Annotated in this window: 49 protein-coding genes (2 of these 49 running past the window's edge); 28 read left to right on the forward strand and 21 right to left on the reverse strand. The window is 63.6% G+C overall.

The window, feature by feature from the left end:
• From tviB to ACFSQR_RS07970, 4 genes are all read right to left on the reverse strand, one after another.
• A protein-coding gene (tviB, locus tag ACFSQR_RS07955) for a Vi polysaccharide biosynthesis UDP-N-acetylglucosamine C-6 dehydrogenase TviB (RefSeq protein ID WP_377729156.1) crosses the window boundary here: on the reverse strand, positions 1-833 show its 5' portion. Its footprint begins 445 nt before the window's first position; 833 of the gene's 1,278 nt are visible here — the first part of the coding sequence; the start codon lies at positions 831-833; the stop codon falls past the left edge of the window.
• 137 nt (positions 834-970) lie between these two features.
• Positions 971-3,202 (reverse strand): polysaccharide biosynthesis tyrosine autokinase, encoded by a 2,232-nt coding sequence (locus tag ACFSQR_RS07960; RefSeq protein WP_377729157.1) that lies wholly within the window; start codon positions 3,200-3,202, stop codon positions 971-973.
• A 47-nt stretch (positions 3,203-3,249) separates the two neighbouring features.
• Positions 3,250-3,684 carry a low molecular weight protein-tyrosine-phosphatase gene (locus ACFSQR_RS07965; protein ID WP_377729158.1) on the reverse strand — a complete coding sequence of 145 codons (435 nt, stop codon included), beginning with the start codon at positions 3,682-3,684 and terminating at the stop codon, positions 3,250-3,252.
• Positions 3,681-4,808, reverse strand: coding sequence for a polysaccharide biosynthesis/export family protein (locus ACFSQR_RS07970; RefSeq protein ID WP_377729160.1), 1,128 nt, complete (start codon positions 4,806-4,808; stop codon positions 3,681-3,683). The genes ACFSQR_RS07965 and ACFSQR_RS07970 overlap by 4 nt, the downstream gene beginning before the upstream one ends.
• A 559-nt stretch (positions 4,809-5,367) precedes the next feature.
• On the opposite strand from ACFSQR_RS07970, the gene ACFSQR_RS07975 reads away from it, so the two are divergent.
• Positions 5,368-6,561: a hypothetical protein gene (locus tag ACFSQR_RS07975; RefSeq protein ID WP_377729162.1), complete on the forward strand. Its 1,194-nt coding sequence runs from the start codon at positions 5,368-5,370 to the stop codon at positions 6,559-6,561.
• A 406-nt stretch (positions 6,562-6,967) separates the two neighbouring features.
• On the opposite strand, the gene ACFSQR_RS07980 is transcribed toward ACFSQR_RS07975, so the two are convergent.
• The 6 genes from ACFSQR_RS07980 to ACFSQR_RS08005 form a co-directional block, all read right to left on the reverse strand.
• Positions 6,968-8,302, reverse strand: coding sequence for a hypothetical protein (locus tag ACFSQR_RS07980; RefSeq protein WP_377729163.1), 1,335 nt, complete (start codon positions 8,300-8,302; stop codon positions 6,968-6,970).
• Between the two features lie 201 nt (positions 8,303-8,503).
• A complete protein-coding gene (locus ACFSQR_RS07985) occupies positions 8,504-8,890 on the reverse strand; it encodes a hypothetical protein (protein WP_377729164.1) in 387 nt (128 codons plus the stop codon).
• 401 nt (positions 8,891-9,291) lie between these two features.
• A complete protein-coding gene (gene mgtA, locus ACFSQR_RS07990; protein ID WP_377729165.1) occupies positions 9,292-11,910 on the reverse strand; it encodes a magnesium-translocating P-type ATPase in 2,619 nt (872 codons plus the stop codon).
• 59 nt (positions 11,911-11,969) lie between these two features.
• Entirely contained in the window at positions 11,970-12,986 is a 1,017-nt protein-coding gene (locus tag ACFSQR_RS07995; protein WP_377729166.1) for a YbhN family protein, read from the reverse strand.
• Between the two features lie 177 nt (positions 12,987-13,163).
• On the reverse strand, positions 13,164-14,144 hold the full coding sequence (locus ACFSQR_RS08000; protein ID WP_377729167.1) for a fumarylacetoacetate hydrolase family protein: 981 nt from the start codon (positions 14,142-14,144) through the stop codon (positions 13,164-13,166).
• A 79-nt stretch (positions 14,145-14,223) separates the two neighbouring features.
• Complete coding sequence (locus tag ACFSQR_RS08005; RefSeq protein WP_377729168.1) at positions 14,224-14,934, reverse strand: pseudouridine synthase; 711 nt, start codon at positions 14,932-14,934, stop codon at positions 14,224-14,226.
• Between the two features lie 217 nt (positions 14,935-15,151).
• On the opposite strand from ACFSQR_RS08005, the gene ACFSQR_RS08010 reads away from it, so the two are divergent.
• Positions 15,152-15,430 carry a hypothetical protein gene (locus tag ACFSQR_RS08010; protein WP_377729169.1) on the forward strand — a complete coding sequence of 93 codons (279 nt, stop codon included), beginning with the start codon at positions 15,152-15,154 and terminating at the stop codon, positions 15,428-15,430.
• Positions 15,431-15,684: 254 nt separating this feature from the next.
• Here ACFSQR_RS08010 and ACFSQR_RS08015 read toward each other — a convergent pair whose 3' ends face one another.
• The 4 genes from ACFSQR_RS08015 to ACFSQR_RS08030 form a co-directional block, all read right to left on the reverse strand.
• Positions 15,685-16,656 carry a S49 family peptidase gene (locus tag ACFSQR_RS08015; protein WP_377729170.1) on the reverse strand — a complete coding sequence of 324 codons (972 nt, stop codon included), beginning with the start codon at positions 16,654-16,656 and terminating at the stop codon, positions 15,685-15,687.
• Between the two features lie 47 nt (positions 16,657-16,703).
• On the reverse strand, positions 16,704-17,084 hold the full coding sequence (locus ACFSQR_RS08020) for a Rieske (2Fe-2S) protein (RefSeq protein WP_377729171.1): 381 nt from the start codon (positions 17,082-17,084) through the stop codon (positions 16,704-16,706).
• Positions 17,063-17,722, reverse strand: a complete 660-nt coding sequence (locus ACFSQR_RS08025) for an HAD-IIIA family hydrolase (RefSeq protein WP_377729172.1) — start codon at positions 17,720-17,722, stop codon at positions 17,063-17,065. Before ACFSQR_RS08025 ends, ACFSQR_RS08020 begins: the two co-directional genes overlap by 22 nt.
• A 177-nt stretch (positions 17,723-17,899) precedes the next feature.
• The gene (locus ACFSQR_RS08030) at positions 17,900-18,880 is read right to left on the reverse strand and encodes an RluA family pseudouridine synthase (RefSeq protein WP_377729173.1); all 981 of its coding nucleotides are present in this window, start codon (positions 18,878-18,880) and stop codon (positions 17,900-17,902) included.
• 573 nt (positions 18,881-19,453) lie between these two features.
• On the opposite strand from ACFSQR_RS08030, the gene ACFSQR_RS08035 reads away from it, so the two are divergent.
• The 7 genes from ACFSQR_RS08035 (at position 19,454) to ACFSQR_RS08065 (ending at position 28,680) form a co-directional block, all read left to right on the forward strand.
• Positions 19,454-22,591 (forward strand): Rne/Rng family ribonuclease, encoded by a 3,138-nt coding sequence (locus ACFSQR_RS08035; protein WP_377729174.1) that lies wholly within the window; start codon positions 19,454-19,456, stop codon positions 22,589-22,591.
• A 145-nt stretch (positions 22,592-22,736) separates the two neighbouring features.
• Positions 22,737-23,846, forward strand: a complete 1,110-nt coding sequence (gene moaA, locus ACFSQR_RS08040; protein ID WP_377729175.1) for a GTP 3',8-cyclase MoaA — start codon at positions 22,737-22,739, stop codon at positions 23,844-23,846.
• Positions 23,847-25,700 (forward strand): gephyrin-like molybdotransferase Glp, encoded by a 1,854-nt coding sequence (glp, locus tag ACFSQR_RS08045; protein WP_377729176.1) that lies wholly within the window; start codon positions 23,847-23,849, stop codon positions 25,698-25,700.
• 225 nt (positions 25,701-25,925) lie between these two features.
• Positions 25,926-26,135 carry a cold-shock protein gene (locus tag ACFSQR_RS08050; RefSeq protein WP_377729178.1) on the forward strand — a complete coding sequence of 70 codons (210 nt, stop codon included), beginning with the start codon at positions 25,926-25,928 and terminating at the stop codon, positions 26,133-26,135.
• Between the two features lie 220 nt (positions 26,136-26,355).
• Positions 26,356-27,588, forward strand: coding sequence for a DUF4214 domain-containing protein (locus ACFSQR_RS08055; RefSeq protein ID WP_377729179.1), 1,233 nt, complete (start codon positions 26,356-26,358; stop codon positions 27,586-27,588).
• Positions 27,589-27,590: 2 nt separating this feature from the next.
• Positions 27,591-28,022, forward strand: coding sequence for a hypothetical protein (locus ACFSQR_RS08060; protein WP_377729180.1), 432 nt, complete (start codon positions 27,591-27,593; stop codon positions 28,020-28,022).
• 154 nt (positions 28,023-28,176) lie between these two features.
• Entirely contained in the window at positions 28,177-28,680 is a 504-nt protein-coding gene (locus ACFSQR_RS08065) for a hypothetical protein (RefSeq protein ID WP_377729181.1), read from the forward strand.
• A 169-nt stretch (positions 28,681-28,849) separates the two neighbouring features.
• On the opposite strand, the gene ACFSQR_RS08070 is transcribed toward ACFSQR_RS08065, so the two are convergent.
• Genes ACFSQR_RS08070 through ACFSQR_RS08080 form a run of 3 tightly spaced genes read right to left on the reverse strand, consistent with a single transcriptional unit; the run spans position 28,850 to position 31,121 of the window.
• The gene (locus ACFSQR_RS08070; protein WP_377729182.1) at positions 28,850-29,524 is read right to left on the reverse strand and encodes a hypothetical protein; all 675 of its coding nucleotides are present in this window, start codon (positions 29,522-29,524) and stop codon (positions 28,850-28,852) included.
• 2 nt (positions 29,525-29,526) lie between these two features.
• The gene (locus ACFSQR_RS08075) at positions 29,527-30,735 is read right to left on the reverse strand and encodes a DNA recombination protein RmuC (protein WP_377729183.1); all 1,209 of its coding nucleotides are present in this window, start codon (positions 30,733-30,735) and stop codon (positions 29,527-29,529) included.
• A gap of 2 nt (positions 30,736-30,737) precedes the next feature.
• Complete coding sequence (locus ACFSQR_RS08080) at positions 30,738-31,121, reverse strand: group II truncated hemoglobin (RefSeq protein WP_377729184.1); 384 nt, start codon at positions 31,119-31,121, stop codon at positions 30,738-30,740.
• A gap of 146 nt (positions 31,122-31,267) precedes the next feature.
• Between ACFSQR_RS08080 and ACFSQR_RS08085 the strand changes: the two genes are divergently transcribed.
• Positions 31,268-32,617, forward strand: coding sequence for a sensor histidine kinase (locus ACFSQR_RS08085; RefSeq protein WP_377729185.1), 1,350 nt, complete (start codon positions 31,268-31,270; stop codon positions 32,615-32,617).
• Positions 32,584-33,588 (forward strand): response regulator, encoded by a 1,005-nt coding sequence (locus ACFSQR_RS08090; RefSeq protein ID WP_377729186.1) that lies wholly within the window; start codon positions 32,584-32,586, stop codon positions 33,586-33,588. The genes ACFSQR_RS08085 and ACFSQR_RS08090 overlap by 34 nt, the downstream gene beginning before the upstream one ends.
• A gap of 37 nt (positions 33,589-33,625) precedes the next feature.
• Here ACFSQR_RS08090 and ACFSQR_RS08095 read toward each other — a convergent pair whose 3' ends face one another.
• Together ACFSQR_RS08095 and ACFSQR_RS08100 are read right to left on the reverse strand one after the other, a co-directional pair.
• Complete coding sequence (locus ACFSQR_RS08095; protein WP_377729187.1) at positions 33,626-36,157, reverse strand: ABC transporter permease; 2,532 nt, start codon at positions 36,155-36,157, stop codon at positions 33,626-33,628.
• Positions 36,154-37,161 (reverse strand): adenosine deaminase, encoded by a 1,008-nt coding sequence (locus ACFSQR_RS08100; RefSeq protein WP_377729188.1) that lies wholly within the window; start codon positions 37,159-37,161, stop codon positions 36,154-36,156. The genes ACFSQR_RS08095 and ACFSQR_RS08100 overlap by 4 nt, the downstream gene beginning before the upstream one ends.
• A 517-nt stretch (positions 37,162-37,678) precedes the next feature.
• Between ACFSQR_RS08100 and ACFSQR_RS08105 the strand changes: the two genes are divergently transcribed.
• The 14 genes from ACFSQR_RS08105 to ACFSQR_RS08170 all read left to right on the forward strand — a co-directional run bounded on the left by ACFSQR_RS08105 (position 37,679) and on the right by ACFSQR_RS08170 (position 54,326).
• Complete coding sequence (locus ACFSQR_RS08105) at positions 37,679-39,601, forward strand: PrkA family serine protein kinase (protein ID WP_377729189.1); 1,923 nt, start codon at positions 37,679-37,681, stop codon at positions 39,599-39,601.
• A gap of 188 nt (positions 39,602-39,789) precedes the next feature.
• Positions 39,790-41,058, forward strand: a complete 1,269-nt coding sequence (locus ACFSQR_RS08110) for a YeaH/YhbH family protein (RefSeq protein WP_377729190.1) — start codon at positions 39,790-39,792, stop codon at positions 41,056-41,058.
• Positions 41,059-41,064: 6 nt separating this feature from the next.
• Positions 41,065-42,594, forward strand: a complete 1,530-nt coding sequence (locus tag ACFSQR_RS08115) for a SpoVR family protein (RefSeq protein ID WP_377729191.1) — start codon at positions 41,065-41,067, stop codon at positions 42,592-42,594.
• A 538-nt stretch (positions 42,595-43,132) separates the two neighbouring features.
• Positions 43,133-43,807 carry an energy transducer TonB gene (locus ACFSQR_RS08120; protein WP_377729192.1) on the forward strand — a complete coding sequence of 225 codons (675 nt, stop codon included), beginning with the start codon at positions 43,133-43,135 and terminating at the stop codon, positions 43,805-43,807.
• A 93-nt stretch (positions 43,808-43,900) separates the two neighbouring features.
• Positions 43,901-44,839 carry a MotA/TolQ/ExbB proton channel family protein gene (locus tag ACFSQR_RS08125; protein WP_377729193.1) on the forward strand — a complete coding sequence of 313 codons (939 nt, stop codon included), beginning with the start codon at positions 43,901-43,903 and terminating at the stop codon, positions 44,837-44,839.
• A 5-nt stretch (positions 44,840-44,844) separates the two neighbouring features.
• The gene (locus ACFSQR_RS08130) at positions 44,845-45,273 is read left to right on the forward strand and encodes an ExbD/TolR family protein (protein WP_377729194.1); all 429 of its coding nucleotides are present in this window, start codon (positions 44,845-44,847) and stop codon (positions 45,271-45,273) included.
• A gap of 72 nt (positions 45,274-45,345) precedes the next feature.
• Positions 45,346-45,780 (forward strand): ExbD/TolR family protein, encoded by a 435-nt coding sequence (locus tag ACFSQR_RS08135; protein ID WP_377729195.1) that lies wholly within the window; start codon positions 45,346-45,348, stop codon positions 45,778-45,780.
• Positions 45,781-45,849: 69 nt separating this feature from the next.
• Positions 45,850-47,073, forward strand: coding sequence for a tetratricopeptide repeat protein (locus ACFSQR_RS08140; protein ID WP_377729196.1), 1,224 nt, complete (start codon positions 45,850-45,852; stop codon positions 47,071-47,073).
• Positions 47,074-47,199: 126 nt separating this feature from the next.
• Complete coding sequence (locus tag ACFSQR_RS08145) at positions 47,200-48,141, forward strand: bifunctional riboflavin kinase/FAD synthetase (RefSeq protein ID WP_377729197.1); 942 nt, start codon at positions 47,200-47,202, stop codon at positions 48,139-48,141.
• Positions 48,142-48,150: 9 nt separating this feature from the next.
• Positions 48,151-51,018, forward strand: a complete 2,868-nt coding sequence (ileS, locus tag ACFSQR_RS08150; RefSeq protein ID WP_377729198.1) for an isoleucine--tRNA ligase — start codon at positions 48,151-48,153, stop codon at positions 51,016-51,018.
• Between the two features lie 15 nt (positions 51,019-51,033).
• Positions 51,034-51,567, forward strand: a complete 534-nt coding sequence (lspA, locus tag ACFSQR_RS08155) for a signal peptidase II (protein ID WP_377729199.1) — start codon at positions 51,034-51,036, stop codon at positions 51,565-51,567.
• 11 nt (positions 51,568-51,578) lie between these two features.
• Entirely contained in the window at positions 51,579-52,802 is a 1,224-nt protein-coding gene (coaBC, locus tag ACFSQR_RS08160; RefSeq protein ID WP_377729201.1) for a bifunctional phosphopantothenoylcysteine decarboxylase/phosphopantothenate--cysteine ligase CoaBC, read from the forward strand.
• Positions 52,799-53,251, forward strand: coding sequence for a dUTP diphosphatase (gene dut, locus ACFSQR_RS08165; protein WP_377729202.1), 453 nt, complete (start codon positions 52,799-52,801; stop codon positions 53,249-53,251). The genes coaBC and dut overlap by 4 nt, the downstream gene beginning before the upstream one ends.
• A gap of 10 nt (positions 53,252-53,261) precedes the next feature.
• The gene (locus ACFSQR_RS08170) at positions 53,262-54,326 is read left to right on the forward strand and encodes a M48 family metalloprotease (RefSeq protein WP_377729203.1); all 1,065 of its coding nucleotides are present in this window, start codon (positions 53,262-53,264) and stop codon (positions 54,324-54,326) included.
• 52 nt (positions 54,327-54,378) lie between these two features.
• Here ACFSQR_RS08170 and ACFSQR_RS08175 read toward each other — a convergent pair whose 3' ends face one another.
• Positions 54,379-54,516, reverse strand: coding sequence for a hypothetical protein (locus ACFSQR_RS08175; RefSeq protein ID WP_377729204.1), 138 nt, complete (start codon positions 54,514-54,516; stop codon positions 54,379-54,381).
• A 21-nt stretch (positions 54,517-54,537) separates the two neighbouring features.
• On the opposite strand from ACFSQR_RS08175, the gene ACFSQR_RS08180 reads away from it, so the two are divergent.
• On the forward strand, positions 54,538-55,512 hold the full coding sequence (locus ACFSQR_RS08180; protein ID WP_377729206.1) for an XdhC family protein: 975 nt from the start codon (positions 54,538-54,540) through the stop codon (positions 55,510-55,512).
• An 11-nt stretch (positions 55,513-55,523) separates the two neighbouring features.
• Here the strand turns inward: ACFSQR_RS08180 and rnk are convergent, their stop codons facing one another.
• The gene (gene rnk / locus ACFSQR_RS08185) at positions 55,524-55,913 is read right to left on the reverse strand and encodes a nucleoside diphosphate kinase regulator (RefSeq protein ID WP_377729208.1); all 390 of its coding nucleotides are present in this window, start codon (positions 55,911-55,913) and stop codon (positions 55,524-55,526) included.
• Between the two features lie 455 nt (positions 55,914-56,368).
• Between rnk and ACFSQR_RS08190 the strand changes: the two genes are divergently transcribed.
• Together ACFSQR_RS08190 and ACFSQR_RS08195 are read left to right on the forward strand one after the other, a co-directional pair.
• A complete protein-coding gene (locus ACFSQR_RS08190) occupies positions 56,369-57,259 on the forward strand; it encodes a DMT family transporter (protein WP_377729209.1) in 891 nt (296 codons plus the stop codon).
• A protein-coding gene (locus ACFSQR_RS08195; RefSeq protein WP_377729210.1) for a DNA-3-methyladenine glycosylase family protein crosses the window boundary here: on the forward strand, positions 57,259-57,671 show its beginning. 457 nt of this gene lie beyond the right edge of the window; only the first 413 of its 870 coding nucleotides appear in the window; the start codon lies at positions 57,259-57,261; its stop codon lies beyond the right edge, outside the window. Before ACFSQR_RS08190 ends, ACFSQR_RS08195 begins: the two co-directional genes overlap by 1 nt.

The following is a 57,671-nucleotide window of genomic DNA, read 5'->3' on the forward strand; positions in this document are numbered from 1 at the left end:
TGATATCCAACCTCTTGCGCCTTGTGCGTGAGGTAATAGGGGTCGACGCCAATGCAGTGCCCCCCCACGAGTCCTGGGCGGAAAGGTAAAAAATTCCATTTCGTACCCGCTGCTTCTAGCACTTCAGTTGTATCGATTCCCAACCTATGAAACAATAGACTGAGCTCGTTCATCAGAGCAATGTTAGTGTCTCGTTGGGTGTTCTCGATCACTTTCGCAGCTTCAGCAACTCTAATGCTACTCGTTCTCCAAGTCCCAGCTGTAATTATGCTTCCATAGAGCGAATCAATTGCAAGTGCAGCCTCGGGAGTACTTCCACTGGTAATTTTTTTTATTTTGGTGAGAGTATTGACTTTATCGCCGGGATTAATACGCTCAGGACTGTAGCCGCAGAAAAACCCTTTATTAAACACTAGACCGGACGCTTTCTCTAGAATCGGCACACATACTTCCTCCGTACAGCCGGGGTAGACGGTGGACTCGTATATCACGACGGAACCAGGTTTCAGAACGCCGCCAATGACTTTGGACGCCGCAATGATGGGGCCTAGGTCAGGGCGATTCGCCGCATCTATAGGCGTAGGCACCGTCACAATAAAAATTTCACATTCAAGTAATTTACGGGCATCACAAGTGAAATTGAGAAATTCGGCTGCTCTAATATTCTCGAGGGCAACCTCCATGGTTCGATCTTTTCCCGACCGCAACTCCTCAATTCGGCAGTGGTCAATATCAAATCCAACCACAGGTCGACGCTTGCCGAACTCAACCGCAAGCGGCAACCCTACGTAGCCCAAGCCAACTACCGCAATTTTTTTATTGTCAATATCCATTTAGAAATCCAAAATAGTCCCGAATAGAGTTTGGCGACTCAGCAGTGACTGATTTGACGTTAATCGGAACCAGAGTCTTGCTCAACGCCGCACAAACAGGTTACTCAACAATAGGAGGCCAGCTCACCCACTGGGCACTAATATTTATATTGCGCATATCGGTATTTGCCATACTTAGAACTAAAACCATAACCACCAATTCGGTGTCGAAGATCGTTAAACACAACACCTGCGACATTATGGCCAGCTTGGCGGAGTCGCTTGACCGTTTCGCCGACATCACCCATCGTGCTCACGTCACCACGTACGACGTTGAAAATTGCGCCGACGTGTGGGGCCACAATGAGGGCATCCGTCACCGCCAGAACGGGAGCCGTATCGATAACAACATAGTCGTAGCGTTCCGCTACGTTTTCTAGCAACGCTGCGAAGTACGGATGCTCCAGAAGTTCCGCAGGGCGCGGCGGTAAAACGCCAGTAGTGAGGAAGTCCACCCCTTCGACAACGTTGACATGCACTGCGGTATCAAACGTGCGCTGGCCTAGTATGATTTCAGACAGTCCGCCCTCACGGCTTAGGCCGAAGTAACGCTGTAAATAACCCTTGCGCAAATCGCCATCGATCAGAAGCACTTTCTTGCCGGCCGAGGCGAGCACCGTCGCGAAGTTGACTGAGACGAACGACTTGCCTACACCTGGCGTCGGGCCAGTGATCATCACAATTTTGTTCTTCGCCCCAAGTAAGGAGAACTGCAACGACGTACGGAAGCTACGTAGAGCCTCGATAGCACCTTCAGTTGGATCAGCCTGAGCAAGCACTGCTAATTTTTGCTTGCCGCTGCTCATGTCTGCAAAAAGCGACTCTTGCTTACTGCTGTGCGGTATTGCGGCACTGATCGGTAAACCGAGCGCGCGTTCCACCTCGCCCGGATCTTGTATTCCGCCGAACAGCGATTTTTTAATGAATGCCACAATAACGCCGATGAACAGTCCTGCGATCAGCGCAATCGCTACCATCAGCGACCGTTTAGGGCGGACCGGCACTAGCGCGACAACGGCATCATCGATCAGGCGAACGTTCCCCACCTTGCTGGCCTTCACGAGACGAAGCTGCTGTGCGCTGTTCAGTAGCGACGTGTACAGATCTGTATTAACTTTTATGTCTCGGGTTAGGCGCAGCACGTCCTGCTCAATCTGCGGCATTTTGCGGATCCGCGCGTTAACTGAGCCGAGTTCACTGTTAAGGGTCTGCATCTGCTGGGTAACTGCCACAACCAACGGATTGCTAGGCTGGTAGCGTGTGAGCAGTTCGTCCCGCTTCTGCTTCAACTCGATAAGCCGGGTCTGCGAGAGTACGGACTGCTGCAGGACAGATTTAGCTTCTTCACCGAGGTCCACCGTACCACGGCTATTGCGCAGGGCGTTATAGTTGGCCTCCGCTTGTTCGAGATTGCGCTTCATTTCTGGAAGCTGCTTCTCAAGAAACGCCAACGACTTTTCCGCCTCTTCCGACTTGCGTTCTACGTTTTGGCGCAGGTATTCGCGCCCAATTTCATTAAGGGTCGCTGCGGTTTGCACGCGGTCGGCACCTTCTAGCGAAACGCCAAGCATGCCCGACTGCTTTCCTTTTTCTGAAATAGTAAGCGCTTGCTGAAGCTGTTCCACTGTTTTGAGTAATGGATTGCGCACTATCGTGAAGGATGCTCCAGCTTTCGCATTTAACTCGGCCACTTCCACTACCAATTCACCAAACGACGTCTCGATAGAGAGCCTTTCCCCTACACGCCCTTTAGTCTCTATTCCTGCGGCACTCTGAGTAATCACGTAACTGTTATTACCAGCCGCTGTCAGCAGAAAAGGTTGCCCTTCTAGGGAAACGGGCACGTTGAAGCTGGAAATTCTTGCTTTTTCTGCGCCCCAGGCATAGCCCCCGAATCCGAATAGGCCCGGCTCGGAAAGCTCCGTCTTGCCACGGGCGAGCCAGTTCCCGAATAACGGGAAACGCGTCGGCGTTACGCTTAAGTCGAGCCGAGCGTTGGCTACCGCGCGGGATACCACATAGCGTGAGCGAATGATCTCGATTTCCGCTGTAGACGCGGACTTCATCTCGAACGCGCCGGCCAGGTCGCCCAGCATCATGCCACCGGGTGCTCCGCCATCCTCCACCTGTATCAGGATGTTCGATTGGTAAATCGGCGTCGCTATCATTGCGTAGGCGCCGCCCAGCAGTGTTACCACAAGTGCAATTACGGTGATGAGCCAGCGGCTCTCGATCAGGACGTCAAGGTACTCGGCCAGGTCGAAGGAGTCATTGTCCTGTTCCATGCCTGAGCTGGGGTTCTGTACGTTGGGAGTGACCGGTTGATTCATTTGTATCTGATTTAGTTAGTTGGATCGGCGGTTGCGTGGTCAGATTACTAGGCTATCTGTGCGATCTGTCCTGCCCATACTTGCACGCCATCTTCGATCAGCCGCTGCGCATGACGGAATTTGTCGATGCCTTCCCGGTATGGGTCGGGAATGTCCGACTTGGCTGATTCGCCCAGGCGGAACACTTTTCCACGTGCGCCGCTGTACTGGCTTTCGATGTAACGCTTTTGCTCCACGTCCATAACGAGGATGAGGTCCGCCTCAGATACAAGCGCCTGCGAGATCTGCTGCGCTACGTGCCCACTGATATCGAGCCGCTGCTCCGCCATCAGCGTAATCGCGTGCGGGTCTGCACCCTTACCTACCAATGCGCCCAAGCCAGCCGACTTCACGTTGTGTCGCGGCAGCGCGCGCTTGAGCAGAGCTTCGGCCATCGGGCTGCGGCAGATGTTTCCGATGCATACGACTAGAATGTTATTCATCGGTTGAGCTGCCCAACCGATGTCGCCGCAGTCGCTGCCGTCGGCAGGATCAAATTAATCACGCGGTTATAACGTGCCAGGCCGGAGGCATCCACGAACACCACGTCATGCGGATTCAGCTCGAAGCCTTCCGCCATCGCCAACGCCACTGGCGAACCGGCGTCTAGGTTGTACACCACCGGCTCCGGCATGTTCGCGCCACGTACCACATACACCTGGCGTGCCGCGCTGCTCAGTTGATTCAGGCCGCCCGCTTCACCCAGCGCGGCAGCCAGCGTCAGCTTGCCGTTATGCATAGGCAGCGCCGAAGGCTTGTTGACCTCACCCAGCACATACACCTTGCCCTCATCGCGGCTCGGAATACGCACCACGTCGCCCGGCGCCAGCATCAGGCGCGACATATCCGCACCCTGGCGCACCAGCTGCGGAATATTCACTGGGTACGACACGCCTCCGCGCGCCACAATCACCTGGCTCTGGTCCGCGGTCGGCAGGAAACCACCTGCACGGCTCACTGCTTCCAGCAGCGTCATCGGCACGTCGTCGATCGCCTGGCTGCCCGGAGCCTTCACGTCGCCGTCGATGAACACCTTCTTGCTGCGGTACGCCAGCACGCGCAGGGTAAGGTCAGGATTCTTGATGGACTCCACCAGGCGCTTGGACAGCAGGCTGCGCGCCTCGATCTCCGTCATGCCGGCCACCTTGATCGGGCCGACGTACGGGAACTGGATCATGCCCTGGCTGTCCACCACGAAGGCGGCCGGCGATTGCGCGCCGGAGCTCGACAGCGCCTGGGCGCCGGTCGCAGCAATGTTCAGTTCAGGGTGGTTCCACACCAGGATCGACAGCAGGTCGCCCGGGCCGATCACGTACGGACGCGCTTCGCCGAACAGGGCTTGCACGCGCTTGTCGGCGTTCTGCTCCTTGGCGATGCGCTCTTCCTGGATCAGGTCGGGGGTGATCAGCTTGATGACCGGCTCGGGCATCGGCGCGGTGTGGGTGCTCGGCACGCGGTCGACATCGATGCGCATGCCCGGCTCCATGTTGGCGCAGCCGGTAAGAACAATAGGGAACACGGCGACAAAGCTCGCAAGCTTCAGCGCCCTAGACAGGGTGACAGACATCGATTTTTCCGGTGACTCTTCAGGCCTACAGTTTGGATACGGTGCTGGTTTTTTTATATTTATGTGCCACTTTTACCAGTAAGCAATTGCCATGAGACCGGAAAAGTACCACTACAACCAACTAACCCCGCATTGTACACACGGAATTTCCTAGGTCCAAGCATTATGACGGGCGGCATTGTCAGCCTGGACAGAGCGAAAAACAACGGTAAATACGATTATTTCAGTGAGCAATATGGCATACAGATGTCAGTGTGAAATCTCACCTACAGCCGCAAGGGCTCCCGCTGAGCCTGCTCCCCCGCAACTGCGGGGCGACGATTATCAAAAGTGGTGTGCGAATGGTATTAGTGCCAAAGTGCAATAATCACCCAATGTAACGCCATTGTGTAAATATGTCAGTGTTATGTAATCAAATGTCGCTGCAAATTATTTCGGCATGTCGCATTTTTGCCATTCGAATGATTCGGTAGCCCTTTATAAGGTTGTCGCAGCGCAACATTCGGTTTTTTGAACGCAGCAGAATCAGGCCACCGACGCTTGAACGGAGGCTGATGAGATGGCGCTGTCCCGCATGCTGCCTGCTGTCCTGCTATCGCTGGTGGCGTCCGCCGCCCTTGCCCAAACCAAGGCCGAGATCGATGCGGCCAAGGCGGCGCTCGACCTCAAGGTGTATCAGGCCACGGTCAACGCGCTGATCGCCCAGCGCGAGGCGGAAGCGCGCAAGGCTACTGCGGAGGCGGAACGGGCGGAACTGCTGGCCCGCCTGCCGCCGGCATCCAGCAAAGCGCTGCCTGGCGAGATGGACGTGTCCAAATTCGGCGCCGCCGGCCTGGTGAGGGCTTTCGACCTGGCTCGGGAGCTGGCGCCGGAGGTGTGCGCCGCCCTGCCCTCGGGCGCGCGCACGGTCGTCCACGATCCGCAGTCTACCCAGGGCGTGGTCACTGCCCGTATCGTCAACGATGGCATCGCGCACATGAACCGCAGCCTGGAGCAGCAGGCGCGCGAGCTACAGGATGTGATCGACCGGTACACGCCCGCCGGCACCAAGCGCACGCAGCTCTCCGCGGTGGGGCTGGCGGCAGTGCCGGCGGTGGTCAAATCGCTGGCGGACATCACCGGCCTGTTCAAGACGGACTTGACCGCGCAAGGCATTGCGTATGGGGATGGCGCGCGTGAGCTGTTCACTACGGCGCTGGCGCAGTCGTGCCCAGACAAGCTGATTGGCTTCGGCAGGGGCTACCTCGGTGAGCTGGATCCGGCCCAGCACGCGCAACTGGTTGCGCGGGTGCGTGCGCTGGTCCTGCTGCGGGGGCAGAACGCCAATCGCATCGCCGTGATCGAGCGGCTGGCGGATGCCGCCAAGGGCGACCTCAAGAAGGAGCTCGGCCGCGTGGCGGACACCGCCAGCGAACTGCTGGAAGCGGTCGACGAGTTCGTCGAATCGCTCAAAGTCGGCGAGGCCAGCGACAAGAGCCCGCTCTACAACGCGGCGCGTTACATGGGCTATGCGAACCGCGTGCGCGACGCGCTCGTGCTGGACTTCGCCTTGCGGCTTGAGGGGCTCACGCTGGTCAAGGACAACCTGTTCACCGGCCAGCACGTGCGGCTGTCTGGCGTGGCGTTCCTGTGGTACCGGGTGCACGAGCCGGACGGCCGCCTGCGCACAGCGAACACCGTGCGCCGTATCACGCAGCCCGTACGCGTCGACCTGCGCGGCGCCGATGCCACAGACACCTTCTGGTCCCGCTAACTCCCGGGGACTGTCCCCAGCAGGGACCGTCCCCTAATCCTTAGCCCGCCCCCTCCAACCATCGCCTCCTCAGGTACGCTGAACGCACCAGGAGGAGAAGCAGCCCGCAGACGAGCATTGCCGAATGGCTGGGCTCGGGTACCGTGCTGACGCTCAACAAAGCGGAATCGGGCTGCCCGAATGCATCCCAACTCCCGGGTGCATCGGATTCCACGTAAATGGGGACAGACCCCATTTCATATCCAAAAATGGGGTCTGTCCCCATTTCAGGCGGAGGTGTGCTCCACTGCGCGATGCGACGCTGCCGCCAATGCCCGATAAAGGGTTCGCGCACCAGTATTGGCGATCGCCATCTGCCAATTTCACCTGGCGCTACAGTCGGCCATGGGCCAAGCCCACTACGCCCCTACCCATTCTGCTTAGACAAAAGGCGCCGTTGAGCAGCGATGAACTCTCCCACTTCCTGCAAGTGCTCATGGCTCCACCGGCTTCCCGAAAGGTGCGGAATCACGACCACGAGCCTGCCGTCGTACACCTGATGATGCAAATATTTGCTTGGAGCGTAAGCGTGGCGAACAAAAGTTGAACTCAGTCCCCCGGTAAAGGCCCGCGCGAATTCGTTCACATGCCCAATACCCGTACAGATGATGAGCTCGGGAAGGTGTTCGTCCGCCCATTTGCGAACGACAGCGAGACGATGGTGGCGACACCAATCGAGGTAGCTCGCCTTCTCAACGAAGCCGGATTCCACCTGAGCTTCCGCTGACCAATCAGCGACAGTCAGGCAAGGATACGGGTAGATGTTACCTTTAAAGAAACCGCGCGAACCGTGCACGAAAGGCTGGTACTTTTCAGCGAACGTGGGCCACTCCTCGACGCTGTACCCGTGGACCGCCGCGAGCAGTTTGAAAGCGTTTCGGTTGTAGTTGTATGCGCTTTGCCGTTCGATCGAATTCGTGGTATCCGTATCGTCCAGTTCCGAGCCCTCATAGTCGGAATCCCCGTGCTCAATGCCGAACAGCCATATCGATCGGAATTCTGGAGTGCCTGCATCGCCCCCATCGCATCCGGACCATTTTCCCAGTGCCCACTCCCTGAATGACGCCGGGTCGCCAGTCTTACGAATGCCCACGAAGAACTCGAGGTACCCGGAAACCAGCCGGCCCTGATCATCCGTAAAGCTCTGCGTAGGCGTCAGTCCGATTGCGACAGGATCATTCCATTGTCCCTTACTCTTCCAATTTGCCAGCTCGGTGGCAAACTTCGTTGGAGTGCCAACTTGTTTTCCGCAGTAGGTGTTCAGGAATCGGTACACACCATCGACATAAGGACTACTGCGCGCCGCCACATTTGTCACGACGGTATAAACCCCCACTTGCATCAAGGGAACGTTCGGGCGATCGAGGCCAAAATCGCGCTCCATGCCACCGGTCAACGGCGCAGTCGAACCTTGATTAGCGCTGTAATGCTTGAGCTCGATGATGCAAAGTGGGCGGGATGGCACCTCATCTTTCGCCAGTACGACGATGTCCAGGTTGCGCCGCTCGCCAGGTTCCTGTTGATACCCCATCTCCTGAATTGCCATCCAGCCGCACTGCCTCAAGTGGACCAGCAGCTCACCCTGCAGCGTTTTTTCAGGATTGCCGAAGCAGGATACTTCCAAGAGCGGTAACGCAGGAGTGGATTGCGGCCCCTTTTTGAAAAAGCGAACAACGTTTTCCTGCAGAGCTTTGAGGGGCATATTTCATCCTGTAATTGGAGCGCATCGCTGAGGATCGCGTATGCCGATCATATTATTTCGACACGACAACGGTCAACGCTGCTCTTCAATACGTCACGGAGCGTAGTGATGCCGTCGGCTTCAACTGACTATGCTAATACCAGCGCATTCGCTGAAGCCGAACCCGCGCCATCCCGAACAGGCATGGCGGAAATGACTAACTTATGGCCGTTTCCGCCAACCCAGGGATGCAAAGCGCGCAAGCAGGATGAGCAGACCGCAGACGAGCAATGCCGAATGGCTGGGCTCGGGTACCGGGCTGGCGCTCAACAAAGCAGAATCGGGCTGCCCGAATGCATCCCAACTCCCCGGTGCATCGGGATTCCACGGGCTGGCGATAAACGAGAAATGGCCGGTGGTCTCGTTGCCGGCGATGAGCTCACGCGATGTCAACGGGCCGCCGGGAAAGCCATCAGGGTTGCGGAATTCCAGGGTGGTCGTGAACGCGTAGGATGAGTGGCCGAAACGCAGCTCGAGCACATAGCGGTCCGGCCTCAAGGTCGCATTCAAATAGCTGCCGCCGCTGATGGTGTAGGTGCTGCCGTCCACCGTGCGTCATCACGGATTTGGGGTTGGACTGAAAGGCGAACTGACCGTTTGAATCGGTGTACGCGAAGTAGTCGGCAGAGTCCGGGTCGAATTGTCCTGACAAGGAGTAGGTGAACGGTATCTCGGCGCCTGTACGCGTCACCCCGGTGAACAGATCGAGCCACGGAGAGTCCGCCCGGATCATGCCGGTCGCGCTGGCATTGATGGTTACCGGGTCGGCCAGCGCCAGCGTCGGCAGCAGCAAGAACAACATACTGCACCACTTGATCAAGTAGTTCATCGCCGCCTCCCTGTGTAACCGAAAGTTCAGTGTAGGCGAACGAGCGAATAGAAAGCGCACGGAGGCGCTTTACCCACATGCCGGAACGGCAATCCTCATGCCGCGCGAAACACGCCCGGCCTCACATGCCAAAGCGGCGCACGAACCACATTTTGGCCCAGTGTGTGAGAAAGGCATACATGCACAGCATCCCAGCCAGAAGTGGCCAGTAGGTCCACGGTAAAGGGCGAAAACCCAGGATGTGCCCTATTCCCAGATACGGAAGGAACACGCCGGTCAGGCAGATGAGCGCCGTCGTGGCCATCAACGCCGTACTGGCCTGGCTTTCGATGAACGGGATTTTGGCGGTACGAATGATGTGGATGATCAGGGTCTGGGTAAGCAGGGACTCGACGAACCAGCCTGTCTGGAACAATGAAGGATCATTCCATGCATTAAAGATGAAAAGCATCATCGCGAACGTGGCATAGTCGAACAGCGAACTGACCGGACCCATGACCAGCATGAACTTGAAGATATTCCGGATGTTCCACTGGCGCGGCCGTTCCACCTCGCTCTTATCCACGTTATCGGTCGGGATCGCCGTTTGCGATAAATCGTAGAGCAGATTATTGGTGAGCACCTGGATCGGGAGCATCGGCAGGAAAGGCAGGAAGATACTGGCGCCCAGTACGCTGAACATGTTGCCGAAGTTCGAACTGGCCCCCATGCGAATATATTTGGTGATGTTGGCGAACACCCGGCGCCCCTCGATCACTCCTCCCTGCAGCACCATCAGGCTCTTCTCCAGGACGATGATGTCGGCGGCCTCCTTCGCGATATCGACTGCCGTATCCACTGACACGCCGACATCGGCCGCCCTGAGTGGGGGACTGTCGTTGATGCCATCGCCGAGAAAGCCGACGACATGCCTCTTTCGCAGCAGCCGGACAATACGCTCCTTCTGGCCTGGCGTCAGCTTGGCGAAAACACTGGTGCCTTCCGCCGCGACCGCGAGCTCCTCGTCCCCCATGCTTTCGATCTGGCTTCCGAGCAGGATTGTTCCGGCATAGAAGCCGACCTCACGGCAGACTTCGCGTGTGATGATGTCATTGTCGCCAGTAAGAATCTTGACGGTGACGCCGCTGGCGGCGAGCGCGGCCAGCGCTTCGCGGGCGCTGTCCTTGGGCGGGTCCAGGAACGCGATGAAACCGACCAGCGTGAGGCCGGACTCGTCGGCGACAGAATAGGTCTCCTGCAGTTCAGCCAATTCCTTGTACGCTACGGCTACCACCCGGAAGCCGTCCGCATTGAGTTGGTTCGTTTCCTGCCTGGCTCTCGAAAAATGCGACGGATCCAGCGCTCCGCGCTCGCCCTCCGCTTCGTATCCTGTGCAAATGGCCATCAGCTCCTCGACCGCGCCCTTGCAGACAAGGACGTGGCGGCCCTCGGGGGTCGAGATCACGACGGACAGACGGCGGCGGGAGAAATCGAAAGGGATTTCGTCGACCTTGCTATATCCACTATCGCTGCCGAACATGCTGTGCATTTCCGCGTGCTCGAGCACGGCGATATCGAGCAAATTCTTCAGCCCGGACTGGAAGTGGCTGTTTAGCCAGGCATAGCGCAGCACCATGTCGGATTCGTTCCAGTGCAAGTCGAGGTGGCGCTTGAGAATGATCCGGTCCTGGGTCAAGGTGCCCGTCTTATCGGTGCATAAAATATCGATCGCGCCGAGATTCTGGATCGCCTCCAGCCGTTTCACGATGACCTTCGCGCGCGACATCGCCAGCGCCCCTTTCGCGAGATTCACCGTGACAATCATCGGCAGCATTTCCGGGGTGAGTCCAACGCCCACCGCCACCGCGAACAACAGGGCCTCCAGCCAGTCGTTTTTCGTCACCCCGTTGATCAGCAGGACCAGCGGGACCATCACGGAAATGACACGAATCATCAGCCACGTGAATCGGGCCACGCCCTTGTCGAACGCGGTGGGCGGCCGGCCACTGGCCACCTTGTCGGCCAGGTCGCCGAAAAATGTCGTGGCGCCGGTGCGAACGATGACGCCGGTGCCATATCCGCTTACCACGTTCGCTCCCATGAAGCACATGTTGGGCAGATCGAACGGGTTGTCGCTCACGCCCGTGAACGGCGCGGGAAATTTCTCTGCCGGCATGGCTTCGCCGGTCAGCGCGGACTGGTTGATGAACAGGTCGTTGGCGTCGAGCAGGCGCAAGTCCGCAGGAATCATGTCCCCCGCGGACAGCTGCACGATATCGCCGGGAACCAGTTCCTCGAGCGGCACCTCGGCAAAACCGCCGTCCGTCGTCACACCACGCCGCCGCACGCTCGCCGTATTCTTGACCATGGAGCGCAGGCGGGCAGCCGCTTCGTTGGACCGATGCTCCTGGATAAAGGAAGTCCCGATCGACAACATCACCATCGCCACGATGATGACCGCCGCACGCACATCGCCCAGCGCATAGGAAACGGTGGCGAGCACGAGCAGCAACCCATTCAAGGGGTTGCGCGCACGCGTCCACAACTCCCTGGCGATGGTGGGCCGTTGCTCCTTCGTGACGAGGTTTCGTCCGAATTGCTTCAGCCGCGCCTGCGCTTCGCCGATGTCGAGGCCGTCCAGGCGGGATGCGAGCGCCGCGCATGCGTCCGCAGCGGAGAGTTTGCTGAGCTGGTTCAGCTCCGCCGTTTCGGTTTGCTTGCGCTTGCCGGGTCCTGATGGATCGAGGGAGTACTTGTGCATGTCAATCCATCCGATCTGATCCGCAGGGGCGCTCGCGATCAACGGGCAAGGACATATTCTTACATCGTGGCGTGGCCGGCACCGCGCGAGAACACGATACCGGGCAGCATCGGCAACCAGAAGCTCAAGCCACGGAACAACATTGTTGCCCCCAGCGCGACCGGGATCGATGTGCCGCTATGCTGCAGCGCCAGGACAGAGGTGGCCTCGAACACGCCCAGGCCGCCGGGAATGATGCTGATGGTGCGCAGCAGCGACGCGGCCATGAAACTGACAAACACGCCGCTGGCGGTTGCCGTTTCGCCCAGCGAACGGATGAGAATCCACACCGTGGCTGCATCCAGCGCGATCACCATCAGTTGCAGCACGGTGCTCTTCATCATCAGCGGGAGGTTGCGCATCAAGGCAGGGTCCGCTTCTCCGAGAAGCGACAGAATCTTGCCCAGCAGCCGAATGTTCCTGAGTGCCGCCGGCAGCGAAATTCCGCGCGCAGCAAGAACCGCCACGCCGGTCAGCAATACGCTGATGATCGACAGGAATGCGGCAAGGGCAAGGATCAGCGGGCTTACCTCGCCGCCCATCAGCGCAATGCCGATCGCGAGGCAGAGCGCCAGCGCATAGGCGCCGTGATAGGCGACCCGGTCTACCAGCAGCGACGCCATCACGACGGCACGGGGAACGCCGCGCCGCTCGAGCGACCTGATGACAAAGACCGCCCCGCTGATGCCGCCCGACGGCAGGGCCTGGTCGATGAAGAGCTGGGCGAGGCTGAGTTTGAACGCGACGGGCATGGACACCGAACTTCCGCCAGCCCGCGCCACCACGCGCCAGACTTCGCCCTGCGCCAGATACGTCGCGGCCTGGACGAGGACAGCAACCGCCATCCACCATGGCTGAGCGCTTTCTGCGAGGCGCCACAGCGCCCGCTCCTCCGACAATTCGAGCGCGACGACGATCAGGGCGGCGAGTGCCGCGCCGCCGATGAGCCAGGACAGCCAAAATGCAATACGCAGCGGGGCCCGGCGACCGGTGTTGCCACGGTCTGTGCGTCTGTCAACGAAATCATCGAGTCGCATTGTTCGAAGCGCCGGTCGTCAGCCTTTCGGGTGTACGCCATACCGGACTTCCCCGCTTGATTTCCGTCAAACGAAGCGCAGGCGCAGACGGATTTCAGGCGAACGCAGGCAACTCTTGCACGCGACTGTCGCGATCCAGGCCGAACGGCCCTGATCAGGTCACGGGGACAGCGCCTGCTACGCTTGCGCGACCTTTTGGTCGATGGCGCCGAAGATGCTGCGCTTCTCGTTGTCGAGCATTTCGATGCGGATGGTGTCGCCGAACTTCATGAACTCGGTCACCGCCGCCCCGCCCTCGATGATCTCCAGGCAGCGCTTTTCGGCGATGCAGGAATAACCGCGGCTTGCGTCCTTGTTGGAAACGGTGCCCGAGCCGATGATCGAGCCGGCGCGCGCATTGCGTGTCTTGCACAGGTGCGCGATCAGCTGCGGGAAATTGAAGATCATGCCGGTGCCGGCATGCGGTTCGCCCACCAGCTTGCCGTTCCAGGTCGAGCGCAGCGGCAGGTTCACTTTGCCGTGGTTCCATGCGTCGCCCAGCTCATCGGGCGTCACCGCCACCGGCGAAAAGCTGGTCGCGGGCTTGGACTGGAAGAAGCCGAAGCCCTTTGCCAGCTCGTCCGGAATCAGGTTGCGCAGCGAGACGTCGTTGGCCAGCATCACCAGGCGGATGTGCTGCTGCGCCTCGTCCGGCGTCGCGCCCATCGGCACGTCGCCCGTGATGACCGCGATCTCGGCCTCGAAGTCGATGCCCCACGCCTCGTGCGCAAGCACGATGTCGTCGCAGGGGCCGAGGAAATCGTCGCTGCCGCCCTGGTACATCAGCGGATCTTCCCAGAACGATGCCGGCATCTCGGCGCCGCGCGCCTTGCGCACCAGCTCGACGTGGTTCACATAGGCGGAGCCGTCGGCCCACTGGTAGGCGCGCGGCAGCGGCGCCATGCATTGCGCCGGGTCGAAGTCAAAGTGGCGGCGCGTGCGCCCATTGTTCAGGCTGTCGGACAGCTCGGCCAGCTGCGGCGCGATGAACGCCCAGTCGTCGAGCGCGGCCTGCAGCGTGGGCGCGATGCCGTCGGCCATGTGGGCCAGCTTGAGGTCGCGGGAGACGACGGCCAGTTGCCCGTCGCGGGTGCCGTCTTTGATCGTAGCAAGTTTCATCAGTTTGAGTGCGAAATAATGGGGACAGACCCCGAAATGGGGACAGACCCCATTTTCGAAATGGGGTCTGTCCCCATTTTTATGCGAGGAGGGTGAGCTGGGCGGGGGTGAGGTAGCACCACTCGCCTTCGGCAAGGCCGAGGGCGTCGAGCTCGAGGCCGCCGATGGCGGAGCGGTGCAGCGCGGCGCAGTGGTTGCCGGCCGCGGCCAGCATGCGCTTGACCTGGTGGTATTTGCCCTGCTCCAGCACGATCTCGAGCTGGTGCTCGCCGTGCTGGATGCAGCGCACCGCGGCCAGCGGCGCCGGCTCGTCGTGCAGCTGGACGCCGGACAGCAGCTGGTCGATCAGCGCCTGCGTCACGGGCTCGGCCGTGGTGGCCTGGTAGACCTTGGGCACGTGGCGCTTGGGCGAGGATTGCGCGTGGATGAAGGGGCCGTCGTCGGACATCAGCAGCATGCCGGTGGTGTCGTGGTCGAGGCGCCCCACGGGCTGCACTTCGCGCCAGGTGAACTGCTCCGGCAGCAGCGTCAGCACGCCGGGGTGGTGGCTCGGCTTGCGCGAGCATTCGTAGTTCGCCGGCTTGTTCAACGCGATGTAGACGTGCTCGCGGTAGATCCACTCCTCGTCGAACACGGTCAGCACCAGACCGTCTGTCTCGATCGCGGTTTTGTAGTTCGTGTGAATTTCGCCGTTGACGGCGACGTCGCCATCCTCGATCAGGGCGCGGCAGTATTTACGCGTGCCAAAGCCCTGCGATTGCAGGATGCGGTCCAGGGATAGTTTGCTCATGGGGCAGAACTTTACCAGACGGCGCCTGCAAGCGGGCCATGATGCGGCCCTGCCGCCTCGGCGCTGCGGGAACAGTCCGCCCCCTCGGCTGGTTGTAGTCCTACAAAAATCCTTGAGGTAGATCAATCGCCGAAATGTCGCTGCCGATACACTGACAGCATTAGGAATTTACCTAATCCAACCCCCACAACGGCAGTCATCATGAGACGAAGGACGAATGATGAAAACTCAAATTCAAACTAGCCACACGGAAATCGAATACCCCTCCACGAATGCCATGGAACAGGCGGCGCTGCTCAAGGCGCGCTGTGCGGTGGCGCGGTGGCGATGCAGCGACCAGCTTCTCCTCGGGGAAGCTGAGGCGGCCAGCAGCGCGCAGGCGGAATGGTATGCGGAGCTGGAGCAGCGGATGTACCAGTGGATCGCGAGCGGCGGTCTGGCGCGGGATGCGGGAGGGCGCGCTCCCGTGGGATCGGAAAATTCCTGCGTCGGGTAAGCGGTTTTCCGTAGGGGACTGCTCGCAGCGGTCCGTGTCCCACAAACGAAAACGACGGCAATGCCGTCGTTTTCTCTGCCCCGTCGGGGACTTGGGTGAGGAATCAAGAATTCACTCAGTTTCCGCTACCATCGCGGCTGTAGTTTTCAATCAGGTGAATTTGCCAATCTTTTTTTTCGGCTCTCCAACAAAGAACTACACCCCCAATATTAGTCCACTTTCCCGACAATGCAAGCGCCGCACGCCCTATTTCTTCAGCGTACCGACGGGATCGGCGCGTGGGTCATGGCTTTCACGGCGCCCTCGCCCACCGCGGCGCCGAAGCGCTTGAGCACGCGCTCGGGCAGGCCTTCCTGCTGGGTGTAGTCGACCACGTCCTCGGCCTTGACGACGTCGCGGGCCACCGTGTCCACGGTGCCGAAGCCGTCTGCCAGGCCCATTTTGACGGCGCGCGCGCCGGTCCAGAACAGGCCCGAGAACATGTCCGGCGTTTCCTTCAGGCGCGCACCGCGGCCTTCGCGCACCACGGCGATGAACTGCTGGTGGATCTCGTTGAGCATCTGCTGCGCGTATTGCTTCTGGCTCTCGGACTGCGGGCTGAACGGGTCCATGAAGCCCTTGTGCTCGCCCGCCGTCAGCAGGCGCCGCTCGACGCCCAGCTTGTTCATCAGTCCGGTAAAGCCGAAGCCGTCCATCAGCACTCCGACGGAACCGACGATGCTGGCCTTGTTCACATAGATGCGGTCCGCCGCCGCGGCAATGTAGTAGCCGCCGGAGGCGCAGATTTCGTCCACCACCACGTACAGCGGCTTTTCCGGATATTCGGCGCGCAGGCGCTTGATCTCGTCGACAATGATGCCGGCCTGGACCGGGCTGCCGCCCGGGCTGTTGATGCGCAGGACGATCGCCGCCGCGCCCTCGTCCGAGAAGGCCTTGTTCAGCGACGGGATCACGTTGTCCGCAGCGCCGGTGCCCTCCACGTCGATTTCGCCGTCGATCTCGATCAGCGCCGTATGCGGGCCGATCTTTTCCTCCGCCAGCGACGGGAAGTCGAAGTCGAAGTAGGCCCACACGACCAGGAACACCATCATCAGGGTCAGCAGGCGGAAGAAGATGCCCCAGCGGCGCGAGGCGCGCTGCTCGCGCACGGTGGCCAGCACCAGTTTTTGCAGGGTCTCGCGCTCCCAGGTGGGCGTGTCGCGGTCGTGTTTGTTGTCGTCGCTCATGTGCTGTTATATATAGTTACCCCGTCTTCCCGCGCAGGGGGGCGGAGTCAGGCCGTGATCTTGTCACTGGGGTGCCAGTATATGCCGTTGTTGTCTTCTTCTACAGCAATTGCTTGCAGGCGCCCGCCCTTGCACGGCCCGCCCACGCACTCGCCGGTCTCGGGAGTATAGATCGCGCCATGCGTCTGGCACATGATGTACAGCCCGCTCGACTCGAAGAATTCGCCCTTGAACCAGTCCAGCTCGGTCGGCACGTGCGCGCAGCGGTTCAGGTAGCCGTAGGCCTTGCCGCCGCGCCGCACCACGAAGCCGGTCGCGGCCTCGCCATGCACCTGCACCGGAAAGCGCACGCCCTTGCCGCCTTCCGCCACCTCGCCGGACGCGCAGACGAAGATCCGCTCCGCCATCAGGCGTGCTCCGCCAGCCATTTGTGCAGCTCGTCCACCGAGGTGGCCGAGTACACCGGGTTGCAGGCGTGCAGCTGGTCGACCGGGTGCGCGCCGTACTGCACGGCGATGCCGTGCGCGCCGGCGTTGTTCGCCATCATCAGGTCGTGCGTGGTGTCGCCGATCATCACGGTGCGGCGGATGTCCTGGCCGAGCTCGCGGGTCAGCTCCTGCAGCATGGCCGGGTGCGGCTTGGAGAAGGTCTCGTCGGCGCAGCGGGTCGCGTGGAACATGCTCAGGAGGCCGGTGCCGTTGAGCGCGCGGTTCAGGCCCACGCGGCTCTTGCCGGTCGCCACCGCCAGGAAATAGGCCTTGGATGCCAGCTCGCGCAGCATCTCCTCCACGCCATCGAACAGCGTCAGCTCGTGGTCGCGCGACAAGTAATGGAAGCGGTAGCGCTCCACCACGCGCGGATACAGGGCCGGGTCGATGTCCGGCAGCGCCTTCTTCATCGCCTCCTGCAGCGACAGGCCGATGACGTGGGCGGCGGCCGACTCGTGCGGGACGGGCAGGCCGAGGTCACGGGCGGCAGCCTGGATGCACTTGACGATCGCGCCGGTGCTGTCCATGAGGGTGCCGTCCCAATCGAAAACGATGAGGTCGTATTGCTTCTTTGCCATTTTCTTGGTTCCACCAGCGTCCCGCGCGCGTCCCGTCACCCGCGCAGCGGGGACCCATGCTGAGCTGCCGGGGCCGCTCAGGCAAGCAGGCGGATTGCGAACTCAGCATGGATCCCCGCATGCGCGGGGATGACGGAGGCGGCGCGGAAGATGCCGGTACTAATTATGTAATCTGTTCTATTGCGGGCCGGCCTTCGCCGACGGATTGCCCAAGCTTACCAAGAAACGCTCGCATTCGCCGGGCAGCGGCGCTTTTACCGTTACCGGCTTGCCGGTGTCCGGGTGCGTAAACGTGATCTGGTGCGCATGCAGGAACATGCGCTTGAGCGCACCCCGCTTGTCGGTCGCCTTGAGCAGCTGCTTGTTCAGCGCAAAATCGCCATACTTGTCGTCGCCCGCGATCGGAAAGCCGCTCGAGGCCAGGTGCACGCGGATCTGGTGCGTGCGCCCCGTCTTCAGCTCCGCCTCCAGCAGCGCGAACTCCTCGTATTTCTTGAGCAGCGTAAACACCGTGTGCGATTCCATGCCGCCGGCCTGCACCACCACGCGCCGCTCGCCTTCCGGTGTCGTGTATTTATGCAGCGGCAGCTTCACGTGCTGGCGCTTGTTCTGCCAGTCGCCATACACCAGGGTCAGGTAGCGCTTGTCCGTGGTGCCGTCGCGCATCTGCTCGTGCAGGTTGGTCAGCGCCGAGCGCTTCTTGGCCAGCAGCAGCAGGCCGGACGTCTCGCGGTCCAGCCGGTGCACCAGTTCCAGGAACTTCGCTTCCGGGCGCGAGGCGCGCAGCTGCTCGATCACGCCATACGACACCCCGGAGCCGCCGTGCACGGCAATCCCGGCCGGCTTGTCGACGATCAGCAGGTGGTTGTCTTCGTACAGGATCGGGAATTCCGCGCCGGGCGCCGCGACCGAACTTGCCTTTTCGGCAAGCCTGATCGGCGGAATGCGCACCAGGTCGCCCGCTTCGAGACGGTACAGCTGGTCGATGCGCCCCTTGTTCACGCGCACCTCGCCAGAGCGAAGAATGCGGTAGATGTGGCTCTTGGGGACGCCCTTGCACACTCTTAACAGATAGTTATCGATCCGCTGTCCGGCTTCTTCTTCCGTGATTGTCACGAATTGGGCTTGAGGCGTAGAAATTCTCTCTAAGTCCTTCATTTTGAATATATAATCGACAGGCGGCGGTCAAACCTCTGCAGGTGTAAGAATTAAAACGATATTTTACACAGGGGCGTCTCCATCGGCCTCGCCTATTTTGCAAATACGATGGAAATAACGTGTACGCACAGCTTTGCGCGAATCAGGGTTGCACCCGTGTTGTAATCGGATGACGCGCAAGGGTGATGAGCTGGATAGTCTGGATTTGTAAGGATAAGTACCTGTCAGCCCGCCGCAAGGATGGCTTGCAGGATAAATGGCGTCGATAACGCTTGCCGTGTCCGCCTGGCGTGGAATGTGTCGCTGCACCCTGAAGCAGGTTGCCGACTGCCTGGCCTGGCCCACTACGTGTCAGCATACCGCCCGCCCGTCGCGCGCCCCCACGTGGCCGCAGCGATGGTGAGTACAAGGGTGACGAATTGCGCTCGGCATGTCGATCGCCGTCCATTGCGCCGAAATGCATCGGCCCCTCGCCGCTGCATGCCATAGGCATACCCACCTCCGACAACTCCGCTCGCGTACATCCCCTGTACTTTTACAGAGACCCTTCGGGGTTGCGGAGTTAACTTAAAAATGAAACGCATGTTGTTCAATGCGACGCAGCAGGAAGAACTGCGCGTCGCCATTGTCGACGGTCAGAAACTGATCGACATCGACATCGAGACCGCTGGCCGTGAGCAGCGCAAATCCAATATCTACAAGGGCGTCATCACCCGCATCGAGCCTTCGCTCGAAGCGTGTTTCGTCAGCTACGGCGAAGACCGCCACGGCTTCCTGCCGTTCAAGGAAGTCGCGCGCACCTACTTCCGCGAAGGCGTGGACGTGCGCAACGCCACCATCAAGGATGCGCTGCGCGAAGGCCAGGAAATCATGGTCCAGGTCGAGAAGGAAGAACGCGGCAACAAGGGCGCAGCCCTGACCTCGTTCATCTCGCTGGCCGGCCGCTACCTGGTGCTGATGCCGAACAACCCGCGCGGCGGCGGCGTATCGCGCCGTGTCGAGGGGGAAGAGCGCCAGGAACTGCGCGAGACCATGGACAAGCTGGACCTGCCGCAAGGGATGTCCGTGATTGCCCGCACCGCAGGCATCGGCCGCACGGTCGAAGAACTGCAGTGGGACCTGAACTACCTGATGCAACTGTGGCGCGCGATCGAAGGCGCCGCCAAGTCGGCCAACGGCCCGTTCCTGATTTACCAGGAATCGTCGCTCGTGATCCGCGCGATCCGCGACTACTACCAGCCTGACATCGGCGAGATCCTGATCGACACCGACGAGATCTACGACCAGGCGCACCAGTTCATGAGCCACGTGATGCCGGACATGGTCCACCGCGTCAAGCGCTACTCGGACGACGTGCCGCTGTTCTCGCGCTTCCAGATCGAACACCAGATCGAAACCGCGTACTCGCGCACCGTGCCGCTGCCATCGGGCGGTGCGATCGTGATCGACCACACCGAAGCGCTGGTCTCCGTCGACGTCAACTCGGCCCGCGCAACGCGCGGCTCGGACATCGAGACGACCGCCTTCCACACCAACTGCGAAGCGGCCGAAGAAGTGGCCCGCCAGCTGCGCCTGCGCGACCTGGGCGGCCTGATCGTGATCGACTTCATCGACATGGAAGTGGCCAAGAACCAGCGCGAAGTCGAGCAGCGCCTGAAGGACGCCCTGCACCATGACCGTGCACGCGTCCAGATGGGCAAGATCTCCCGCTTCGGCCTGATGGAACTGTCGCGCCAGCGCCTGCGCCCTTCCCTGTCGGAAGGCTCGCACGTGACCTGCCCGCGCTGCTCCGGCACCGGCCATATCCGCGACACCGAGTCGTCCGCCCTGCAGGTGCTGCGCATCATCCAGGAAGAGGCGATGAAGGAAAACTCGGCCACCATCCACGTGCAGGTGCCCGTGGACGTTGCCGCCTTCCTGCTCAACGAAAAGCGCGGCGAAGTCCTCAAGATCGAGACCCGCCACCGCATCAGCGTGATCCTCGTGCCGAACAAGCACCTGGAAACGCCGCACTACAAGCTGGAACGCATCAAGCACGACGACCCGCGCCTCGAAGCCGCCCAGTCCAGCTACACGCTGGCCGAGCAGGCCGACACCGACATGGCCTACGCCAAGCGCGAAAAGGAAGAACTCAAGCCGCGCCAGGAAGCCGTCGTCAAGACCATCACCCCGGCACAGCCGGCGCCGATGGTGGACCGCTCCGAAGCGACCAAGCCGGCGCCAGCGCCCGTGCTGGTGGCAAAGGAGCCGGAAGGCTTCCTCTCCAAAGTGTTCGGCTTCTTCTTCAAGAAGGAAGAGCCGAAACCGGTGGCCGTCGCTCCTGCAACCCCGGCCAAGCCGGCTGCGGGCGAACGCGGCGATCGCGCTGGCCGCAACCAGCGCAACCGTGGCGACCGCAAGAAGGGTGGCCGCGACCGCGAGGAAGGCAAGGAAGAAGTCTCCAAGCTGGAGTCGGCCGACAAACCTGGACGCCAGAAGCGCGAGCCACGCCCGCCGCGAGAAGCGCGCGAGCCACGCGACCAGGAAGCAGCAGTCACCGCAAAAGCCGAGCGCGGCGAACGTCCGGAACGTGCCGAGCGCGCGGAACGCGGCGAACGCGCAGAGCGTCCGCCACGCCAGCCGCGTGAGCGTGGCGAGCGCGCCGAGCGTCCGGTAGCAAGCGAAGCGCAAGCCGAGGAAACCAAGGCCAAGGTCATCCTGCCGGCAGTGGGCGGCATGGGCAACGCCGGCGTGTCCGTCGAGGTCGAACAGGCGCCGGTCAAGACCGTCAAGCAGATCGGCCCGAACGGCGAAGAGATCGAAGTGGAAGTGGGCGGCGACGAGCCGCGCCGCCGCCGCCGCCGTGGTGGCCGCAACCGCAACCGCCGCGACCGCGACCAGGTCGAGGGCATGGAAGCTGAAGGCACGGAAGGCACGGAAGGCGCCGAAGGCGTGACCGTGATCGCCACCGGCGAAATCATCGAGGCCGCACCGGCCGCCGCCGAAACGCCAGCGCCAGCAGCGCAGGGCGAGGGCCAGCCATGGTGGGCGCCTGAAAAGGTAGAAGCCCTGCACGCCAAGGCTCCGGCCCAGGCGGAAGCGCCGGCAGCAGAGGCGCCAGTTGCCGCAGCGCCAGTGGAAGCGCAAGCTGCCGCACCTGCACCGCAAGCCGTGACCACCGTTGCCCCGGCAGCGGAATCGGTCGAGCAGGCGCCGGAGGCTCCGGTTCCTGCAGCGGAATGGGTCGCGACCGAAACCCCGGTCGTCGCACCGGACACCAGGGTGGAAGTGCCGGCGGCCGAGACCACGGCAGCAGCGGTACAGGGCAACCTGTTCGCAGCAGCGCCGGTCGCAGCAGCGGCACAGCCAGCGGAAGCCCCGGCAGAGGCGCCTGCCGCCGAAGCTGCACCGGCAACCGAAGCGCTGGCCGACGCCGTTCCGGCCACCGCATGGACGCCTGCCGAGACCGAAGTCGCCCCAGCCGCCGAGACCAGGACCACAGCTGCTGCCCCGGCAGCGGCAATCGCCCCTGCTCCGGCATCGACCGCCGACCTCGACTCGCTGCTGAGCGCGGCCGGCCTGAGCATGGCGAGCACCGACCCTGCCAAGCTGCGTGCAGCGCAAGAGCAGACGGCAGCAGTTGCCGCCGCTGCCCCGCGTCCGCGCCGCGAGCGCAAGCCGCTGCCGCCGGCGGAAAACGAACCGCTCGTCCAGGTCGACACCCGCCGTTAAAAAGTAGGGGGCCATCCCCAGCTTTTTAGCCGCAAAAAAGGGAAGCCAGCACACCGGCTTCCCTTTTTTCATGGGGACGTCCCGCCTCGCCCCGAACAACGAGCCCGTCACCACCGTGATGGCCACCGCGTGATATCGTATTGGAATGTCTGAGAAGATCATTCCGCTGCGGGACGCGCGCCTGCCGCCCACCCCTCTTCCATCGGCCGTGGAAGCGCCGACCGGCCTGCTGGCCGACGCGCTCGCGCGCCCCCTGCACGACCTGCGCATCTCGGTCACGGACCGCTGCAACTTCCGCTGCGTCTACTGCATGCCGAAGGAAGTGTTCGACAAGGACTACCAGTACCTGCCGCACAGCGCCGTGCTGACGTTCGAGGAGATCGTCCGCATCGCGCGCATCTTCATCGCGCACGGCGTCGAGAAGATCCGCCTGACCGGCGGCGAGCCGCTGCTGCGCAAGGACATCGAGCGCCTGGTCGCCATGCTGCGCCAGCTCGACACGCCGTCCGGGCGCCCCATCGACCTGACGCTCACCACCAACGGCTCCCTGCTGGCGCGCAAGGCCAGGGCGCTGAAGGAAGCGGGCCTGGACCGCGTGACCGTCTCGCTCGACGCGCTGGACGACGCGACCTTCCGCCGCATGAACGACGTCGACTACGCGGTCGAGGACGTGCTGCGCGGCCTGGACGCCGCGCACGCCGCGGGCCTGGGCCCGATCAAGGTCAACATGGTCGTCAAGCGCGGCATGAACGACGGCCAGGTGCTGCCGATGGCGCGCCACTTCAAGGACAGCCCGTTCATCCTGCGCTTCATCGAATACATGGACGTGGGCGCGTCCAACGGCTGGAAGATGGACGAAGTGATCCCGTCCGCCGACATCGTGCGCATGATCTCGGCCGAGATGCCGCTGGTTCCGCTGGACGCCAACTACAGCGGCGAGACCGCGGAGCGCTGGCGCTACGCCGACGGCAGCGGCGAAGTCGGCATGATCTCCAGCGTCACCCGGGCCTTCTGCTCCAGCTGCACGCGCGCGCGACTGTCCACGGAGGGCAAGCTCTACACCTGCCTGTTCGCGACCGGCGGGCACGACCTGCGCGCCCTGCTGCGCGGCGGCGCCAGCGACGCGCAGGTGTCGACTGCGGTGGCGCAGCTGTGGCGCGCGCGCACCGACCGCTATTCCGAAACACGCACCATCAACACCGAAGGCCTCGCGCCGGCGGCACGCAAAGTCGAGATGTCCTACATCGGCGGATAAATGCACAAGAACGAACAGATCACCGGACTGGTACTCGCGGGCGGCCGCGGCACGCGCATGGGCAGCGTGAACAAGGGGCTGCAGCCGTTTCGCGGCACGACCATGGTGCAGCATGTGCTGGAGCGGCTCGCGCCGCAGGTCGGCCCCCTCGCCATCAACGCCAACAGCGACCTCGATCGCTACGCCGCCTTCGGCCTGCCGGTGCTGCCGGACGTGACGTCCGGCTTTGCCGGCCCGCTCGCCGGGCTGGAAGCGGGACTGCGTGCCTGCAAAACCGATTACCTGCTCACCGCGCCGTGCGATTCGCCCTTCCTGCCGCAGGACCTGGCGGCGCGGCTGTTCGAAGCGCTGCAGGCCCAGGAGGCCGACGTGGCCGTCGCCGTCACGCAGGAGGGCAAGCGCAGGCAGCCGCACCCCGTGTTCTGCCTGGTGCGCGCGTCCCTGCTGCCGTCGCTGAGCGACTACCTGCAGAATGGCGGACGCAAGGTCGATGGCTGGTACGCGCAGATGAAAGTGGCCGAAGTGATGTTCGAGGATGCCGACGCCTTCCGCAACATCAACACCAGCGAGGAACTGCATGAGCTGGGAGGGGGACCGTCCCCGCAGGGGATCGTCCCCTCAGGCGACAGTCCCCAGGCCGAGATCAGCGTGCGCGATGCGCAGCGCGTGATCCGCGACACGGTCAGCCCGGTGCGCTCGGTCGAACACGTGGCCCTGCGCTCGGCCCTCGGCCGTGTCCTGGCGCAAGACGTGATCTCGCCCATCAACGTCCCCGCCCACGACAACTCCGCGATGGACGGCTACGCTTTCGCGGGCGCCGGGCTAGGCGAGACCCCGCTCACGCTGCGCGTCGTTGGCACCGTGTATGCGGGCCGCCCTTCCGCCGCCGTTCCCGCGGCGGGCGAATGCGTGCGCATCATGACCGGCGCGATCATGCCGCCCGGCTGCGACACCGTGATCCCGCAGGAGCTGGTCGCATCGGCGGAGGGCGACACCGTCACCATCGCGCCCGGCAGCGTGCGCACCGGCGACAACCGCCGCTTCAAGGGCGAAGACCTGCAGCAGGGCGCCCCTGCCCTGCGCCGCGGCAAAGTCGTGCGCCCCGCCGACCTTGGCCTGATGGCATCGCTCGGCCTGGCCGAAGTGCCCGTGCAGCGCCGCCTGCGCGTCGCGTTCTTCTCGACCGGCGACGAACTGCGCTCGGTCGGCGAACCGCTCGCCGAAGGCTGCGTCTACGACAGCAACCGCTACACCATCTACGGCATGCTGCAGCGCCTCGGCTGCGAAGTGATCGACATGGGCGTCGTGCGCGACAGCCCGCAAGCGCTGGAAGAAGCGCTGCGCAGCGCCTGCGAGAACGCGGACGCCATCATCACCTCCGGCGGCGTCTCGGTCGGCGCGGCCGACTACACAAAACAGGTAATGGCGCAGCTGGGCGACGTCACGTTCTGGAAGATCGGCATGCGGCCGGGACGCCCGCTCGCGTTCGGGCGCATCGCATCGAATGGCCGCAGCGCCCTGCTGTTCGGGCTTCCGGGCAATCCGGTGGCGGTCATGGTGTCGTTCTACTTCTTCGCGCGCGAAGCGCTGCTGCGCATGATGGGTGCGGAAGCGCCGCTGCCGCTGCTGCGCGCGCGCTCGGTCGCGGCGATCCGCAAGAAGCCTGGCCGTACGGAGTACCAGCGCGGCATCCTGTCGGCCGATGGGCGCGAGGTGCGCATCACCGGCTCGCAGGGCTCGGGCATCCTGCGCTCGATGTCGGAAGCGAACTGCATGGTGGTGCTGCACGATGGCCAGGGCAGCATCGCAGCGGGCGACGAGGTCGACGTCCTCCCCTTTGAAGGCCTGGTGTGAACAAACGGTCCCCGGAAAATAAATCCGAAATGATTAGGTGGATTGCCCAAATCCATGTATATTGACCTCTGCACTTCATCAAGCCGTAGTTATTGTTGGTCTCTTGCCCGTCTTGCTCTTCACAGAGCCATTCCTGTTTGAATCCCCATCGGTTGTATGTCTCTTGGTCGCAAGTGCGTCCCGGGCTTTGCCCTTTTTATTCAAACGTATTAGAGGAATGTACTCATGTCTATCCAAACCGGCACCGTCAAATGGTTCAACGATTCCAAGGGCTTCGGCTTCATCACTCCTGACGCAGGCGGCGCGGACCTGTTCGCCCACTTCCAGGACATCCAGGCCGACGGCTTCAAGAGCCTGAGCGAAAATCAACGCGTCTCGTTCGAGCGCAGCACCGGCCCTAAAGGCGACAAGGCGAGCAACATCCGCCCTGCGTAAATAGCGCCAGTCACATGATGGCACCATGCAGATAGCGTGGGCCATCCGATGCAGCCACTCTCGCACCACGCAGATAGCGTGGGCTGAAACGAAGCGCATCGCGGACGATTGAAGAAAGCTCGCCAAGTGCGAGCTTTTTTTATGCGCGGGACCGGTACTTGTCGCCAAAGATGCTCAGCTGTATTATCGAAAATCCATTTTTCGACTAGCGAGCAGGCCGATGGCAACCGTAGTGTTCACCCACAGCGTCACCAGCAATGGACAACTCGTCCTGAACCTCTCCAGCGCGGACCTTCCCGCCGGCGAACTGGCGTTCTCGCTCGCGTTCACCTACAACGCCCAGTCGGTCCGCTACGTCCAGACCAGATTCACCGGCTCGTCCGGATCCAGCATCAGCGCCGGCGTCATGAACGGCCAGGGAACGATCGATGTCCAGGGCACCCTGTCGCCAAGCGCCAACGGTTTCGCCAGCTTCGTCTTCGACGCGTTCGGCGACGGTATCTTCGACGCCAACATCACGAGCTTCACGATCAACGGCACGCCGGTGACCTTTACCGATCCTGCGCCATACGCCTATCACCTGCCGCTCACGCTCACCGAAACGCTCGCGATCACGCAGGACATGATCACCAGCGGCACCTTCAACCCGTTCGACACCTACTCGCCGGAGCCGACCGTCAAGGTCCAGGGCCAGCACGGCACGGTCACCTTCAGCGACATGATCAACCGCGGCGAGTGGACCTACACGCCGGAGCCGGGCTTCTATGGCCGCGACTCGTTCACCATCGCCGTGTCGCAGGGCGGCTCGACCAAGGAAAAGACCTTCGTCCTCGACATCAGCCCGCGCGGCACGCCGAACTACGACACCTTCCATGCCAGCGCCGCCGACTACACCGTGGACGGCCGCGAAGGCATCGACACGCTGGTCTACAAGGGCGCGTTTGCGAACTTCACCATCGCCAGGAACGAATACGGATTCACCATCGTCGACAAGACCGGCGCCGAGGGCACCAATGAACTGGTGAACGTCGAGCGCATCAGGTTCGCCGACAAGACCTTCGCCCTGGACGTCGATGGCAACGCCGGCCAGGCCTACCGCCTGTACCAGGCCGCGTTCAACCGCACGCCGGATGGCGAGGGCCTCGCTTTCTGGATCGGCGCGCTGGACAAGGGGGTGCCGATGCTCACCGTGGCACAGCACTTCATCCAGTCCGCTGAATTCCAGACCGCGTATGGCAGCAACCTGACGAACGACGAACTCGTGCGCCAGTTCTACCAGAACATCCTGCACCGCGCAGGCGACCCGGATGGCATCGCGTTCTGGAAGGGCGTGCTGGACGACGGCGTGGCGCGCTCGGCGGTGCTGGCCGCGATCAGCGAGAGCGAAGAAAACCGCGACGGCCTCGCCGCGCTCATCGGCAACGGCTTCGCCATCCCGGACATCGGCGGCTGAGCATGAGCGAGCAAAGCGCCCTCTCCAGGAAACTCAAGCTCAAGGCCGGCGCGAACGCCGCCGTGGTCAACGCGCCCGGCGGCTATCTCGATGCGCTCCAGCCTTTGCCCGAGGGCGCCACCATCGCCGGCAAGATCAAGGGGCCGCACGACTGGATCCAGCTCTTCTGCGCGACCAGGGCCGACCTGGAGACGCTCGCGCCCGTCGCTGCCGGGGCACTCGCGCCATCGGCCATGCTGTGGCTGTGCTTCCCCAAGGGCAGCTCGAAGATGCAGACCGACCTCACGCGCGACAGCGGCTGGGATGTGATGGAGCGGATCGATCTCAAGTACGTCACGCTGGTGTCGGTCAACGATACTTGGTCCGCGTTTGGCTTGCGCCCCTACAAGGCGGGCGAAGAGCGGCAGGCTCCCTGGACATCCCGGCGCCCGTAATTCCCCCCTGCCCCCGTCCCCGCGTACCCGGGGACCCATGCTGAGCTTCCCGACGGGCAGCGCGAAACAGACGCGTACCGCAATGGCGCAGCATATTCCCGAATACGGACTACACTGAAAAAGCATCACCCTTCCGCATCTCAGCAGGTGCATCATGCCGGGCCGCCGCTTGCTCTCGACTTTCGCGCTCGCTTTCGCAGCGACCGTGGAAAGTGGCGCGCTTGCCGGAACCCTGCGCAGCGCGCCGCGCCTGTGCGAGCGCATCGCCCTCGACGCTACAGCGCGGCCGTCCCCCGATCCCCTGTCGCGCGCAGTCACCGATCTTGCGCATCGGCTGATCCGGTTCGACAGGCAGGTGGAGCACGGCGCGGTGTTTTACCGCGCGCGTGACGGCACCATCCGCACAGGCGAGATCGCGGTGGGCGCGAGCGATACGGTTGACATCGTGGTGTCCGCATACGACGGGGAAACAATTGCGGGGGTGTTGCACACACACGCGAGCTATCCGTACTACCTGGGAGACCAGGCGCGCTTGTCGCGCGAGGATATCGAGTTGGGCACGCTGCTGCTGGCCTTGCCGGGGACGGAGCGCGGGCTGCGGCTGTATATCGTCGATGTGCGGGCGAGAACGCTGAGCGCCTACTCGGCGCGGTGCTAGGACGGGCGGCGCCGTGATACCGGAGGCCCGGTGCCGCGGCGCGCGCTGTACCGTGCGCATCGCGGCGCGCTGGCCGTGGCGGAATCGGCCACAAATGGGCCGATTCCGCCAAATCGCGCACGCGCGAAATCGGCGCGATCCGGCGGAGAAAAGTCGGGAGGGTTGAGCGCTATCTGGACAAAGCGCGAGCGGTCGCCAGCAATGCGTCGCGCGAACGGTCATCGACGCCGGGCGTGCGCAGCTCATACAGCATGCCGTCCACGAACCACATCAGGCGGGATTCGGAGCGCCCGGAACTGCTTTGTTTGCTGAGGAGCATGGCTGGGGCGCCGTTGACGTCGGCATTGATCATCTCCCGCGTGAACATGGCCCCGCCGCCGTTGCGCAAGTCGGTCTCTTCGAGGATCACGATGCCCAGTTCGGGGTGACGGAACAGTCGCGCCACGCCGCTCCACACCGTACCCCTGCGCACGCCGCCCGGGATGGCCGCGTCGGCCAGCCCGCGCAGCGGTGTCGCGTCCAGCCCGGCCGGCGCAAATCCAATCTTGCCGGCCGCAGTCACCTCGGACAAGGGCTTGCCACGGGCACGATAATGCGCCTCGATGGCGTCGAAATCCGGCAGGCGGCCTTCGGCGGCCGGGACCAGCTTCTGCTCTTTCATCAGCCGAACGTTTTCGCGCAGGACTTCCTTCGCTGCGGGCAGGATGTCCAGCTCGTCGATCGAGTTCACCGTCAGCCCGCCCGGTAGGGTCCGCTGGGGCGGAGGAAGCGGGTCGTCCGCCCAGGCCAGCGGCTGGCACCCCAACAGCACGACGCCCAGAAGGACACTGACGGTGCGTTTCATGTTCACTCCCCGGGAAGTTCTTCTTCGGTGGGCAGGAGCAACTGCGCGGCTTCGGCCGGCAGCGCTTCGACGGATTTGAGCTTGCGCGCCATCTGGCGGCTGCGTACCTCGGCGTTCTCGATATTGCGGGCGGCCTTTTCCAAGGTGAGCTTGGTGGCGTTGAGGACGTCGCCGAACTTGGTGAACTCGGTCTTGACGGCGCCGAGCACCTGCCACACTTCGGAAGAGCGCTTTTCCAGGGCCAGCGTGCGGAAGCCCATCTGCAGGCTGGAGAGAATCGCCAGCAGCGTGGACGGACCCGCGATCGACACCCGCAGGGTGCGCTGCAGCTCGTCGGCCAGGCCGGGACGGCGCATGACTTCCGCGTACAGCCCTTCGGTCGGCAGGAACAGGATGGCGAAGTCGGTGGTGTGCGGCGGCGCCAGGTACTTTTCGCAGATGGTCTTGGCTTCCACGCGCACGCAGCGTTCCAGCTCGCGGCCGGCCAGCGCCACGCCGTCGCTGTCGGCCCGCTCGGCCGCATCCAGCAGCCGTTCGTACTGCTCCTTGGGGAACTTGGCGTCGACCGGCAGCCACATTGGCGTGCCGTCGTCCGACGTGCCGGGCAGCTTGATCGCGAACTCGACCCGCGCGCCGCTGCCGGCGATGGTCTCGACATTCTTTGCGTACTGGTCCACGGTCAGCATCTGCTCGAGCAGCATCTCCAGCTGAACCTCGCCCCAGGTGCCGCGCGTCTTGACGTTGGTGAGCACGCGCTTGAGGTCACCCACGCCGACGGCCAGCTGCTGCATCTCGCCCAGGCCCTGGTGCACCTTCTCCAGCCGCTCCGACACCTGGCGGAACGATTCGGTCAGGCGCGTCTCCAGCGTGGCGTGCAGCTTCTCGTCCACCGTGCGGCGCATCTCTTCCAGCTTGGCCGCGTTGTCGGCCTGGAGCTCGCGCAGCTTCGCTTCCAGCGTGCCGCGCACTTCCAGCATGCGGCGCGCATTCGATTCGCGCATGGCCTCGATGGCCTGGGTGGTGGCCGCGGTGGACTGCGCAAGGCTGGCCGAGATCTCCTGCCGGGTGGACTGGGCGCTCATCTGGAGCGTGCGCTCGATGCGGTCGAAGCGTTCGGCGTCGCCGCTGCGTCCGCGCAGCATGGCGACGATCTGCAGCACGAGCACCAGCGCCAGCGCGCCAAGGAGGAGGAAGAATTCGAAGTGCGTCATGGTCAGCCCGGGGTGTTCCGCATCCAGTCGGCGGTCTGGTAGAAGGACTGCATCAGCCGCATGCGCAGGTCCTCGTCGATGCCGATGTCTTCCATCGCCCATGCCATCGCGCGCAGCCATTGGTCGCGCTCCGCGCTGGCGATCGCAAACGGCAGGTGGCGCGCGCGCAGGCGCGGGTGGCCAAACTGCTCGACGAACAGGTCGGGACCGCCCATCCAGCCGGACAGGAACATGAACAGCTTGTCGCGGGAACTGTCGAGCGGGGTGGGATGCATGGCGCGGATGCCGGCGAACTCGGGTTCCAGCTCCATCAGGTCGTAGAAGCGGTCGACCAGCTCGCGCAGGCGGGCGTCGCCGCCGATGATGTCGTAAAGCGTGTCAGTCATCCGAGCATGATACCGCAGAGCAAGGGGACTGTGCCCGCAGGCGCCAGGGCGGCAGTCTCCCATCCGACATTTGATGCAGATCAATCGGCAGCCCCGTGTTTTGCGCCACGATGGCTTGAATTGCGCAAAATCAACACTTTCCGCCCATGATGTCAGTCCCCGAACCCACTGGCAAGGCCACCCTCCTGGACCACCTGCGCGCGTCCGCCGCGCAGTGGCTGCTGCGCCGCCAGCGCGAATTCGACCCCGACACCCTGCGCGTGGTCCTGCTGGGCTGGGTCGGCCTGGTCGGCCTGCCGCTGTACTACGTGATCTGGACCCGCCTGTTCCCGCAGGCGTACGACAGCCTGCCCCTGCGCGCCATCGGCATGGGCTTCTGCCTGCTGATCGTGGTCGGCATGCGCTCGATGTCGCAGCGCTGGCGCACCATCGTCACCTTCGTGGGCGTCACCTACACGCTGCCGTTCCTGTTCACCTACCTGTACCTGATGAACGCCGCGTCCGCGGTCTGGAGCCAGTGCATGATGATGACGCTGGTGCTGATGTTCCACTTCCGCGTGCGCTGCGCGCTCATCTCTTGCGCGATCGGGATGTCGCTGGCGGTGCTGGCGTTCTCCAGGTCCGGCGTCGCCCCGCCCGCCACCGGCGCGGTGCTGGAACAACTGCCCGTGTGCCTGTTCACCGTGCTGGTGATCGCGTTTGCCAAGCTGGGACGGCGCATGCTGGCCCAGGCCAAGATGTCGGGCATGGCGCAGGGCCTGGCGACGGTCTCGCACGAGCTGCGCACCCCGCTCATCAGCGTGGATGCGAACGTGCGCGGCATGAGCCGCATGCTCAAGCGCGACCAGGAAGACCCGGAAGCGCTGCGCGAGGCGCTGAACCGCATCCAGTTCGAGGTGCGCCACATGAACCACCTGGTGGACCTGTTCCTGCTGTCCGCCACCGCGGTGACCCGCACGCTGGAACCGGTCGAGCTGGTCAAGATGTCGGAAGTGGTCGACAACGTGATGAAACGCTACCCGTTCGCCTCCGCCGCGCAGCGCGAAAGCGTGCGTGTGGAAGTGCGCGGCGACTTCTCGTTCGGCGGCCAGCACGAACTGGCGGTAGTCATCCTGCTCAACCTGTTGCGCAACGCGCTCAAGGCGCTGCACCGTGCCGGCAAGGGCCGCGTGCGCATCGTCATCGACGGCGCCGGCGCGTCGCCGCGCCTGCTGTTCATCGACACCGGCTGCGGCATCTCGGCCGCCGAGCTGCCCAACATCTTCCAGCGCTTCTACACCTATCCGAAAGGCGCCGGCTCCGGCATCGGGCTTGCGCTGTGCAAGGACATCATGGATGCCTGGCACGCCAGCATTCGCTGCCTGTCGCGCGAGAACGCGTACACCATGTTCGTACTCGAATTCCCCGCCAACCCCAAACTTGCGCCGCGTCCCGCCACGCGATTCGACACGCCACCGATGCCATGTCCCTACCCGTCTACCAGCACCCCGGCCTGACCGTCCTCGTGGACGACAGCGACAGCTTCCTGCGCAGCCTGTCGTTCCAGCTCGATCCCACGCTGGCGAGCGAGGCCTTCCACGACACCCGCGCGGCGCTCGCGTGGCTGCGCGGGCATTCCCCGGCCCGGGAGCGCATCGGCGCCGTCGCGTCCGGGCCGGACGGCGCATCCCGGTGGCAGGAGGGCAGCGGCGCGCCCGACATCGAGCGCCTGCACGCCACCTGCTACGACGGCGACCGTTTCGCCACCCCGACCGTGCTGGTGGTCGACTACTCGATGCCGCAGATGAACGGCCTGGACTTCTGCAAGGAGATCGCCAGCCTGCCCTGCAAGAAGATCCTGTTCACCGGCGCCGCCGACGAGAAGATCGCCGTGGAAGCATTCAACCGCGGCCTGATCGACCGTTTCATCAAGAAGAGCGACGACGACGCGCTGGAGCGGCTGGAGCAGGACATCCAGGAACTGCAGCGCGATTACTTCGTCCAGCAGTCGGCGCCGCTGCGCGAGCTGCTGGCCCTGAACGGCTATGGGTTCATCAGCGACCGCGTGTTCGCGGACCTGGTGCGCGACATCAGCGGGCCTCTGGGCATCGTCGAGCACTACCTGTTCCCGAACCCGGCCGGGCTGCTGATGTTCGATGCGGCCGGCAAGGCCAGCCTGCTGGTGGTGGAGACCGACGCGAGCATGCAGGCGCATGTCGAAGTCGCGCGCGACAACAAGGCGCCGGCGTCCCTGCTGGCGGCGGTGCATGCGCGGCACCTGCTGCCGTTCTTCCATGACGGGGACGGCATGTACAGCGCCTCGGTGGGGGAGAACTGGCAGCGCTACTGCAGGCCGGCGCAGACCTGCGCGGGAGCGGAGCGCTACTACTGGGCCATCTTCGAGCTGCCGGCAACCTACCTGAAGCAGAAGGTGCGGCCGTATTCCGGCTTCCTGCGCGACCACACCGGCTCGCGCCGCGCCGCGTAACAGCGGCCGTCCCCGCGTGCGCGGGGACGACGATATATCAGGCTTCGCGGAGGGTCTGCAGCGGCGGCTGCCGCAGCACGTCGCGCAGGCTCAGCCAGCCGCCCGTCACCGCGCACACCGCGCCCACCGCGATCCCGGCGATCCACACATTCGGCGTGAGGACCCATTCGAACTTGAACTGGTAGGTAGCCAGCGCCCACCCCAGCACCGCCGCGCCGCTCGCGGCCAGCAGGCCGGCCAGGCCGCCCACCAGCGAGAACTCGATCACTTGCGCGCGCGAGAGCTGCTTGCGCGTCGCCCCCAGCGCCCGCAGCAGCCCCGCCTCGCGGCGCCGCTCGTCGCTCGATCCCATCAGCGCGGCGTACAGCACCAGCACGCCGGACGCCAGGGTGAACGCGAACAGGAACTCCACCGCCGCGATCACCTGGTCCATCACGTCCTGCACCTGGCGGATGATGGCCGAGACGTCGATCACGGTGAGGTTCGGGTAGCTGCGCGTGAGCGCGTTGCCGAGGGTGGAGCCGCCCTGCGGCAGGTGGAACGCCGTCATGTAGGTGGCGGGCGCGTCCACCATCGCGGACGGATTGATGATGACGAAGAAGTTGGCCCGCATCGAGCCCCACTCCAGCTTGCGCAGGCTGCTCACCCTGGCTTCCACCGGGATGCCGCCCATGTCGAAGCGCACCATGTCGCCGACCTTCCAGCCCAGCGTCTTGGCCAGGCCCTGCTCCACCGACGCTTCGCTGACGCCCGGCGCATCGGCGAACCACTTGCCCGCGACGATCTCGTTCCCCTTTGGCAGCTCGGTGGTGGTGGACAGGTTGAACTCGCGCTCGGCCAGGCGGCGCGCGCGCTCATCCAGGTAGCTGTCCTTGGTCACCGGCTTGCCGTTCACGGTGGTCAGGCGGCCGCGGATCATCGGATAGAGCACCGGCTGGTTCACGCCTGCGGCGGCAATGCGCCGGGCCACGTCGTCCTTCTGGTCCGGCTGGATGTTGATGATGAAGCGGTTCGGCGCATCCGGCGGCGTCGCGCTGCGCCACGCGGTCATCAGGTCGCTGCGCACCACGGTCAGGAGCAGCAGCGCCATCAGGCCCAGCGCCAGCGACACCGACTGCACCACGGTGGTGCCGGGACGGCGCCGCAGCGCGGTCACCGCGAAGCGCCATGCATGGCTCGCCCACAGGTTGCGCAGCGTGCCGAGCGACTTGAGCCCCAGCCACGACACCAGCGCGAACAGCGCAAACGCGGCCAGGAAGCCGCCCGCCACCACGGCCGACAGCATCGCGTCGCCCGCCTGCCACAGCAGCAGGCCGCAGAACGCGGCCACGCCGAGGCCATAGGTCGCCAGCGCGGCCGGCTTGGGCGCGGCCTGTTCGCGGCGGATCACGCGGTTGTGCGGCACGTTGCGCAGCTGGAGCACCGGCGGCAGCGCAAAGCCGGCCAGCAGCACCATGCCGGTGGCCAGCCCCACCAGGGCCGGCTGCCAGGAAATCGGCGGCAGGTCGTGGGTCACGAACGATGCCAGCGACTGCACCAGCACGTAGTGCGCGCCGAAGCCGACCAGCACGCCGAGCGCGCTGCCGGCCAGTCCGACCAGCAGGAACTCGACCAGGTACAGCAGCGTGACCTGGTTCTGCGTCATGCCCAGGCAGCGCAGCATCGCGCAGGCGTCCAGGTGGCGCAGCATGAAGCGGCGCGCGGCCATCGCCACCGCGACCGCGGCCAGCAATGCCGACAGCAGCCCGACCAGCGACAGGAAGCGCCCCGCGCGGTCCATGGTGGCCTGCATTTCCGGGCGGCCCTCTTCCAGCGTCTCGATGCGCACGCCCTTGATATTCTCGCGCGCGATCCTGTCCTTCAGCCAGCCCTGGTAGGCTGCCACCGATGCGCGGTCGTTGGCGTCGCGGCTGGCCGCCAGCAGGCGGTAGGTGACGCGCGCGCCGAATTCGGTCAGGCCGGTGCCTTCCAGGCTGGCCAGCGGCATCATCACGCGCGGCGCGAAGTTGACGAAGCTGGGCCCGCGGTCCGGCTCGGACGCGATCGCGCGCACGATCCGGAAGCTGGCGTCGCCCAGCCGCAGCGTGTCGCCGACCTTCGCCTGCAGCGTGACCAGCAGCGCCGGGTCCACCCACACGGTGCCCGGCTGCGGGATGCCGTGCGCGATCTCGCCGATGCCCTGCGCGGCTTCGTCGGCATTGGTCGTCACTTTCATGCTGCCGCGCAGCGGGTACAGCTCCGACACCGCCTTGACCGACGACAGCTGCGAATGCGACTGCTCGCCCTCGCCCACCTGCGCCATGCTGGGGAAGGCGACCGTCTCGGCCAGCACCAGCCCGCGCCGCTCCGCTTCGGCCTTCCAGGCCGGCTGGATCGGATTGTCCGCGCTGACCAGCAGGTCCGCGCCCATCAGCTGGTGCGCGTCGCGCTCCAGTCCCGCGCGCATGCGGTCCACGAAAAAGGCGACTGCTGACAGCGCGGACACCGCCACGATCAGCGCCACCAGCAGGAAGCGGAGTTCGCCGGCGCGCCAGTCGCGCAGGGTCATGCGGATCGATTGCCGGATCATGCGTGCTCCGCGAAGAAGGCGTCCACCTCGGCCAGCAGGCGCGCCTTGGCGCCGCTGTCCAGGAAGGACGCGTTGAAACTGTCGCGCGCCAGCTGCTGCGCATGGAAGCGCGTGAGCGGCAGCGCGCGGAATACCGCGTCGTAGTTCTCGTTCAGGTAGCCGCCGAAATAGGCCGGGTCGTCCGAGTTGATGGTGACGGTCAGGCCGGCATCGAGCAGCGCGAGCAGGTTGTGGCCGCCGATCTCGTCGAACACGCGCAGCTTGACGTTGGACAGCGGGCACACCGTGAGCGCGATGCGTTCGCGCGCCAGCCGCGCGGTCAGCTCGGCGTCTTCCAGGCAGCGCACGCCGTGGTCGATGCGCTCCACCTTCAGCACGTCCAGCGCGTTGCGGATGTACTCGGGCGGACCCTCCTCGCCTGCGTGGGCGACCAGGTGCAGGCCCAGCGAGCGGCAGCGCTCGTACACCCGCGCGAACTTCTCGGGCGGGTGGCCCAGCTCGGACGAATCGAGGCCGACGCCGATGAATTTGTCGCGGAACGGCAGCGCCATCTCCAGCGTGGCCATCGCATCTTCTTCAGGCAGGTGGCGCAGGAAGCACATGATCAGCGTGGCCGACACCGGGCTGTCCTGGCAGGCGCGGTGGATGCCGCTGATGACCGCCTCGAACGGCACGCCGCGCGCGGTGTGCGTCTGCGGATCGAAGAAGATCTCGGCGTGGCGAACGTTGTCCTGCTGCGCGCGCTGCAGGTAGGCCGCCGTCATGTCGTAGAAATCCTGCTCGTGCAGCAGCACGCTCGCGCCGGCGTAATAAATATCGAGGAAGGATTGCAGGTCCGTGAACGCGTACGCGCGGCGCAATTCCTCGACCGAGCCATAGGCCAGTTTGACGCCGTTCCTTTGCGCCAGCGCAAAGATCAGCTCCGGCTCGAGTGAACCTTCGATGTGGATGTGCAATTCTGCTTTTGGCATGGCTTGCACGAGGCGCAACAGCTGATCGTTCATGGAATCCTCCGCGGGAAGTCCATGAGTGTAGCGCATCCGGAAAGGTTGACACATGCATACGAGCCGCGCGACGTCGTCCCGGCGCGGGGGCGGCACCCGGCTGCGGCCACGCCGAGTGTGGGACGCGGGTGACCGTGCACGGATCACGGCGTCCGCCGCGATGACGGCGCCAGCGTCGCCATTTGTTTCGCGTGCGCCACTTACGGATGAAATAGTGCAAGATAAATCATGGCTTTTCCATGAACGGCGGGCCCCTGTTACAAAGCTTACGAGTCATCGTATTGACATCGTCGGCATTGGGAACATACTCGATTTCATGGGCGTGATGGCAATTGACAGCACGCACAAAAGCCCGACGGACCGGGGTCAAAAAGCACTTACCGCGCCATGCCGGAACACTGGCGGCGCCGGCCAAAAAAAGACGTACTCCATCGGCGGGTTCCAGGCAGGATGCCGGGCATTTCGCACAATCGACTGCCAGTAGTGACGAGGTTTAACCGAAAAGAGGGACATTCAAATGACCATTTTTGACAACTACGCAGCCCGTTACGAGCGTACCCGCGAGGAAGAATATTCCCTCGCCGAGTACCTGCAACTGTGCAAGAAGGACCGCCTGACCTACGCCAGCGCCCCTGAACGCATGCTGGCCGCCATCGGCGAGCCCACGCTGGTCGATACCCGCAACGACACCCGCCTGTCGCGCATCTTCTCCAACAAGGTAATCAAGATCTATCCTGCGTTCAAGGACTTCTACGGCATGGAAGAAGTCATCGAACAGGTCGTCTCCTACTTCCGCCACGCGGCGCAGGGGCTGGAGGAACGCAAGCAGATCCTGTACCTGCTGGGGCCGGTCGGCGGCGGCAAGTCGTCGATCGCGGAAAAGCTCAAGCACCTGATGGAACAGGTGCCCTTCTATTGCATCAAGGGCTCGCCGGTCAACGAATCGCCGCTCGGCCTGTTCAACGAAGAGGAAGACGGCACCATCCTCGAAGAGGACTACGGCATCCCGCGCCGCTACCTGCGCTCGATCCCGAGCCCGTGGGCGGTCAAGCGCCTGCACGAGTTCAACGGCGACATCAACAAGTTCCGCGTGGTCAAGCGCTACCCCTCGATCCTGAAGCAGGTCGCCATTTCCAAGACCGAGCCGGGCGACGAGAACAACCAGGATATTTCCTCGCTGGTGGGCAAGGTCGACATCCGCAAGCTGGAGGACTATTCGCAGGACGACCCGGACGCCTACAGCTACTCCGGCGGCCTGTGCCTGGCGAACCAGGGCCTGATGGAATTCGTCGAGATGTTCAAGGCGCCGATCAAGGTGCTGCACCCGCTGCTGACGGCCACCCAGGAAGGCAACTACAAGGGCACCGAAGGCTTCGGCGCGATCCCGTTCGAAGGCATCATCCTGGCCCACTCCAACGAGTCGGAATGGAAGACCTTCCGCAACAACCGCAACAACGAGGCCTTCCTCGACCGCATCTATATCGTGAAGGTGCCGTACTGCCTGCGCGTGACGGACGAGGTCAAGATCTACGACAAGCTGCTGCGCAACTCCTCGCTGGAGCAGGCGCCGTGCGCGCCCGGCACGCTCAAGATGATGGCGCAGTTCGCGATCCTGTCGCGCCTGAAGGAACCGGAGAACTCCTCCATCTTCTCCAAGATGCTGGTGTACGACGGCGAGAACCTCAAGGACACCGACCCCAAGGCCAAGTCGATCCACGAATACATCGACTACGCGGGCGTGGACGAAGGCATGAGCGGCCTGTCGACCCGGTTCGCGTTCAAGATCCTGTCCAAGGTCTTCAACTTCGACAACACGGAAGTCGCGGCCAATCCGGTGCACCTGCTGTACGTGCTGGAGCAGCAGATCGAGCGCGAGCAGTTCCCGCCGGAGCTGGAGCAGAAATACCTCTCCTATATCAAGGAGCACCTGGCCCAGCGCTACGTGGACTTCATCGGCAAGGAGATCCAGACCGCCTACCTGGAGAGCTACTCCGAGTACGGCCAGAACATCTTCGACCGCTACGTCACGTTTGCCGACTTCTGGATCCAGGACCAGGAATTCCGCGATCCGGACACGGGCGAGTCGTTCGACCGCGAGCAGCTGAACGCCGAACTGGAAAAGATCGAGAAGCCGGCCGGGATTTCCAACCCGAAGGACTTCCGCAACGAGATCGTCAACTTCGGCCTGCGCGCCCGCGCGACCAACGGGGGCAAGAATCCGGCGTGGACCTCCTACGAGAAATTCCGCACCGTGATCGAGAAGAAAATGTTCTCGAATACCGAGGAACTGCTGCCGGTCATCTCGTTCAACGCCAAGGCATCGGCAGAGGATGCGAACAAGCACGCGGACTTCGTGGCACGCATGGTGGAGAAAGGCTACACCGCCAAGCAGGTTCGTCTGCTGTGCGAATGGTACCTGCGTGTGAGGAAGTCCTCGTAAGGGCGTATATTGGAGATGTGGCGTCGGAGGCGGTGCGAGCACCCCTCCGTCATCCCCGCGAAGGCGGGGATCCATGCTGAGTTGGGCGGAACCGCCAGTGCCACCGGCGCGCCAGCCCAGCATGGGTACCCGCCTACGCGGATATGACGTTTGACCGACGCCGTCCGGAACGAAGCAGGAGGCCCGTTTTGACTTACCTCATCGACCGACGCTTGCAAGGCAAGAACAAGTCAGCAGTAAACAGGGAACGCTTCCTGCGCCGCTACAAGGCGCAGATCAAGGACGCGGTCGGCCGCGCGATCAAGGGCCGTTCGATCACCGATATCGAGAACGGCGAACGCGTGTCCATCCCCGTCAAGGATGTGAACGAACCCCACTTCGGCCATGCCCACGGCGGCGTGTGGGAGATCGTCAACCCCGGCAATACCGAATACCAGAAAGGCGACCAGTTCAACCGCCCGCGCGCCGGCGGCGGCAGCGGACGCGGCCGCGCGGGCAACAGCGACCAGGTGGTGGAGGACGACTTCATCTTCGAGCTGTCGCGCCAGGAATTCATGAACTACTTCTTCGAGGACCTCGAGCTGCCGAACATGATCAAGACGCAGCTGACCTCGACCACCGAATACCGCACCCAGCGCGCCGGCTACAACATCGCCGGTACGCCGTCCAACATCCACGTGCTGCGCTCGCTGCGCGGGGCGCTGGGCCGGCGCATTGCCGTGGGCGGCAAGCCGCGCCGCGAAGTCGAGGCGCTCGAGGACGAGCTGGAGATGCTGCTCGACGCCGGCACCGACGAATCCGACCCGCGCATCACCGTGCTGCGCGAACGCATCCGCCACCTGCACACGCGCCTGAACGCGATCCCGTTCATCGATCCGTTCGACCTGCGCTACTCCAACCGCATCAAGGTGCCCAAGCCGTCCACCCAGGCCGTCATGTTCTGCATCATGGACGTGTCGGGCTCGATGGACGAGACGCGCAAGGATACGGCCAAGCGCTTCTTCATCCTGCTGTACCTGTTCCTCAAGCGCGTGTACGAGCACATCGAGGTGGTGTTCATCCGCCACCACACCGCCGCGGCCGAAGTGGACGAGGACGAGTTCTTCCACTCGCGCGAATCGGGCGGCACGGTGGTGTCGTCCGCGCTGCACCTGCTGAACAAGGTGATCCACGAACGCTACGGCAACGCGGACTGGAACAGCTACGTGGCCCAGGCCTCGGACGGCGACAACTGGGACAACGACTCGGTGCTGTGCAAGCAGCTCCTGATCAACACCATCATGCCGATGGTGCAGTACTACACCTATGTCGAGATCACCGACGGGCCGCCCCAGAACCTGTGGGAGCAGTACTCGGAAGTGCGCGCGCACCACCACAACTTCGCGATGCAGAAGATCGTGACGCCGGCCGACATCTACCCCGTTTTCCGCGAGCTGTTCAAGAAGCAGCCAAAGTAGGACACCATGCCCAAAGACCCGCCCAACCCACGCGCCCTTCCCGAGCAGTCGGAGTGGACCTTCGACCTGATCGAACAGGCGCACGAGGAGATCCGCCGCGTCGCCCGCAGCTTCGGGCTGGACACCTATCCGACCCAGCTCGAGATCATCACGGCCGAGCAGATGATGGATGCCTACACCTCGGTCGGCATGCCGGTGTCGTACAACCACTGGTCGTTCGGCAAGCACTTCCTGGCGACGGAGAAGAGCTACCGCCGCGGGCAGATGGGCCTGGCCTACGAGATCGTCATCAACTCGAATCCGTGCATCGCCTACCTGATGGAGGAAAACAGCCTGACCATGCAGGCGCTGGTGATCGCGCACGCGGCCTACGGCCACAACTCCTTCTTCAAGGGGAACTACCTGTTCCGCACCTGGACCGACGCGGAGGCGATCGTCGACTACATGGTGTTCGCGAAAAACTACATCGCCGAATGCGAGCAGCGCTACGGCATCGACGAAGTGGAGCTGCTGCTCGACTCCTGCCACGCACTGCAGAACTACGGCGTGGACCGCTACAAGCGCCCCGCCAAGCTCACGCTGGCGCAGGAAAACGCGCGCCTGAAGGAACGCGAGGAGTACGCGCAGTCGCAGGTCAATTCGATCTGGCGCACCCTGCCGCGCAAGGACGAAGTGGCGCCGGACGTGCGCACCCAGCGCTTCCCGCCGGAACCGGAAGAAAACCTCCTGTACTTCATCGAGAAGTACGCGCCGCTGCTCGAACCCTGGCAGCGCGAGATGGTGCGCATCACGCGCAAGATCTCGCAGTACTTCTATCCGCAGCGGCAGACCCAGGTGATGAACGAAGGCTGGGCCACGTTCTGGCACTACACCATCCTGCACCAGCTGCACAAGGAAGGCATCGTCGGCGACGGCTTCATGCTGGAGTTCTTGCAGAGCCATACCAACGTGGTGTTCCAGCCGGCCGCCACCAGCCCCTACTACAACGGCATCAACCCGTATGCGCTCGGCTTCGCGATGATGTCGGACATCCGCCGCATCTGCGAGGACCCGACGCCGGAAGACCGCGAATGGTTCCCGGATATCGCCGGCAGCGACTGGAAGAAGACGCTCGACTTCGCGATGCGCAACTTCAAGGATGAGAGCTTCATCGCCCAGTACCTGTCGCCCAAGCTGATCCGCGACTTCCACTTCTTCGCCGTGCTGGACGACGACCGCAGCGACAAGCTCACCATCTCCGCGATCCACGACGAAGCGGGCTACCGCGACGTGCGCCAGATGCTGGCGGACCAGTACAACATCGGCAACCGCGAGCCGAACATCCAGGTGTGGTCGGTGAACACGCGCGACGACCGCGCCCTGACACTGCGGCACACGCAGTACCAGCGCCGCCCGCTGAACGCCCAGGCGCACGAGGTGCTCAAGCACGTGGCGCGGCTGTGGGGTTTCGACGTGCGCCTTGAGACGGTGGACGCGCAAGGCAGCGTGGTCAGCACCCTCGAATGCCGCCGCGAAAAGCGCAACCACCGCTTCTGAGGTGCCGGGGGACAGTCCCGAACCTCAATCAAATCAAACACTTGCCAACTTGATAGCGCAGTTATGCGCTACGCTTTGGCTACTGCCAAATTTTTTTGCATGACCCCTACCGCGCGCGAAAATATGCATGTAATATCGGGAGAATCTCACGAATTGTTGCATACCGGTCGCCAGCAGGCGGCCCGGCCCGGACGGCACGGTCAGTTCGCAAGCTCTCTCTTCCAACAGTACGCCCCTGTAACCGAGATTATGGTTATAGTTGGTATGGACGGTATCATCATGACAACATGAACTGCCGCCCCGTTTTCCAGAGGGAGAATCGCTATTCGGATGTGGTATAGACGTCCTGAGATACGGGAACAGGTATTGTCCATATAGGGTTCTTCCCTCTCCGGCGCACCTCCCGCGCCCCCTGTTTCCGGGGCAAAAAACTATGTGAAAAAAAGAATTTGTAGTTATAATTCTTTGATGTCCCGGATGCGGCTGGCGGTTTCGTCGTGTTTAGAGGGTTTGGTAGCAGGAGAATAAAGAGTAGGTATTGGAGAAAGCAGGCATGAATTTTTCGCACGAGAAAGAACCCGGGAAGAATCTCACCGGCATCACCGTCGTCGTTATTTTGCATGCCATCGTGGCTTACGGGATCGTCAGTGGTCTCGGCACACGCATGGTGACGAAGATGGCTGAAGCCGTTGAAACGAAGATCATCGAAGAGGTGAAGCCACCTCCTCCGCCTGAGCTCCCGCCGCCGCCGCCACCACCGGAAATGAAGGCGCCACCGCCACCGTTCATTCCGCCGGTCGAAGTGAACGTGCAGCAGCCGCCGCCAGTGCAGAACACGATCGCCGTGGCGACCACCACGCCGCCGCCTACCAACGAACTGAGCCGCCCTGCTCCACCGGCACCGCCTGCGCCACCTGCAGCGCGCGGCCCGGTGAACGTGCCGGCAGTCGTTGACTTCAATACCTGCGCCAAGCCTGAATATCCAAAGGCATCGCAGCGTAACGAAGAAACCGGTACCGTCGTGCTCCAGTTCCTGATTGGCGTCGATGGCGGCGTGAAAGACTCGCGCATCCAGAAGTCGAGTGGTTTCCGTAACCTGGACCGCGCGGCACAAAGCGCACTTGGCCGTTGCCGTTTCAAGCCGGGTGAGTCGAATGGCCAACCGCAGGAAAGCTGGACAAGCGTGCAGTACGTTTGGACGTTGGATAGTTAACAAGAACCCGAGGCAGAGCATCGCCTCAATGTGCAAGAGTTTCGTTGTCGAATAACGTTCAGCGAACTGTTTATTATTATCTTTGGAGGAAGCATGTTTAAGAATACCCGTTTGTCCGCTCTGCTGGCGGCTGTACTGTTCTCGGTTACGGCGGCTGGCGCGCTGGTGTCCGCACCGGCAATGGCTGACGCTCCTGCTCCTGCAGCAGCTGAAGCTCCTGCGGCAACCGACGCGGCAGCAGCACCAGCGGCTGACGCACCAGCAGCTGACGCTGCAGCAGCTGACGCAGCTGCTGCTCCAGCAGACGCAGCTGCACCTGCAGCAGCAGCTGGCGAAGAAGTCGAAGCACCTAACCCATACGGCTTCGAAGCTGTCTGGCACGGCGGCGTGGTTTCGCGCGGCACCCTGATCATCCTGGTCCTGATGTCGATGGGCTCGTGGTACATCATCATCACCAAGCTGCTCGACCAGATGAAGATCTTCAAGCAGTCGAAAGAAACCCAGGCCAAGTTCTGGAAAGCTTCGTCGATCGCTGCTGGTTCGGCTTCCCTGAAAGAAGGTTCGCCATTCCGCTTCATCGCTGAAACCGGTACCAAGGCAACTGCCCACCACGACGGCGCCCTGCTCGAGCAGATCGACCTGTCGACCTGGGTCACCATGTCGATCCAGCGCGCAGTGGACAAGGTCCAGTCGAAGCTGCAAGACGGCCTGTCGTTCCTGGCAACCGTTGGTTCGACCGCACCGTTCATCGGTCTGTTCGGTACCGTCTGGGGCATCTACAACGCACTGATCGCCATCGGCATGTCCGGTAACGCATCGATCGACAAGGTTGCAGGTCCAGTCGGTGAAGCACTGATCATGACCGCACTCGGCCTGTTCGTTGCAGTTCCAGCAGTTCTGGGCTACAACTGGCTGGTTCGTCGTAACAAGTCTGCAATGGAAGACATCCGTTCGTTCGCCGCTGACGTGCACTCGGTCCTGGTGTCCGGCGTGATGGCAACGGCGAATGTGAACGCCAAGAAAGTTGGGTAATTACCATGTCGATGTCCGTCGGCTCCGAAAGCGGAGATGATGATCAGGTAATGTCGGAGATCAACACGACGCCCCTCGTGGACATCATGTTGGTTCTCCTGATTATCTTCCTGATCACTAGCCCGGTGGTCCTCAAACTGCAGAAAGTAGCACTGCCGGAAGAGGTCAACCAGGTCGTTGTACCGAAACCAGAGAACGTGAATATCACGGTGAACAAGGATGGTGATTACTACTTCAACCAGACTCGTATTGCCGATACTGACGCTCTGTTCGAGTTCCTGAAGAAGGAATCTGTGAAGCTGCCTCAGCCAGCTGTCTATGTTCGCGGCGACCAGAATGTTCGCTACGAAGCAGTGGGCCGGGTCATCTTCCAGGCGCAGCGTGCTGGGATCCAGAAGGTCGGCTTCCTCATCGAGCCACCTGATAAGGGCTAACACCTGATAAAGCGGGGCAGGAAGCGCAAGCAACCTGCCCTGTAGGTCCCAACATCAAGTAAAGGAAACACCATGAGTATGAACGTAGGCGGTGGCGGGGGCGCGGCAAACGCGGAACCGGAACCGATGATGGAAGTGAATATGACGCCAATGATCGACGTGATGCTCGTGTTGATCATTCTGCTGATTATTACGATTCCGAAGCAGCAGCACTCCGTCAACCTGAACATGCCGGTGGGTACCCCACCTCCACCGACCAAAGAGCCGGTAGTGGTGACCATCGACGTGGACTTTGACGGCACGATCCTGTGGGATAGCCAGATCGTCCCGGACCGCAATACGCTGGAAAGCAAGCTGGCCAGTGTGGCAGCAATGCCTGACCAGCCGGAAGTTCACTTGCGTCCGAACAAACTGGTACCATATAAAGTCGTGGCAGGCGTGATGGCTTCGGCCCAGCGCCTGGGCGTTACCAAAATTGGCATGGTCGGCAACGAGCAGTTCCAATAAGCATTTTTGCTAATTCCGCACACGGCAGGGTCTCCCTGCCGTGTCGTTTTTGAAGGAAAGAATTTTCAAATGACCAAGATTCGTCTCGCTCATTTCGGCCTCGCACTGGCCGCCCTCGGTTTCACCGCGGCGACCCCGCTGGTTGGCCTCGCGCCAATGGCCTACGCTGCCGAAACGCTGCGTCCAGAGATCGGCAAGCCGATCCAGGCTGCCCAGGCCCTGATGAAGTCCGGCAAGAACAAGGAAGCGCTGGCAAAACTGCGCGAAGCGGACGCCGTCGGCGGCAAATCCGCGGCTGAGTCCTACCTGATCGAACGCGTGCGCGCTGGCGCGGCGTCGGCGGCAGGCGATTACAACCAGGCTGCCAAGTCGTTCGAAATCCTGCTGGATTCCGGCCGCCTGTCGGCATCCGAAAAAGCCCAATTCTCCGAAGGCCTGGTCGGCATCTACATGCGCGCCAAGGACTACGGCAAGGCCAACGCAGCGATCGAGCGCCAGCTGAAAGAGCGCAACGACCCGAAACTGCGCGGCTACCTGATGCAGAACTACTACAACATGGGCAACACCGCTGCGGTGCTGAACATCGTGCGTGGTGAAGAAAAAGCCGGCCGCGTGCCGAGCGAAGACATGTACGGCATGGTCGCCAACCTGCAGAACAAGGCAGGCGACAAGGCAGGCTACGTGGCCACGCTGGAAAAGCTGGCGCGCCACTACCCGAACGCCAATACCTGGAACGACCTGCTGAACCGCGTGCAGCGCCAGCCTGGCTTCTCGCAGCGCCTGGCAGTCGACATCTACCGCCTCAAGCTGAAGAACAACCTGCTGAAGAAGCCTTCCGAGTTCATGGAAATGGCCCAGCTGGTGCTGCAGGAGAAGTCGCCTGCCGAAGCGCAGCGCGTGGTGGCAGCCGGCTACAAGGCGGGTGCACTGGGCGTGGGCGCGGAAGCGCCGCGTCACCAGCGCCTGAAGGACCTGGCCGACCGTGAAGCAGCGTCATTCGTGGGCGCAGCCCCGGCGCTGGAAGCGGCCATCCGCAAGGAAAACGACATGTCCAGCCTGGCACGCCTGGGTTATGGCCTGGTCCAGTCGGGCAAGACCGAGCAGGGCCTGAAGCTGATGAACGAAGCGATCAAGTCCGGTCAACTGGGCGAGCGCAAGGAAGAGGTTGAACTGCGCCTCGGCCAGGCGTACGCCTACGCGGGCAACCAGAAGCAGGCACTGGCGACCTGGAAGGGCGTCGACGGCAAGGACGGCTCCGCCGCACTGGCCCGCTACTTCGCCATGGCCAAGTAATTGGGGTTTGGGGACTGTCCCTGCGGGACTGTCCCCCTCCCTTAAAAAGCGCTGCCCTGCCCCCGCAGGCAGCGCTTTTTATCTTTCTGATCGTATAATCAAGCCTTTGCCCCCACCCAACCGTACATGAAGGTATTCCGCGGTCTCCCCAATGACCGTGCCCGCGCCCCCTGCGCGCTCACGATCGGCAATTTCGACGGCGTCCACCGCGGCCACCAGGCCCTGCTAGCGCGCGTGCGCGCTGCCGCCGCACGCCTGGGCGTCGAAGCGGCCGTGATGACCTTCGAGCCGCATCCGCGCGAATTCTTCGCCGAACGGATGGGCGACCTGTCCCGGGCCCCGAACCGTATCGCCACCCTGCGCGACAAGCTCGAATCGCTGCGCCAGTGCGGCGTCGACCGCGTGATCGTCGAGCACTTCAACGCCAGCTTCGCGGCCATGCCGCCGGACGACTTCACCCGCAAGGTGCTGGCCGAGGGCCTGCACGTGAAATGGCTGATGGTGGGCGAGGACTTCTGCTACGGCGCCAAACGCGCCGGCAACGTCGCCATGCTGCGCGAGGCAGGCCGCGAACTGGGCTTCGAGGTCGAGACCCTGCCCACCGTGATGGAGGGCGCCGAACGCGTCTCCTCGTCCGCCGTGCGCGCCGCGCTGGCCGCGGGCGACTTCGCCCAGGCCAAAGTCCTGCTCGGCCACGGCTACTCGATTTCCGGCCACGTGATCCACGGCGCCAAGCTGGGGCGCACGATCGGCTACCCTACCCTGAACCTGCGCGTCGCGCACCGCCCTGCCGTGAACGGCATCTTCGTGGTGCAGGTGCACGGCCTGCGCGGCACGCCCGTGCACGGCGTGGCCAGCGTCGGCGTGCGCCCGACGGTGGAGAACGCGGGCCGCATGCTGCTCGAAGTGCACCTGTTCGACTACGACCAGGCTTGCTACGGCAAGCTGGTGCGCGTCGAATTCCTGAAAAAAATCCGCGACGAGGAAAAGTTCACCGACCTCGCCACGCTGACCGCGGCCATCGACAACGATGCCGCGCTCGCCCGCAACTACTTTGCTCAAAACTGAAGAATCGCCATGTCCGATAAAGCCGCTAAAAAACCCGAAAGCAAATACCCGGTCAACATGACCGACACCCCGTTCCCGATGCGTGGCGACCTCGCCAAGCGCGAACCGGGCTGGGTCAAGCAATGGCAGGACAAGAAGATTTACGAGCGCATCCGCAAGGCCGCCAAGGGCCGCCCGATGTTCATCCTGCATGACGGTCCGCCGTATGCGAACGGCGACATCCACCTGGGCCACGCGGTCAACAAGATCCTCAAGGACATGGTGGTCAAGTCGCGCACCATGGCCGGCTTCGACGCGCCTTACGTGCCGGGCTGGGACTGCCACGGCATGCCGATCGAGATCCAGATCGAAAAACTGCACGGCAAGAACCTGCCGACGGCGGAAGTGCTGACCAAGGCCCGTTCCTACGCCAACGAACAGATCGAGCGCCAGAAGAAGGACTTCATCCGCCTGGGCGTGCTGGGCGAGTGGGACAACCCGTACAAGACCATGGCCTTCGGTAACGAGGCGGACGAGCTGCGCGCGCTGGGCAAGCTGCTGGAAAAAGGCTACGTGTACCGCGGCCTGAAGCCCGTGAACTGGTGCTTCGACTGCGGCTCCGCGCTGGCCGAAGCGGAAGTGGAATACCAGGACAAGCGCGATCCTGCCATCGATGTCGGCTTCCCGTTCGCCGAGCGCGAGAAGCTGGCGGCCGCCTTCGGCCTGCCGCAGCTGCCGGAAGGCGACGGCTTCATCGTGATCTGGACCACCACGCCATGGACCATCCCGTCCAACCAGGCGCTGAATGTGAACGCGGAAGTCGAGTACGCGCTGGTGCAGACCACGCGCGACGGCAAGCCGCTGATGCTGCTGCTGGCAAAGGACCTGGCCGCGCAGTGCCTCGAGCGCTACAAGCTCGACGCCGGCACCATCCTCGCCACCACCAGGGGCGAGAAGCTGGCCGGCATCCGGTTCCACCATCCGCTCTACCGCAAGGACCCGTTCTACGACCGCCTGTCGCCGCTGTACCTGGCCGACTACGTCACCACCGAGAGCGGCACCGGCGTGGTGCACTCCGCGCCCGCCTACGGCCTGGAAGACTTCGTGTCCTGCAAGGAGCACGGCATCAAGGACGACGAGATCCTGACCCCGGTGATGGGCGACGGCCGATTCGCCTCCACGCTGCCGCTGTTCGCCGGCATGACGATCTGGGAGGCGTCCAAGCCGATCTGCGCCGCGCTGACCGAGGAAGGCGCGCTGTTCGAGCTGAAGATGTTCGACCACAGCTACATGCACTGCTGGCGCCACAAGACCCCGATCGTGTACCGCGCCACCAACCAGTGGTTCGCCGGCATGGACATCGTGCCGAAGGACGGCGCCGCGCCGCTGCGCGAAACCGCCCTCAAGGCGATCGAGGAGACCGCGTTCTACCCGTCGTGGGGCAAGGCGCGCCTGCACGGCATGATCGCCAACCGTCCGGACTGGACCCTGTCGCGCCAGCGCCAGTGGGGCGTGCCGATGGCCTTCTTCATCCACCGCGAGACCGGCACGCTGCATCCGGAGACCCCGCGCCTGCTGGAAGAAGTGGCGCAGATGATCGAAAAGAACGGCATCGACGCATGGCATGCGCTCGACCCGAAGGACATCCTGGGCGCCGACGCCGACAACTACGTCAAGAACCGCGACACGCTGGATGTGTGGTTCGACTCCGGCACCACGCACCAGACCGTGCTGCGCGGCTCCCACGCGGCGCAGTCGCAGTTCCCGGCCGACCTGTACCTGGAAGGCTCGGACCAGCACCGCGGCTGGTTCCACTCGTCGCTGCTGACCTCCTCCATGCTGAACGGCCGCGCGCCGTACAAGGCCCTGCTCACGCACGGCTTTACCGTGGACGGCGAAGGCAAGAAGATGTCCAAGTCGCTGGGTAACACGCTGGCGCCGCAGAAGATCTCCGATACGCTCGGCGCCGACATCCTGCGCCTGTGGATCGCCTCGACCGACTACTCGGGCGAGCTGTCGATCTCCGACGAGATCCTCAAGCGCGTGACCGAATCCTACCGCCGCATCCGCAACACCCTGCGCTTCCTGCTCGCGAACACCTCGGACTTCGACTTCAAGGCGCACGCCGTGCCGGTCGACGAGATGATCGAGATCGACCAGTACGCGCTGGCCAGCGTGGCCGAGCTGCAGAAGGCGATCACCCAGCACTACGAGGCCTACGAGTTCCACCCGGTCGTCTCGAAGCTGCAGAACTTCGCATCGGAAGACCTGGGCGGCTTCTACCTCGACATCCTCAAGGACCGCCTGTACACCTCCGGCGTCGATTCGAAAGCGCGCCGCTCGGCGCAGACCGCGCTGTGGCACATCACGCAAAGCCTGCTGCGCCTGATGGCGCCGATGCTGTCCTTCACCGCCGAAGAAGCGTGGGCAGTGTTCGCCGGCGGCGAGGCCTATGCCGCAAGCGACGAAACCATCTTCACCCAGACCTGGTGGGAAGTGCCGCAGCCGGCCAAGCGCGACGAACTGCTGGCCAAGTACGCCCTGCTGCGCACCGTGCGCGCGGACGTGACCAAGCAGCTGGAAGAACTGCGCAGCGAAGGCGCGATCGGCTCGTCCCTGCAGGCCGAGCTGACCATCGCCGCATCGGGCGAAAAGTACCGCGCGCTGGCGAGCCTGGACGACGACCTCAAGTTCGTGTTCATCACCTCGCAGGCCAAGGTGGTGGAAGCGGCCAGCGAAGCCGAAGAGTCGGTGGTCGTGAACCCGTCCCTGGCGGCCAAGTGCGAGCGCTGCTGGCACTACCGCGCGGACGTCGGCCAGCACGCCAACGATCCGGGCCTGTGCGGACGCTGCCACGCCAACCTGTTCGGCGCCGGCGAAAAGCGCCACTTTGCATAAGCGGCGACCGTGAACATGGCAACCAAAAAAGCAGTCGCAGGCAAACCTGCATTCTCCGCATCCAAGTCGGCCCCGCGCGGCTCGCTGGTACCGTGGCTGGGCATCGCGGCCATCATCGTGCTGTTCGACCAGCTCACCAAGATCGTGATCGAGAAGATCTTCCACTATGGCGAAGTGCTGCCGGTGACCTCGTTCTTCAACCTGGTCCTGGCGTACAACAAGGGCGCAGCGTTCAGCTTCCTCGCGGGCGCGGGCGGCTGGCAGCGCTATTTCTTCACCGCCGTCGGCATCATCGCGGTAGTGTTCATCGTCCAGCAGCTGCGCAAGCACGCCGACCAGCGCCTGTTCTGCCTGTCGTTCTCGTTCATCATGGGCGGCGCAATCGGCAACGTGATCGACCGTGTCGTGTACGGTCACGTGGTGGACTTCCTCGACTTCCACTGGACCGGCATCGGCCACTTCCCGGCGTTTAACCTCGCGGACATCGCGATCACGCTGGGCGCGGCCATGTTCATCATCGACGAGCTGCGGCGCGTCAACCGCAAGTAAAGGGACACACCATGGCCCGGCAACTCGAAGGCAAACGCATCGTCCTCGGCCTGTCCGGCGGCGTGGCCTGCTACAAGTCGGCGGAGCTGTGCCGCGCGCTGGTGAAGGAAGGCGCGTCCGTGCAGGTCGTGATGACCGACGCGGCCACGCACTTCATCACCGCAGTGACCATGCAGGCCCTGTCGGGCCAGCCGGTCTACACCGACCAGTGGGACCCGCGCGTGGCCAATAACATGGCCCACATCGACACCACGCGCGACGCCGACGCGATCCTGATCGCGCCCTGCTCCGCCGATTTCATTCGCAAGCTGGCGCACGGCGCCTGCGACGACCTGCTCTCCACCATGTGCGTGGCGCGCCCGGCGCGCGTGCCGCTGCTGATTGCGCCGGCCATGAACGTGGAGATGTGGCAGAACGCCGCCACCCAGCGCAACGTCGCGCAGGTGAAGGCGGACGGCGTGTGCCTGTTCGGCCCCGCCGCCGGCGAGCAGGCCTGCGGCGAGACCGGCCTTGGCCGCATGCTCGAACCCGAGCAGCTGGTGGAAGAGCTGATCGCATCGTTCCAGCCCAAGGTGCTGGAAGGCCGCCGCGTGCTGATCACCGCCGGCCCGACCTACGAGGCGATCGACCCGGTGCGCGGCATTACCAATCTCTCCTCGGGCAAAATGGGCTACGCGGTCGCCCGCGCAGCGCGCGAAGCCGGCGCCGACGTGCTGCTGGTATCCGGCCCGACCGCGCTGCCGACGCCGCACGGCGTGCGCCGCATCGACGTGAAGAGCGCGCAGCAGATGAAGCAGGCCGTGATGGACTCACTCAAGGGCGTGCACGTGTTCATCGGCGTCGCCGCGGTGGCCGACTGGCGCGTCGCGAACGCCAGCGAACAGAAAATGAAGAAGCAGGAAGGCGGCGCGACGCCGTCGCTGGAGTTCGAGGAGAACCCGGACATCCTGGCCAGCGTGGCCGCCACCACCTCGATCTCGGGCTGGCCCTACTGCGTCGGCTTCGCGGCCGAGTCGGAAAAGCTGGAAGACTTCGGCGCGGCCAAGCGCGAACGCAAGGGCATTCCGCTGCTGGTCGGGAACATCGGCCACCACACCTTCGGCCAGGACGACAACACCATCATGCTGTTCGACGAAAACGGGCACACCGTGCTGCCGCGCGCGGACAAGCTGACGCTGGCACGCCAGCTCATTTCGGAAATCGCAAAGCGCATCGAGCGCCAGGCCCTCATATGAAAAAGAATATCGACGTCAAGATCCTGGACCCGCGCATGAAGGAATTCATGCCCGAGTACGCAACGCCGGGCAGCGCGGGCCTCGACCTGCGCGCCTGCATCGACCTGCCGGTCACGCTCGAACCCGGAGCGACGGTGCTGATCCCGACCGGGCTGGCGATCCACATTGGCGATCCGCGCTATGCGGCGATGATCCTGCCGCGCAGCGGCATGGGCCACAAGAACGGCATTGTCCTTGGGAATCTGGTAGGCTTAATCGACTCCGACTACCAGGGCCAGCTCATGGTCTCGACCTGGAATCGCGGGCAGAAGGCCTTCACGCTCCAGCCGATGGAGCGGCTGGCGCAGCTGGTGATTGTCCCGGTCCTGCAAGTCGGATTCAACGTCGTCGAAGAATTCGAACAAAGCGAACGCGGTGCTGGCGGGTTTGGCAGCACCGGCAAACACTAAGGAGTCGTCAATGAACCGCAAGCTTACCTGGCTTGGCGTCGTATCCGCGCTGCTGCTCGCCGCGTGCACCACCCAGGGACCGGTACAACCTGAAGCCGAGGCCCCGCGCCCGGTCGAGAAGGCCCCTGCCCTGTCGCCGAAACTGGCCGCCGCTGCGGACTACCTCACCAGGATGGCGGAGCAGCAGGCGCGCCTGTACAGCGTGGCCGCGCCGCTCCTCATCAACAACGCGCAGCTGTGCAAATCGCACGCGCGCAACCTGCTCGGCTTCACCGCCAAGAACCGCTACTACTATCCGGGCGAATTCAACGAAGCGGCCCACTATGCGTTCGGCATGGGCGACCAGATGCAGGTCACCGGCGTGCTGGCTGGCAGCGGCGCCTCCAAGGCCGGCCTGCGCCGCGGCGACGGCCTCGTGTCCGCCGAGGGCAAGCCGATTCCGACCGGCGCCACCGCGCCGTCGACCGTGGGCTCCGTGCTCGGGCCGCTGGTGGCCAAGAATGCGACCATCGACATGGTCATCTCGCGCGACGGCGCCAACCGCGACATCGCGGTGCCGGTCACGCGCGCCTGCGGCTTTGGCATTGAACTGGGCAATTCGGACAACGTGAACTCGTATGCGGACGGCTCGCGCGTGCTGGTCACGCGCGGCATGCTCAACTTCGCGCAGTCGAACGACGAACTGGCTTACGTGATGGCGCGCGGGATCGCGCACAACATGCTGGGCCATCCGCAATCGCAGCGCCAGAACAGCACCCTGTCCTCGATCATCGACAACCTGGTGTCGGTGCGGCCCGACCTGTCGATGCTGATCGGCAGCGGCGGCGTCAAGGCGATGCCGTCGGACCTGGATGCGGCGGCGGACCGGCTCGCGGTGTACCTGCTCGCGCGTGCGAACTACGACCTGGACGGCGTGGAAAAATTCTGGAAGCGCCTGGCGGACACCTATCCGGCCAGCGTGCTGAATGGCTACGTGGCGAATCACCCGTCGACGCAGGTGCGGCTCGCGACCATCGGCAAGGCTGTCGATGAAGTGGAAGCCAAGCGCAAGGCCAAACAGGCCCTCGTTCCCTGATCCGGGACGGTACCGCCCGCTCAGCGGCCTGCGGGACTGTCCCCTTCCCCGATCAGATGAAGTCGGCGAGTTCGGGCCACGTCATGGTCGCCCACACGATCAGCGCAATGAACGCCACCGCTCCCAGGCAGGCCAGCAGCAACAGGTCGAACCTGGGCGAGTCGCCCCGCTTTTTCTTATCTTTGCTCATGCCCGGTAGTATATTCGATCCATGGACAGCATCGACCTCGAGGTTCTGAAAGCGGCCAGCGCCTGGATCGACGCTGGCCAGCGCTGCCTGCTGGTCACGGTGGTGCGGACCTGGGGATCGAGCCCGCGTCCCGCCGGCGCCCTGCTCGCGATCTGCGAGGACGGCCGCGTTAGCGGCTCCGTTTCCGGCGGCTGCATCGAGGACGACCTGATCGAGCGCGTGCGCTGCGAAGGCATTACCCGCACCCGGCCCGAGCTGGTCACTTATGGCATCACCGCCGACGAGGCGCACCGCTTCGGCCTGCCCTGCGGCGGCACCATCGAACTGGCGCTGGAGCCACTGGGCGCCGCCAGCCGCATCGCGGAACTGCTCGCACTGCTGGAAGGCCATCAGCTGGTCGCGCGCCGGCTCGACATGGAAACAGGCGCGGTTACGCTGGATGCGGCGGGCGCCGGCGACGTGCTGCGGATGCAGGACGGCGTGCTGACGACCGTGCACGGCCCGCGCTGGCGCCTGCTGGTCATCGGGGCCGGACAGCTCTCGCGCATCCTCGCGCAGATCGCCAGCGCCATGGACTACCACGTCACCGTCTGCGACCCGCGCGAAGACTACCGCGCCAGCTGGAACCTGCCGGGCATCGAACCCGTGCATGCGATGCCGGACGACCTGGTGCTGGAGATGCGGCTCGATGCGCGCAGCGCCGTGGTCGCGCTGACGCACGACCCCAAGCTGGACGACCTGGCCTTGATGGAAGCCTTGAAATCCGACGCCTTCTACGTCGGCGCCATCGGCTCGCGCGCGAACAACGCGCGGCGGCGCGAACGCCTGCGCGAGTTCGACCTCACGCCGGCACAGATCGCGCGCCTGCATGGGCCGATCGGCCTGTACATCGGCAGCAAGACACCACCCGAGATCGCGATTTCGATCATGGCCGAGATGACCGCCATCCGTAACGGCGTGCCGCAGTCGCTGCGCGTCCCCCACGCCGCGGCATAGGGGACTGCCGCCTACGCCAGCACGCCGTCGCGTTCGGGCTGGTAGACGATATCGAGCACCCTGACGACCAGCGGGCCGTTCGGCCCCGCCCATTCGATGCTGCTTCCCACCGCCAGCCCCAGCAACGCACTGCCGACCGGCGACAGCACCGAGATCGTGTTGTCGCCCGCTTCGCGCGGATACACGAGCGTCATGCAGAACGCTTCCCCGTCGTGGCCAAGGGAAAAGCGGACCGTGGAGTTCATGGTGACGACGACCGGCGGCACCTCGTCGCCGTCGACCAGCTCGGCCCGTTCCAGCTCGCCCAGCAGGCCTTCGCAATGGGCGGTGGGCGGCAGCGAATCGATCAGCGCGATCAGGCGCTCGAAGTCACGGGTGGTGACGATGATTTCGGGTTTCATGTTGTTCCTTCCAAATGTGCCAGGAGCGGACGCTCGAACGCGTGCCCGCTGGCGGATCAAAGACTGACGGTTCGGATGGAGGTGGCTCGGGAGAGGTGACAGGCGGGTGCCCGTTTTCCGCTCACCGAGCCTGGAAAAGCCAGGCGAGATCGCGGCTCGAGCATTGCGCTCGGCGCGCGCCTGCAACGGTGGTTCCGGCTGGGGAGATGGACGCGCGGGCGCCTTCCGCGGTGTGCGGATGCAGGGCGTGGCAATGGCGGATGCGCGGCGCGGTCATGTGGTGAGTATAACCCCGTCCGTGCGGGGAGGACAGCGCCTGGCGGAATCGGCCCAAACATGGCCGATTCCGCCACCGTGGCTTTAAAAGCAAGATGCGGGGAGCGGGGGCCGGCCGGGCGTGCGATACTTGCTGGCTCCTGCGGGGACAGGCCCCGGCTACCAAACCACACCGACACATGAATACCGCCAATTTCCTGCGACTGATCCTGCTGGCTGCCATCTGGGGCGGCTCTTTCCTCTTCATGCGCATCAGCGCGCCGGTGCTCGGGCCGGCGGTGCTGATCGAATACCGGGTCGCGTTCGCGGCGGTGTTCCTCGCCATCGTGGGCTACTTCCTCAACAGGCGGCTCGACCTGCGCGCGCACTGGAAGCATTACCTGATGCTGGGCTTCTTCAATTCCGCCCTGCCCTTCCTGCTGTTTGCGTATGCGGCGTCGACGCTGTCCGCCTCCGTGCTGTCGGTGCTGAACGCCACGGCGCCGATGTTCGGCGCGCTGATCGGCGCCGTGTGGGGTCGCCAGGGCATCAAGATGCGCACCACGCTCGGGCTGGCGATGGGCACCGCCGGCGTGGCGCTGCTGGTCGGCTTTGACGATGTCAGCAAGCTCCCCGGCGCGGGCATCGCCATCGCCGCCGGCCTGGCGGCCGCGTTCTGCTACTCGGTGGCCAGCACTTACGCCAGGTCGGCCAAGGCGGTGGAACCATTCGCCAACGCGCATGGAAGCATGTGGGCCGCGACGCTGCTGGTCATTCCCGCGCTGCCGTTCTTCCCGTCGCCCGGCGAGCCGACAGCAGGCGTGATGGCAGCCGCGCTGGCCCTGGGCATCCTGTGCAGCGGCATCGCCTACCTGCTGTATTTCAAGCTGGTGGCCGATGTCGGCCCGACGTCGGCGCTGACGGTCACCTTCCTCAATCCCATCTTCGGCATCCTGTGGGGCGCGCTGTTCCTGCACGAGGTGATCGGCTGGCACACCATCGCCGGCTCGGCCATCGTGATCGGCGGCACCATGCTGGTGACGGGCTTCAAGCCGCGCTTCGGACGGACGGCTGCGGCGGCCGCGCGCTGATGGCCGTCCGCCGCATCGCGCTGCCGCCGGGCTACCGGAAGCAGGATGTCCTCGCCTTCCACAGCCGCGACGCCGAAGGCATTGCGGAGCAGGTCACGCAGGAGCGCCTGCGCAAGGCCGTCCTGCTCGGCGGTACGCCGGTGCTGCTCGATGTGACATTCGGCGATGCCGAGGCGGTCTGCGAAGTGGCATCCGATTGCGCGCTCGATGCCGCACAGGAGGCGATGGTGGACGACGCGCTCCTGAACATCCTGGGCCTGCGCATCGACCCGGACCGCTTCCTGGAGTTCGCCAGGGCCGACCCGGTGCTGGGGCCGCTCGCGCGCCGGCATGCGGGACTGCGCATCGTACAGTCGGCCACCGTGTTCGAGGCGCTGACCTGGGCCGTCATCGGCCAGCAGATCAACCTGAC

The organism is Pseudoduganella sp. GCM10020061 (assembly GCF_042683405.1).
Taxonomy (GTDB): domain Bacteria; phylum Pseudomonadota; class Gammaproteobacteria; order Burkholderiales; family Burkholderiaceae_D; genus Telluria.

Bases quoted from the DNA above. Each gene is read 5' to 3' on its own strand.
- ACFSQR_RS07960 (WP_377729157.1), bottom strand. From the start codon at position 3,202: ATGAATCAACCGGTCACTCCCAACGTACAGAACCCCAGCTCAGGCATG.
- ACFSQR_RS07965 (WP_377729158.1), bottom strand. From the start codon at position 3,684: ATGAATAACATTCTAGTCGTATGCATCGGAAACATCTGCCGCAGCCCG.
- ACFSQR_RS07970 (WP_377729160.1), bottom strand. From the start codon at position 4,808: ATGTCTGTCACCCTGTCTAGGGCGCTGAAGCTTGCGAGCTTTGTCGCC.
- ACFSQR_RS07975 (WP_377729162.1), top strand. From the start codon at position 5,368: ATGGCGCTGTCCCGCATGCTGCCTGCTGTCCTGCTATCGCTGGTGGCG.
- ACFSQR_RS07980 (WP_377729163.1), bottom strand. From the start codon at position 8,302: ATGCCCCTCAAAGCTCTGCAGGAAAACGTTGTTCGCTTTTTCAAAAAG.
- mgtA (WP_377729165.1), bottom strand. From the start codon at position 11,910: ATGCACAAGTACTCCCTCGATCCATCAGGACCCGGCAAGCGCAAGCAA.
- ACFSQR_RS07995 (WP_377729166.1), bottom strand. From the start codon at position 12,986: ATGCGACTCGATGATTTCGTTGACAGACGCACAGACCGTGGCAACACC.
- ACFSQR_RS08000 (WP_377729167.1), bottom strand. From the start codon at position 14,144: ATGAAACTTGCTACGATCAAAGACGGCACCCGCGACGGGCAACTGGCC.
- ACFSQR_RS08005 (WP_377729168.1), bottom strand. From the start codon at position 14,934: ATGAGCAAACTATCCCTGGACCGCATCCTGCAATCGCAGGGCTTTGGC.
- ACFSQR_RS08010 (WP_377729169.1), top strand. From the start codon at position 15,152: ATGATGAAAACTCAAATTCAAACTAGCCACACGGAAATCGAATACCCC.
- ACFSQR_RS08015 (WP_377729170.1), bottom strand. From the start codon at position 16,656: ATGAGCGACGACAACAAACACGACCGCGACACGCCCACCTGGGAGCGC.
- ACFSQR_RS08020 (WP_377729171.1), bottom strand. From the start codon at position 17,084: ATGGCTGGCGGAGCACGCCTGATGGCGGAGCGGATCTTCGTCTGCGCG.
- ACFSQR_RS08025 (WP_377729172.1), bottom strand. From the start codon at position 17,722: ATGGCAAAGAAGCAATACGACCTCATCGTTTTCGATTGGGACGGCACC.
- ACFSQR_RS08030 (WP_377729173.1), bottom strand. From the start codon at position 18,880: ATGAAGGACTTAGAGAGAATTTCTACGCCTCAAGCCCAATTCGTGACA.
- ACFSQR_RS08035 (WP_377729174.1), top strand. From the start codon at position 19,454: ATGAAACGCATGTTGTTCAATGCGACGCAGCAGGAAGAACTGCGCGTC.
- moaA (WP_377729175.1), top strand. From the start codon at position 22,737: ATGTCTGAGAAGATCATTCCGCTGCGGGACGCGCGCCTGCCGCCCACC.
- glp (WP_377729176.1), top strand. From the start codon at position 23,847: ATGCACAAGAACGAACAGATCACCGGACTGGTACTCGCGGGCGGCCGC.
- ACFSQR_RS08050 (WP_377729178.1), top strand. From the start codon at position 25,926: ATGTCTATCCAAACCGGCACCGTCAAATGGTTCAACGATTCCAAGGGC.
- ACFSQR_RS08055 (WP_377729179.1), top strand. From the start codon at position 26,356: ATGGCAACCGTAGTGTTCACCCACAGCGTCACCAGCAATGGACAACTC.
- ACFSQR_RS08060 (WP_377729180.1), top strand. From the start codon at position 27,591: ATGAGCGAGCAAAGCGCCCTCTCCAGGAAACTCAAGCTCAAGGCCGGC.
- ACFSQR_RS08065 (WP_377729181.1), top strand. From the start codon at position 28,177: ATGCCGGGCCGCCGCTTGCTCTCGACTTTCGCGCTCGCTTTCGCAGCG.
- ACFSQR_RS08070 (WP_377729182.1), bottom strand. From the start codon at position 29,524: ATGAAACGCACCGTCAGTGTCCTTCTGGGCGTCGTGCTGTTGGGGTGC.
- ACFSQR_RS08075 (WP_377729183.1), bottom strand. From the start codon at position 30,735: ATGACGCACTTCGAATTCTTCCTCCTCCTTGGCGCGCTGGCGCTGGTG.
- ACFSQR_RS08080 (WP_377729184.1), bottom strand. From the start codon at position 31,121: ATGACTGACACGCTTTACGACATCATCGGCGGCGACGCCCGCCTGCGC.
- ACFSQR_RS08085 (WP_377729185.1), top strand. From the start codon at position 31,268: ATGATGTCAGTCCCCGAACCCACTGGCAAGGCCACCCTCCTGGACCAC.
- ACFSQR_RS08090 (WP_377729186.1), top strand. From the start codon at position 32,584: ATGTCCCTACCCGTCTACCAGCACCCCGGCCTGACCGTCCTCGTGGAC.
- ACFSQR_RS08095 (WP_377729187.1), bottom strand. From the start codon at position 36,157: ATGATCCGGCAATCGATCCGCATGACCCTGCGCGACTGGCGCGCCGGC.
- ACFSQR_RS08100 (WP_377729188.1), bottom strand. From the start codon at position 37,161: ATGAACGATCAGCTGTTGCGCCTCGTGCAAGCCATGCCAAAAGCAGAA.
- ACFSQR_RS08105 (WP_377729189.1), top strand. From the start codon at position 37,679: ATGACCATTTTTGACAACTACGCAGCCCGTTACGAGCGTACCCGCGAG.
- ACFSQR_RS08115 (WP_377729191.1), top strand. From the start codon at position 41,065: ATGCCCAAAGACCCGCCCAACCCACGCGCCCTTCCCGAGCAGTCGGAG.
- ACFSQR_RS08125 (WP_377729193.1), top strand. From the start codon at position 43,901: ATGTTTAAGAATACCCGTTTGTCCGCTCTGCTGGCGGCTGTACTGTTC.
- ACFSQR_RS08130 (WP_377729194.1), top strand. From the start codon at position 44,845: ATGTCGATGTCCGTCGGCTCCGAAAGCGGAGATGATGATCAGGTAATG.
- ACFSQR_RS08135 (WP_377729195.1), top strand. From the start codon at position 45,346: ATGAGTATGAACGTAGGCGGTGGCGGGGGCGCGGCAAACGCGGAACCG.
- ACFSQR_RS08140 (WP_377729196.1), top strand. From the start codon at position 45,850: ATGACCAAGATTCGTCTCGCTCATTTCGGCCTCGCACTGGCCGCCCTC.
- ACFSQR_RS08145 (WP_377729197.1), top strand. From the start codon at position 47,200: ATGAAGGTATTCCGCGGTCTCCCCAATGACCGTGCCCGCGCCCCCTGC.
- ileS (WP_377729198.1), top strand. From the start codon at position 48,151: ATGTCCGATAAAGCCGCTAAAAAACCCGAAAGCAAATACCCGGTCAAC.
- lspA (WP_377729199.1), top strand. From the start codon at position 51,034: ATGGCAACCAAAAAAGCAGTCGCAGGCAAACCTGCATTCTCCGCATCC.
- coaBC (WP_377729201.1), top strand. From the start codon at position 51,579: ATGGCCCGGCAACTCGAAGGCAAACGCATCGTCCTCGGCCTGTCCGGC.
- dut (WP_377729202.1), top strand. From the start codon at position 52,799: ATGAAAAAGAATATCGACGTCAAGATCCTGGACCCGCGCATGAAGGAA.
- ACFSQR_RS08170 (WP_377729203.1), top strand. From the start codon at position 53,262: ATGAACCGCAAGCTTACCTGGCTTGGCGTCGTATCCGCGCTGCTGCTC.
- ACFSQR_RS08175 (WP_377729204.1), bottom strand. From the start codon at position 54,516: ATGAGCAAAGATAAGAAAAAGCGGGGCGACTCGCCCAGGTTCGACCTG.
- ACFSQR_RS08180 (WP_377729206.1), top strand. From the start codon at position 54,538: ATGGACAGCATCGACCTCGAGGTTCTGAAAGCGGCCAGCGCCTGGATC.
- rnk (WP_377729208.1), bottom strand. From the start codon at position 55,913: ATGAAACCCGAAATCATCGTCACCACCCGTGACTTCGAGCGCCTGATC.
- ACFSQR_RS08190 (WP_377729209.1), top strand. From the start codon at position 56,369: ATGAATACCGCCAATTTCCTGCGACTGATCCTGCTGGCTGCCATCTGG.